This is a genomic window from Shewanella sp. NFH-SH190041, from assembly GCF_024363255.1.
In the GTDB taxonomy this organism is placed as follows: Bacteria; Pseudomonadota; Gammaproteobacteria; order Enterobacterales; family Shewanellaceae; genus Shewanella.
Window position 1 is genome coordinate 2,418,977 of the sequence record NZ_AP026070.1, and the last position, 57,671, is coordinate 2,476,647.

The 57,671-nt window shown below is 46.0% G+C and carries 47 protein-coding genes and 1 pseudogene (2 of these 48 running past the window's edge); 21 read left to right on the plus strand and 27 right to left on the minus strand.

Annotated elements, in window-relative coordinates:
• A protein-coding gene (locus NFHSH190041_RS10780) for a lytic murein transglycosylase (protein WP_261921855.1) crosses the window boundary here: on the minus strand, positions 1-208 show its 5' end (the start). It extends 1,118 nt beyond the left edge of the window; 208 of the gene's 1,326 nt are visible here — the first part of the coding sequence; its start codon is at positions 206-208; the stop codon falls past the left edge of the window.
• A 175-nt stretch (positions 209-383) separates the two neighbouring features.
• On the opposite strand from NFHSH190041_RS10780, the gene NFHSH190041_RS10785 reads away from it, so the two are divergent.
• Positions 384-749 (plus strand): DUF2750 domain-containing protein, encoded by a 366-nt coding sequence (locus NFHSH190041_RS10785; protein WP_261921856.1) that lies wholly within the window; start codon positions 384-386, stop codon positions 747-749.
• A gap of 63 nt (positions 750-812) precedes the next feature.
• The gene (locus NFHSH190041_RS10790; protein ID WP_261921857.1) at positions 813-1,448 is read left to right on the plus strand and encodes a hypothetical protein; all 636 of its coding nucleotides are present in this window, start codon (positions 813-815) and stop codon (positions 1,446-1,448) included.
• Between the two features lie 202 nt (positions 1,449-1,650).
• On the opposite strand, the gene NFHSH190041_RS10795 is transcribed toward NFHSH190041_RS10790, so the two are convergent.
• Entirely contained in the window at positions 1,651-2,598 is a 948-nt protein-coding gene (locus NFHSH190041_RS10795) for a chemotaxis protein CheV (RefSeq protein ID WP_261921858.1), read from the minus strand.
• Between the two features lie 183 nt (positions 2,599-2,781).
• Between NFHSH190041_RS10795 and NFHSH190041_RS10800 the strand changes: the two genes are divergently transcribed.
• A complete protein-coding gene (locus tag NFHSH190041_RS10800) occupies positions 2,782-3,315 on the plus strand; it encodes a lipocalin family protein (protein ID WP_261921859.1) in 534 nt (177 codons plus the stop codon).
• On the opposite strand, the gene NFHSH190041_RS10805 is transcribed toward NFHSH190041_RS10800, so the two are convergent.
• Entirely contained in the window at positions 3,296-3,910 is a 615-nt protein-coding gene (locus NFHSH190041_RS10805) for a class I SAM-dependent methyltransferase (RefSeq protein WP_261921860.1), read from the minus strand. The two genes, NFHSH190041_RS10800 and NFHSH190041_RS10805, sit on opposite strands and share 20 nt — an antisense overlap.
• 106 nt (positions 3,911-4,016) lie before the next feature.
• On the opposite strand from NFHSH190041_RS10805, the gene NFHSH190041_RS10810 reads away from it, so the two are divergent.
• The 4 genes from NFHSH190041_RS10810 to NFHSH190041_RS10825 all read left to right on the plus strand — a co-directional run bounded on the left by NFHSH190041_RS10810 (position 4,017) and on the right by NFHSH190041_RS10825 (position 6,559).
• Positions 4,017-4,580 (plus strand): LON peptidase substrate-binding domain-containing protein, encoded by a 564-nt coding sequence (locus NFHSH190041_RS10810; RefSeq protein ID WP_261921861.1) that lies wholly within the window; start codon positions 4,017-4,019, stop codon positions 4,578-4,580.
• 138 nt (positions 4,581-4,718) lie between these two features.
• Positions 4,719-5,294 (plus strand): sigma-70 family RNA polymerase sigma factor, encoded by a 576-nt coding sequence (locus tag NFHSH190041_RS10815; RefSeq protein ID WP_261921862.1) that lies wholly within the window; start codon positions 4,719-4,721, stop codon positions 5,292-5,294.
• Positions 5,287-6,003: a ChrR family anti-sigma-E factor gene (locus tag NFHSH190041_RS10820; protein WP_261921863.1), complete on the plus strand. Its 717-nt coding sequence runs from the start codon at positions 5,287-5,289 to the stop codon at positions 6,001-6,003. Before NFHSH190041_RS10815 ends, NFHSH190041_RS10820 begins: the two co-directional genes overlap by 8 nt.
• Before the next feature lie 379 nt (positions 6,004-6,382).
• The gene (locus tag NFHSH190041_RS10825; protein WP_261921864.1) at positions 6,383-6,559 is read left to right on the plus strand and encodes a hypothetical protein; all 177 of its coding nucleotides are present in this window, start codon (positions 6,383-6,385) and stop codon (positions 6,557-6,559) included.
• Positions 6,560-6,862: 303 nt separating this feature from the next.
• Here NFHSH190041_RS10825 and NFHSH190041_RS10830 read toward each other — a convergent pair whose 3' ends face one another.
• Positions 6,863-7,741 (minus strand): 1-aminocyclopropane-1-carboxylate deaminase/D-cysteine desulfhydrase, encoded by an 879-nt coding sequence (locus NFHSH190041_RS10830; protein WP_261921865.1) that lies wholly within the window; start codon positions 7,739-7,741, stop codon positions 6,863-6,865.
• Between the two features lie 272 nt (positions 7,742-8,013).
• Between NFHSH190041_RS10830 and NFHSH190041_RS10835 the strand changes: the two genes are divergently transcribed.
• Positions 8,014-8,421, plus strand: a complete 408-nt coding sequence (locus NFHSH190041_RS10835; RefSeq protein ID WP_261921866.1) for a YccF domain-containing protein — start codon at positions 8,014-8,016, stop codon at positions 8,419-8,421.
• Between the two features lie 31 nt (positions 8,422-8,452).
• On the opposite strand, the gene NFHSH190041_RS10840 is transcribed toward NFHSH190041_RS10835, so the two are convergent.
• The gene (locus NFHSH190041_RS10840) at positions 8,453-9,250 is read right to left on the minus strand and encodes a substrate-binding periplasmic protein (RefSeq protein ID WP_261921867.1); all 798 of its coding nucleotides are present in this window, start codon (positions 9,248-9,250) and stop codon (positions 8,453-8,455) included.
• 244 nt (positions 9,251-9,494) lie between these two features.
• On the opposite strand from NFHSH190041_RS10840, the gene NFHSH190041_RS10845 reads away from it, so the two are divergent.
• Positions 9,495-10,490: a cytochrome-c peroxidase gene (locus tag NFHSH190041_RS10845; RefSeq protein WP_261921868.1), complete on the plus strand. Its 996-nt coding sequence runs from the start codon at positions 9,495-9,497 to the stop codon at positions 10,488-10,490.
• 590 nt (positions 10,491-11,080) lie between these two features.
• Positions 11,081-11,536 (plus strand): annotated as a pseudogene (locus NFHSH190041_RS10855) (EVE domain-containing protein).
• A 40-nt stretch (positions 11,537-11,576) separates the two neighbouring features.
• On the opposite strand, the gene NFHSH190041_RS10860 reads toward NFHSH190041_RS10855, so the two are convergent.
• The gene (locus tag NFHSH190041_RS10860; RefSeq protein ID WP_261921870.1) at positions 11,577-12,488 is read right to left on the minus strand and encodes a LysR family transcriptional regulator; all 912 of its coding nucleotides are present in this window, start codon (positions 12,486-12,488) and stop codon (positions 11,577-11,579) included.
• 330 nt (positions 12,489-12,818) lie between these two features.
• Here NFHSH190041_RS10860 and NFHSH190041_RS10865 point away from each other — a divergent pair, with 330 nt between their 5' ends.
• The 5 genes from NFHSH190041_RS10865 to NFHSH190041_RS10885 all read left to right on the plus strand — a co-directional run bounded on the left by NFHSH190041_RS10865 (position 12,819) and on the right by NFHSH190041_RS10885 (position 20,511).
• Entirely contained in the window at positions 12,819-13,976 is a 1,158-nt protein-coding gene (locus NFHSH190041_RS10865) for a homogentisate 1,2-dioxygenase (RefSeq protein WP_261921871.1), read from the plus strand.
• Between the two features lie 112 nt (positions 13,977-14,088).
• The gene (gene hppD, locus NFHSH190041_RS10870; RefSeq protein ID WP_261921872.1) at positions 14,089-15,129 is read left to right on the plus strand and encodes a 4-hydroxyphenylpyruvate dioxygenase; all 1,041 of its coding nucleotides are present in this window, start codon (positions 14,089-14,091) and stop codon (positions 15,127-15,129) included.
• Positions 15,130-15,309: 180 nt separating this feature from the next.
• A complete protein-coding gene (locus NFHSH190041_RS10875; RefSeq protein WP_261921873.1) occupies positions 15,310-15,927 on the plus strand; it encodes a LysE family translocator in 618 nt (205 codons plus the stop codon).
• Between the two features lie 222 nt (positions 15,928-16,149).
• The gene (gene ggt / locus NFHSH190041_RS10880) at positions 16,150-17,913 is read left to right on the plus strand and encodes a gamma-glutamyltransferase (RefSeq protein ID WP_261921874.1); all 1,764 of its coding nucleotides are present in this window, start codon (positions 16,150-16,152) and stop codon (positions 17,911-17,913) included.
• 435 nt (positions 17,914-18,348) lie between these two features.
• Complete coding sequence (locus NFHSH190041_RS10885; RefSeq protein ID WP_261921875.1) at positions 18,349-20,511, plus strand: M3 family metallopeptidase; 2,163 nt, start codon at positions 18,349-18,351, stop codon at positions 20,509-20,511.
• Between the two features lie 293 nt (positions 20,512-20,804).
• Here the strand turns inward: NFHSH190041_RS10885 and NFHSH190041_RS10890 are convergent, their stop codons facing one another.
• The 14 genes from NFHSH190041_RS10890 to NFHSH190041_RS10955 all read right to left on the minus strand — a co-directional run bounded on the left by NFHSH190041_RS10890 (position 20,805) and on the right by NFHSH190041_RS10955 (position 43,510).
• Positions 20,805-21,872 (minus strand): FUSC family protein, encoded by a 1,068-nt coding sequence (locus NFHSH190041_RS10890; RefSeq protein ID WP_261921876.1) that lies wholly within the window; start codon positions 21,870-21,872, stop codon positions 20,805-20,807.
• 233 nt (positions 21,873-22,105) lie between these two features.
• A complete protein-coding gene (locus NFHSH190041_RS10895; RefSeq protein WP_261921877.1) occupies positions 22,106-22,639 on the minus strand; it encodes a cell division protein ZapC in 534 nt (177 codons plus the stop codon).
• A gap of 173 nt (positions 22,640-22,812) precedes the next feature.
• Entirely contained in the window at positions 22,813-23,832 is a 1,020-nt protein-coding gene (pyrD, locus tag NFHSH190041_RS10900) for a quinone-dependent dihydroorotate dehydrogenase (RefSeq protein ID WP_261921878.1), read from the minus strand.
• A gap of 65 nt (positions 23,833-23,897) precedes the next feature.
• Positions 23,898-28,739 carry an NAD-glutamate dehydrogenase gene (locus tag NFHSH190041_RS10905; RefSeq protein ID WP_261921879.1) on the minus strand — a complete coding sequence of 1,614 codons (4,842 nt, stop codon included), beginning with the start codon at positions 28,737-28,739 and terminating at the stop codon, positions 23,898-23,900.
• A gap of 464 nt (positions 28,740-29,203) precedes the next feature.
• The gene (locus tag NFHSH190041_RS10910) at positions 29,204-31,528 is read right to left on the minus strand and encodes an efflux RND transporter permease subunit (RefSeq protein ID WP_261921880.1); all 2,325 of its coding nucleotides are present in this window, start codon (positions 31,526-31,528) and stop codon (positions 29,204-29,206) included.
• Positions 31,529-31,579: 51 nt separating this feature from the next.
• Complete coding sequence (locus NFHSH190041_RS10915) at positions 31,580-32,614, minus strand: WD40/YVTN/BNR-like repeat-containing protein (RefSeq protein ID WP_261921881.1); 1,035 nt, start codon at positions 32,612-32,614, stop codon at positions 31,580-31,582.
• 54 nt (positions 32,615-32,668) lie between these two features.
• A complete protein-coding gene (locus tag NFHSH190041_RS10920; protein ID WP_261921882.1) occupies positions 32,669-34,033 on the minus strand; it encodes a DUF1329 domain-containing protein in 1,365 nt (454 codons plus the stop codon).
• Between the two features lie 13 nt (positions 34,034-34,046).
• A complete protein-coding gene (locus NFHSH190041_RS10925) occupies positions 34,047-36,098 on the minus strand; it encodes a DUF1302 domain-containing protein (RefSeq protein ID WP_261921883.1) in 2,052 nt (683 codons plus the stop codon).
• Between the two features lie 316 nt (positions 36,099-36,414).
• Positions 36,415-36,705, minus strand: coding sequence for a DUF2835 family protein (locus tag NFHSH190041_RS10930; RefSeq protein WP_315972939.1), 291 nt, complete (start codon positions 36,703-36,705; stop codon positions 36,415-36,417).
• A gap of 16 nt (positions 36,706-36,721) precedes the next feature.
• Complete coding sequence (pepN, locus tag NFHSH190041_RS10935) at positions 36,722-39,274, minus strand: aminopeptidase N (protein ID WP_261925097.1); 2,553 nt, start codon at positions 39,272-39,274, stop codon at positions 36,722-36,724.
• A 162-nt stretch (positions 39,275-39,436) separates the two neighbouring features.
• A complete protein-coding gene (gene prc / locus NFHSH190041_RS10940; RefSeq protein ID WP_261921885.1) occupies positions 39,437-41,488 on the minus strand; it encodes a carboxy terminal-processing peptidase in 2,052 nt (683 codons plus the stop codon).
• Between the two features lie 26 nt (positions 41,489-41,514).
• Complete coding sequence (proQ, locus tag NFHSH190041_RS10945; RefSeq protein ID WP_261925098.1) at positions 41,515-42,156, minus strand: RNA chaperone ProQ; 642 nt, start codon at positions 42,154-42,156, stop codon at positions 41,515-41,517.
• 270 nt (positions 42,157-42,426) lie between these two features.
• Positions 42,427-42,891: a GAF domain-containing protein gene (locus tag NFHSH190041_RS10950; protein WP_261921886.1), complete on the minus strand. Its 465-nt coding sequence runs from the start codon at positions 42,889-42,891 to the stop codon at positions 42,427-42,429.
• Between the two features lie 322 nt (positions 42,892-43,213).
• On the minus strand, positions 43,214-43,510 hold the full coding sequence (locus tag NFHSH190041_RS10955; RefSeq protein WP_261921887.1) for a YebG family protein: 297 nt from the start codon (positions 43,508-43,510) through the stop codon (positions 43,214-43,216).
• Between the two features lie 511 nt (positions 43,511-44,021).
• Between NFHSH190041_RS10955 and NFHSH190041_RS10965 the strand changes: the two genes are divergently transcribed.
• From NFHSH190041_RS10965 to aphA, 5 genes are all read left to right on the plus strand, one after another.
• Positions 44,022-44,684, plus strand: a complete 663-nt coding sequence (locus NFHSH190041_RS10965) for a paraquat-inducible protein A (protein ID WP_261921888.1) — start codon at positions 44,022-44,024, stop codon at positions 44,682-44,684.
• Positions 44,674-45,315, plus strand: a complete 642-nt coding sequence (locus tag NFHSH190041_RS10970; protein WP_261921889.1) for a paraquat-inducible protein A — start codon at positions 44,674-44,676, stop codon at positions 45,313-45,315. The genes NFHSH190041_RS10965 and NFHSH190041_RS10970 overlap by 11 nt, the downstream gene beginning before the upstream one ends.
• Entirely contained in the window at positions 45,284-47,917 is a 2,634-nt protein-coding gene (locus NFHSH190041_RS10975; protein ID WP_261921890.1) for a PqiB family protein, read from the plus strand. Before NFHSH190041_RS10970 ends, NFHSH190041_RS10975 begins: the two co-directional genes overlap by 32 nt.
• A gap of 213 nt (positions 47,918-48,130) precedes the next feature.
• The gene (locus NFHSH190041_RS10980) at positions 48,131-48,721 is read left to right on the plus strand and encodes an NADAR family protein (protein WP_261921891.1); all 591 of its coding nucleotides are present in this window, start codon (positions 48,131-48,133) and stop codon (positions 48,719-48,721) included.
• Positions 48,722-49,120: 399 nt separating this feature from the next.
• On the plus strand, positions 49,121-49,840 hold the full coding sequence (gene aphA / locus NFHSH190041_RS10985; protein ID WP_261921892.1) for an acid phosphatase AphA: 720 nt from the start codon (positions 49,121-49,123) through the stop codon (positions 49,838-49,840).
• A 190-nt stretch (positions 49,841-50,030) separates the two neighbouring features.
• Here the strand turns inward: aphA and NFHSH190041_RS10990 are convergent, their stop codons facing one another.
• Entirely contained in the window at positions 50,031-51,257 is a 1,227-nt protein-coding gene (locus NFHSH190041_RS10990; protein ID WP_261921893.1) for a nucleoside recognition domain-containing protein, read from the minus strand.
• 71 nt (positions 51,258-51,328) lie between these two features.
• Here NFHSH190041_RS10990 and rsmF point away from each other — a divergent pair, with 71 nt between their 5' ends.
• A complete protein-coding gene (gene rsmF / locus NFHSH190041_RS10995) occupies positions 51,329-52,735 on the plus strand; it encodes a 16S rRNA (cytosine(1407)-C(5))-methyltransferase RsmF (protein WP_261921894.1) in 1,407 nt (468 codons plus the stop codon).
• 406 nt (positions 52,736-53,141) lie between these two features.
• Here the strand turns inward: rsmF and NFHSH190041_RS11000 are convergent, their stop codons facing one another.
• The 6 genes in view from NFHSH190041_RS11000 to pabC are tightly spaced (at most 50 nt apart) and all read right to left on the minus strand, a layout consistent with a single transcriptional unit that may run on beyond the window.
• Positions 53,142-53,933 carry a TatD family hydrolase gene (locus tag NFHSH190041_RS11000; RefSeq protein WP_261921895.1) on the minus strand — a complete coding sequence of 264 codons (792 nt, stop codon included), beginning with the start codon at positions 53,931-53,933 and terminating at the stop codon, positions 53,142-53,144.
• A 50-nt stretch (positions 53,934-53,983) separates the two neighbouring features.
• Positions 53,984-54,310, minus strand: coding sequence for a PilZ domain-containing protein (locus tag NFHSH190041_RS11005; protein WP_261921896.1), 327 nt, complete (start codon positions 54,308-54,310; stop codon positions 53,984-53,986).
• A 9-nt stretch (positions 54,311-54,319) separates the two neighbouring features.
• Positions 54,320-55,246, minus strand: a complete 927-nt coding sequence (gene holB, locus NFHSH190041_RS11010) for a DNA polymerase III subunit delta' (protein WP_261921897.1) — start codon at positions 55,244-55,246, stop codon at positions 54,320-54,322.
• Positions 55,247-55,270: 24 nt separating this feature from the next.
• Positions 55,271-55,897 (minus strand): dTMP kinase, encoded by a 627-nt coding sequence (tmk, locus tag NFHSH190041_RS11015; protein ID WP_261921898.1) that lies wholly within the window; start codon positions 55,895-55,897, stop codon positions 55,271-55,273.
• Entirely contained in the window at positions 55,897-56,901 is a 1,005-nt protein-coding gene (mltG, locus tag NFHSH190041_RS11020) for an endolytic transglycosylase MltG (protein ID WP_410010875.1), read from the minus strand. Before mltG ends, tmk begins: the two co-directional genes overlap by 1 nt.
• Positions 56,901-57,671, minus strand: the 3' portion of a protein-coding gene (pabC, locus tag NFHSH190041_RS11025) for an aminodeoxychorismate lyase (protein ID WP_261921900.1). Its footprint extends 33 nt past the window's final position; only the last 771 of its 804 coding nucleotides appear in the window; its start codon lies beyond the right edge, outside the window; the stop codon is at positions 56,901-56,903. Before pabC ends, mltG begins: the two co-directional genes overlap by 1 nt.

The following is a 57,671-nucleotide window of genomic DNA, read 5'->3' on the forward strand; positions in this document are numbered from 1 at the left end:
TAAAAGATTGATTATCCAGCGGTGGGCTCTGTACCTGAGCCTGGGCTGTCCCGGCCGCCACCACCAGAGTTAACAGTGAATACAGCTTTTTCAATTGCCTCACTCCATTCGTTAATCTGTCACAAGCAACGCTGACATCAGCATAATACTTAGCATCATCCTGACCCATAGTTAACGGAATCACAATCCATTCCAGCAATAATTTCATCAGAATCTGCTGTTTTTTATATCATTTAATTCATAAATGCCCATTTTATCATCAGCGCTATTTTTGCTAAGAAACATCACCGGTAAAACTGGCGGCAAATGGGTAAGAGATTACATTGACCAGACCTTATCCAGACGCGCTATAATGCCGCCGTTAACCACCAATGGGGACAATTATGTCTGAATTAGCGCCGGCACTGGCTGCCTTTATTGAAAATGTCAAAGCTGGACAAACTGTCTGGGGATTACAGGATGAGACTGGCGAAGGCTGGGTAGTCTGTGATTCAGCAGAATATGAAAATACCGATGTGATGCCACTGTGGTCTACAGAAGCCCTAGCCTCTGCCCACTGTACCGATGAATGGGCTAGCTATCAGGCAATGCCAATTACACTCGGTGAGTTTCTTGAATATTGGGTTTCTGATTTCAATGATGACGGCGTATTAGTCGGTATCGACTGGACTGGTGATGAAATCTGTCTAGAAATGGATCCTGTTATGCTGGCAAAAGAGCTAGCTGATATCGAAGAAGACGAGCAGTAATACCGTATTACAGCAAATATCAATATCACCAACAGGCAGTCTCACTGCCTGTTTTATTAGGCTATGACCACACCCACTCTGATAGATATTCCTTTTGATCTTCGTCATCACTGCTGGTTCTGCGGTGAGCCCTGTAATGACGTTTTCGCTTTTTATGCCACCCGTCACACGCCTCATCCACCGCTGAGTGTACCGGCCTGTCACGAATGTCATCTGTTTGCCCGCAAAGCGCCACTTAGCTCTATTTGGGACTGCCATCAAACAGTCAAAGACGCGCTACTTAAACGTTACCAAACCCATCTTGCCATTGGTGATAATTGGACAGAAACAGAACTGGCTGAGTCTGAGTTTTCCTGTAAGATTTTGTCCGGTTTCAGAGAAAGTGGCTGGAAAATGTATCTGATTGCCAAATCACGCATCAATTTTCGTCCTTGGCCCCTAACACTTGAGGGTATTGACATTGATGAGCCAACTAGCAGCCAACAGTTACAAATCAATGGCATCAATTTTAACAGCCTGAATCAAGCCATCCATCACTATGGCAATAGCTTAGGATTGGATCAGCATTTTCTAACCGCGTTGATCAATATCCTCGGTCGACACCGTTTTAGCCATGCGCTCAAATTGGCAAAACTGATGCGTAGTGCGACTCAGAAAGATAAACGTCAATTTTTGATGGAATTAAACGAAGATAAATAGCACTGCTCCGTTTAAATATCGCCACCAAAACAGCTTAATAAAATACTCTTGAAAATTTAACATTTAAAATATTAAGTCAACTGATAACACGCACGTCTTATCAAAATATTAATAATATTCAAGCATGGTAATAAATACCATTCTGACCAAATTTACGAACAGAATGGTATTAAGGTACTGAATAATAAAGGGAGTTACAGGATTATCCCTCAGCGCTCAGCATTTTGATACGCTCATGCACTAGCCTAACTAAATTATCGGGCTGGAATTTTGAGATAAGTTGGTTACAGCCTACTTTTTCTGCCATTGCATTATTAAAATTACCAGATAATGATGTATTCAAAACGATATATAAATCTTTAAGTTCGGGGATCTGTCGTAACTCATGAGTCAATTTATAACCATCCATTTCTGGCATTTCAGCATCAGTAATCAACATTAATAAATCATCTTCAGAGGTTTTCCCCTCTGCAGCCCATTGTTGCAATAATTTGAGTGCCTGCCGTCCATCACTGACCTCTGTTATCTTTACGCCCAGAGGTTCAAGCGTATCTTTGACCTGTCGCCGAGCAGTAGCTGAATCATCTGCGATCAGAATATGTTTTCCTGCCATTTGAGGAGTAAGTTCTGACGCTAGTACTTCATCAGACACTTCAACATCATAATGAATAATTTCTGCGAGCACTTTTTCCACATCAATAATGGAAACCAATCTGGCGCCATCAGGTCCCTCTAGCCGTGTAATCGCCGTCAGATAATGGTTCGCGCCAGCAGTTTTAGGCGGCGGTAAAATATCATTCCACGTCATATTGACGATATGTTCAACTTCACCGACCAAGAACCCCTGCACACTGCGGTTATATTCCGTGATGATCAGGTTTGCATTGGCATTCATTTCCATCGGTTTAAAACCAATAGCCCCTTTCAGGTTGATTACAGGAATCGAGTTTCCACGAATATTGGCAATCCCAGTGATATGGGGATGACTACCCGGCAGGGCATTGAGCGCGGGCAGCTTAACCACTTCCCTAACCTTAAACACGTTGATCGCGAAAAGTTGCGTTGAGTTAATTTTAAACAATAACAGCTCCAAACGGTTTTCACCGACCAGTTTGGTACGCTGATCAACAGATTCCAGTACTTTTGACATGTTAACGATCTCTTGCCTGGGGCAGGTTCACTGAACCTGAAAAAAAGGGGAACAAGATTCAGTATAGCGGCAATATTTATGACAGACTGAATAGAGCATTAGGTTTTCGTTGCATTTTTCTCCACTTTAACCCAGTGTTTTATCAACAGGATGCCTTTTGTCATGGCCACCAAGGAGGGAGTTATGCGTATATTGCTATTAGTGACATTTAGCCTGTTATTAAATGGCTGCACTGTCATGGACAGAAAGGTTGATGTTGTCACCCCATTTACACTCTCACCTTATCTAGGTAAGTGGTATGAAATCGCCCGGCTTGATCACAGTTTTGAACAGGGACTGACCAAAGTAACCGCTGAATACAGCTTATCGCCAGAAGATCCCGGGCTTATTCGAGTGATTAATCGCGGTTATCGTCAAGAAGATGACCGATGGCAACAAGCTCACGGCAGAGCCCATTTTTGGGACAGCGACCAGGTCGGCCGCTTTAAGGTGGCTTTTTTCCGCCCCTTTTATGGTGCTTATCAAATTCATGACATCATTTCTTACCAAGGCCGTTACATTGCAGCATTAGTTATTGGCCCAGATATCGATTATGTCTGGATACTTAGCCGCACGCCGGAGCTCTCGGATGCTGTGGCAAAACGCTTTTTGGCCAAACTAGAACAACTCGGGGTTGATACCTCAGCCCTGATTTGGCTTAGTCCGCCACCACAGTAAAAGGTTTTTGCACTAATATCATTCCAGCCAAATCCAATACTTGACGTTCCTGACGAACAAGAAAGCCGCTGTGTTCCAATTGAGACAGTAATTGCTGATGATTAAAACGATTCTGCTGTGGATGTACAAACAGTTTTTGACTCAAAGGGTTACATATCGCCCGCCGGTATAAATCCTCCAACAAAAATACACCGCCTGGCTTTAATACTCGGAAACACTCTTTAATCGCCAACTGCCAATCGGGAATATGGTGAAATACAGCAAAATTACTGATTAAATCAAATTCCCTATCGGCAAAATCTAACGCTATTGCATCGCCCTGCAACACCCGTACCTGCGCGTCATCACTATGCTTGACAGCGCAGTGATGAACCAGATCAGGATCTAGATCAATACCTGTCACCTGCTGCGCACCGAAATGGTGGCGCAGCAACGTAATACCATGGCCAAAACCACAGCCAATTTCCAATGCTGAGCGAATATTTCCGGGGCCATAATCAAACAGTGATAACAACAATTTTGCTTCGACTTGCTGCTGAAACCAGCGTCTAACTGGGTGACCAACAAGTTTTTTTTCAAATTGATTCAACATCATAACTTTAGCATCCCTATCTTGATTAACCTGATCGAATCTATAAACCCATACGTAAAAAGCATTGCTCAGGATGTGTTACCCCAGAAAAATATTATCGAGGTCTACCATGCAACTGCCCCTATTTCCCCTCCCTGTTTGTCTGCTACCCGGTGGCATCTCGCACTTACGTATCTTTGAACCACGTTATCAACGTTTAGTGACAGAATCATGTCAATCGAACAGAGGGTTTGGTATGTGCATGATGTCCGAGTCCGGACACATACTCGCAATGGGTACTCAGGCTGTTATTACTGATTTTGAAACTCTGCCTGATGGGCTGCTGGGGATAACAGTGAAAGGCAAACAACGCTTTTCACTGCAACAAGCGATTCAAGAGCAAGACGGTCTGTACCGTGGCGAGATCACTCTATTACCCAATTGGCAGCCAGTACCACTGCAACAACAAGATAGATATCTACAAACAACACTTGAAGATTTGTTAGCTGACTATCCCCGGCAACAAGTATCCAGTGATAATAGTGAGATGAATGATATTAGTTGGCTTTGCCAACGCTGGCTGGAAATCCTCCCCTTAACACCGGATGAAAAAATGCCCTGTATTCAAGCGCCAGATCATCAACCGGCATTAAATCTGATCCGCACCCTTATCACAACATCACCCCACCAATAACGCTGATCCAACTACTGTCCTTGCACGTATTGTGAAAAACAGCATATGGCAAAGGATAGAGGCATGCTTAACAAAACTGCAGCAAATGCCACGAGGGATCGCTATGATACAGACAGCATCCCACGGACGAGAGCAATAATGGACACACAGCAGCAGACTGAAGTGGCTCAAGAAATGAAGCAACTGCTGATCCGAGTGGCAACACATCGCGACAAACAAGCATTCAATAAGCTTTTTGCTCATTTTGCCCCCAAAATAAGAGCCTTTGGTGTGCAACGACTAGGGCAACAAGGGTTAGCCTTAGATCTATTGCAAGAAACCATGACGACTGTTTGGACTAAAGCACACCTTTTTAATGCGCACAAAGGCGCAGTTAGCACTTGGATTTTTACCATTATGCGTAATCAATGCTTTGATATGTTACGCAAAGTACAACACAACCGCGAAGATGCCTTTGGTGATGATATCTGGCCTCTGTTTGAAGACAGTGGGTCAGGTGACGGTCTTGCAGACCACAGCTTTACCCGTCAGTTAAAACATCAATTGGATAAACTGCCCCCATTGCAGCGCCAGATTGTTCAAGGCGTCTATCTACAAGAACTCAGTCAACAAGAACTGGCGGAAAAGCTGAATATTCCGATCGGAACAGTCAAGTCACGCTTGCGTCTTGGTTTGGAAAAACTCAGAGCACATCTGGAGAAACATCATGATTAAATATCACCCTACCGGTGAGTTGCTTAATGCCCATTGTGCCGGTGAGTTACCGCTATCGCTTGCAACGGCTATTTCAGCCCATTGCGAAATGTGCCCAGATTGTCAAGCACAGAGTCAAACCATTAATGCACAAATCGCGGCTTGTACTTTGGGTGATGATCTCAATTCGGCCTTAGCCCAAAATAACAATAAAACACCAACAAACCCCGCTGATGCAGTATTTGATACGAAACTAAACGATGATCTTAATCAGATGCTAGAACAAATCACTTCCAAACCCATTAGCGATTCCCACCCAGTGACATCTGCGGTAAAAATTAAAGTTCCTGGACATGGTCTCTCCACTCTGCTCCCTAACGCCTTTCGTCAACAACTGCATGGCAGCTGGAAAACCATTGGGAAAGTTAGCCGCTTGCGTTTAGCCTTGGATGAGGGGAATACCCGAGCCAGTCTGCTACACATAGATAAACATGGCGAAGTTCCCCAACATACGCACAAAGGGCAAGAAATTACCCTGCTATTAGAGGGGGAGTTTAATGATGGCCACAGCCAATATGTTGCCGGTGATTTCATCATTATGAATAACAACCATGAGCATGCCCCCAAAACAGCTACCGGTTGCTTATGCTATACGGTTGTTGATGCCCCATTGCACTTTACTAAAGGTATTAGCCAATTGCTTAATCCTATCGGTAAACTCATTTATTGACGCCAGACTATCCTCTTCTCTGCGGCCATTAAATCGGCATATTTGTCGGTGGCCGCACATAATTGTTGATATCAGAGAATTGACAATACGCTTTTCGCCGCTAATATACCTAGACAGTTGAACAATTTATCCACTGAAAATCCCCAACTTTTAGTTGTATTTCAGCAGGTTTATCCACTTTTTAGCGCCTATCTGCTAGCGTTTTTCGTAGCAGAGATGCTCATGAGCAGACTAAAAATAAAGTAAAACCTTTGGGAAATGTACCAACTACAGACTCAAGTCGATAACGATTCCGCCTGCCCCGGGCTGAGGATATTTTATTGAAACATTTGATTCACTGAAAAAGTGAAACTATCAGTAGTAATAAGGAGTGTGACCTATGTCATACAAAATCGATAACCATGAAATTAATGTGTGCTTCCCGGTAGATTCTATTTCTATCAACAAAACTTCCATTGCGTTTACAGATAAACACGGTAAAAACCGTCAAACCTTCTCAAAACGCACAGAAGCACTGAAATTTATGAAATGGTTGTTAAATCCAAACAGTAAATAACAAACCGCTGACCGCACTCCATCACGGTCCTACCTCACATCTTCCAGGACGAGTGTCACAGCAGCAAGGTTTTATCATGTTACTCTTCTCTTTTGGTCAGGCTAGCATCTGCACTGCGGCAGATGGAACCTGACCAAACAGTGATAACCTCAACACAGCTTCTGCACATTTCCCCAGCTTTATCAACTAATCTTTACTACCCACCGTTCTAGTCGCTAGCTGCACAAAAAAGAGCCCATCATGAGTAGGCTCATAACCATTTGCCTCTCTTATTGAGCTGTAACTAAACAGACCGTTAGTTACTTAACTAAGAAATTTCTCTGGATATTTACGTTGATAGCGGGGCAACATCGTCTCATTACCAAGCAACCCACCCTGATGAAGATACATAACATCACCATTGGGGTATTTATCCAATAATTGAGCGAGTAATATCAAACCTACTGGGTCATAAAGTAGATCAAACTCAATGCCACACTCACAAGCCAGCTGCCAAACCGATAAACACTGGGGATATAACTTGCCATAGTGATATTTTTGCCCCAAGGAAACCACTTTAGGATAACAATTGCTATCTGCTTCAAGTTCAGCAAATTGTTGATGCAAATACGAATCACCACCCACCGTTGCCGCAGTATAAACTTGAATGTCTACTTTACGTGCCCAAAAACGCCGTTGTAAGTAAAGTGCAGTGGTACCTGTTCCTGATGGCAACACAACTCTCAATGGCGCTCGTAACTGCTCCTGTTGCCAATGAATAATTTCATCAGCCAGTTGATCAATGCCATATTGAGCTTGATGACAACGCCCTCCCTCTGGCACCACGAGTACATCCTGATGCAAAGACCATGCTTGGGCGGCAATATAATCATGGCAACTTAACCCTTGACGATCGATACATTGGCTCAAATCAATAATTTCGGCTCCGAGTGCCAGTGCCGCACGATAATTCCCAGCTGGATGCTGATGGATATATGATGCAACATGATCAACATAAAATTTAAGCTGCCAACCCTTTAATGCAGCAAGCGCAGTAAGGGCGTACAGGGAATTTGCTTGGGGAGAACCATAACCAACCAACGTGGTGACAGAGGGGAAATCGTGTTGCAGAAAATAAGCAAATTTACGGGCTTTATTACCACTAAATGCCCCATGTAGTAGATCATCACGTTTTATAAACACGTTCCGCCCAAACAATGTGACGGTATCAACCGGTGAATGGGATAAGCGCAAAATGAAACTCCCTTGCAATAAAACCAATAGCACTAAGTAAAACCTGCGCCATGATACCCTAAACCGATTTAGTCAAAACAACGATATATTGGTTTAATTGGCCACCCAGATTTTCAGAGCGAAAAGCAATCTAACCAAAAATAATCAATAAATCATTATGTTAATAGTGGCCTGTGATTTGCTTTCTACAGCAATATCAACGACAACAATGAGGAAAACACATGTCTTTACTTCGCCTGCTACTGAACATTATCTGGTTGTTTACCGGAGGATTAGTGATGGGGCTCGCTTGGTGGCTGGTCGGATTGCTTTGCTTTATCAGTATTATCGGTATCCCATTTGGTCGCGCCTGTTTTGTTATCGGTGAATTGAGTTTATGGCCCTTTGGTCAGACCGTCATTGAACGAGAATACCTCACCGGAAAACAGGATATCGGTACAGGTAATTTAGGGATGGTAGGAAATATCATCTGGTTTTTACTCTTTGGGTTCTGGTTAGGATTAGGCCATCTGTTATTGGCTATCGCCAGTTTTATCACCATTATTGGTATTCCCTTCGGCCTACAACATTTAAAACTGGCACAACTGAGTTTAACGCCCATAGGTCAAACAATCGTGGCAAAAGCATAAGCAGGATATGAATGTCACTAATACAGCAATATCATTCCGATGATACCGGCATAGCGACACCTAAATAGCCCTGCATCACCGCAGGTACATTAATTTTTGCTAGCCCCTGATCCAGAATTCGTTGCCAACGGCGCCCTTTGGCACCAAGTTGAAACGCCACATGCAAACCAGGGTTAGCAAGCAATTTCTTATTTACCTGCAGCGCATCATGAAAGGAGGCGACAGCGGGGCTACGTAGTAAATAGGTAAAGACACGGGTATCCATCACTGCAGCATCAATTCTCGCCGAGGCCAATGCTTTAACATTGTGCAAATCTGACGTCGCAATCATCAGGCGTTGCTGCGGTGCCAATAATGCATCTAACACTCGAGCATTATTATCATTGCGTACCGTAGCAAGTGAATACTGACGTAAATCTTGAGCCGTTAGCCAGCTGATGGGGTGAAAACGCCGTTCAATCAACCCCAAGGGGCTATAGCTAATAGGGGCCGACAATAAAAATTGCCCACGATGATGATCATAAACCGGCAATATTCCTAAATAACGACTGGTGGGATTACTGGCAAGTTTTATCGCTCGACGCCAAGGATAAAAATCGACTTTAACATCATGCCCCATTGCTCTGACTGCCGCTTTCACCACAGCTACTGATGCCCCTTGCTCCGGCAAAAACTGACTGGCATAAGGAGGCCATAAAATTGAAATCAGGTGTAACGTCTCACCACGGACGGAAAATGTCACACAACAAGATAAAAGAGCCACATTCAGTAATAGAGCCCATTTACGCAGGGCGCGTAATAAAGAGGATGATGAAAATAACAGTGGCATGGTGAACTCCTGCAGCATCATACCGTTTAATAATTTCCTACCTATCCTGCACACATCATCCATGAAGCATCCACCAAGTATAGCCCGCCTAACAGACCATTAATAAAATGCCAAGGATATCACTCACAATCTGTTTATCCAGCTAAGCGATAGACACAATCTAAACAATCTGTTTCTGGCCTTACCCGGCAAAGATTAAGCTTTGTTTATTAAAGTTTTTATAATAACTATTCCAAGGCATCTGATGAAATCAACCCTACTTAGTCCGATTCTACTGACCTTATCTTTAGCTTATATTCCAACAATTTTCGCTGCTGAACCCATTAGTATTATCCCACCAGCCAAAATCACGGAGCCAGACAAAGTCGAGTTGGGGAAAATGCTTTATTTTGATCCCCGGCTATCAAAATCAGGCTTTATCTCCTGTAACTCTTGCCACAACCTCTCGTTAGGCGGGGTTGATGCCATCCCAACTTCGATTGGCGACCAGTGGCAACAGGGGCCAATCAATGCACCCACTGTGCTCAACGCAAATTATATGCTGGCGCAATTCTGGGATGGACGGGCAAAAGATCTGCAGGAACAGGCGGGCGGTCCCATCGCTAACCCAAAAGAAATGGGCTATAGCCATGAGTTAGCGGTAGAAACCATTGCTTCTATGCCCGCTTACCGGGCAAAGTTCAATGCTGTGTATGGTAATAACAAAATTACGATCGATCGACTCACCGATGCCATTGCCGCCTTTGAAAAAACACTGGTTACGCCCAATAGCCCGTTTGACCACTATCTACAGGGTAACCAGCAAGCTATCAGCCCCGAGGCAAAAGCGGGATATGCCCTGTTCAAAAATAGTGGCTGTATTGCTTGTCACCAAGGACCGGCTGTAGGCGGAACCATGTATATGAAAATGGGGCTGTTTAAACCTTTCCATACCAATAACCCAGCTCAAGGGCGCAAAGACGTCACAGGCAACAATGCCGATAAGTTTGTCTTTAAAGTGCCGACACTACGAAATATTGAACTGACTTATCCCTATTTTCATGACGGCAGTGTCTGGACCTTGGAGCAAGCCGTTAACACCATGGCCGATATCCAATTAAACCGCCATTTCACCACTAAGCAAACCCAGGAGTTAGTTGCCTTCCTGCGCAGTCTCACAGGTGAGCAGCCCAACATTACCCTACCTGTTTTGCCGCCATCGAACCACGCTACCCCAAAACCACAGCCATTTGGGCAATAGGCGAAAAGCGGCGCCAATACGATATCGTTCTAAGAGGTGCTGGACACTTGAGGCCAGCACCAATTTTCTTATCGACCAGTTCATCAACCTTTCCGACTTGGTAAGGAAGAATCAGTATCCTTGCAATGGCATGCAAGCTGACAGATATCAACCAATTGACACAGAAGTGATTCCATCGCGCTTCCGCTGCAGACAGACTTACTGTTCACTATCATCCCCGCTATGCACTCTAGGGTCTGTTGATGTTTCGTGATTAAATTTTGTTCGAGATAAAAGCGTTTTAATCGCGGCGAGTGGTTTGTCGCCTAGTTATTCTAAGCAAGAACCGCTCAACAAAGAGTAAAACGCTTTTAGCCGAACCCTGCGGGCAGCGTTTGAGGCTACTTTCTACTGCGTTATCGGCTTATCAGGTAGCGCAACTACCTCTCAAAGCCTCTGCCTTGTATAAAGCATCCTCAAATCGCTGCAAAAACAAACTTGAAACGTCAACAGACCCTAGGTAAAAATGCCATCTATCCCACGGTCATCTCGTTGTTACAACGGAACAAAAGTGGATATACTGACGCGGTTAATCATGCTTAGGGCAAATAATGAAATACTGGTTAATGAAGTCTGAACCCAGCGAGTTCAGCATCGAAGATCTACAAAAAGTGACACAAGAGCCTTGGAGTGGAGTACGCAATTATCAGGCGCGTAATTTTATGCGCGATAGCATGTCAATTGGTGACCGCATTTTTTTCTATCACTCAAGCTGTGCTACCCCGGGGATTGTCGGGATCGCCACAGTAGCATCCAGCCCCTATCCTGACATGACTGCGATGGATCCCACCAGTCGCTATTATGATGCTAAAGCCAGTACAGCAGATCCCAGATAGTATTTAGTCGATATCCGCTTTATTGAGCAATTCCCAGCAATCATTCCTCTCAAAGCACTGAAAGCTAACCCTGCATTAGCTGATATGTTATTGCTTAGCCGTTCAAGACTCAGTATTCAACCGGTAACCGATGCGCAATGGCAAGCCGTACTGGCAATGGGGCAGAACTAATACCACCGCCTATTCGGCTGCAGCCCCTTTTATGTCTCGTCTATCCCATCGCACTGGCATCAGTTTGCGGGCGACTGAATTCTTCAATAATCAATTGGGTAAATAATTGTCCTGCCCGCCCCAGCGGACGTCCAGCGGTAGCCACCAATTTAGGGGTGAAGCTGTGACGATGTCCACCAACATAATCCACTGGCACCAAGGTGCCGTTATCCAATTCTGTGTTGACTAAAAAAGTGGGCATCCAGCCAAAGCCTAGCCCCTTTAGTAACGCATGTTTTTTCATCATAAAACCAGCAAGATAAAACACTTTATCCCCGCCAAATTGCATATCATCCAGTGCGGTGGGTTGAGGGGAAGAATCTTCAATGGTCAACTCCACAAACTGCTGCAGTTGCATCAAGGAAATATGCGTCATAGCGGCTAGTTGATGTACGCCTGATACCAAAAGTACACTACAGATATCCGGCAATGGGGTGACTTGATAATCCAGCTGATGTTGATAATCTTTCACCAGCATCAGATGGGCATTGTCACGCTCAAATCGATGCTGTACCCCACCGAGAAACTCGACTGTCAACTGAATTTTGGTCGGCACCTTGTGCTCAGCCATACGTTTCAGTGCTGTCAAAATAGGCTCCATCGGAAGTGCACCATCAATCACCAGTGATAATTTCGGCTCCCATCCCTCCCGGTAACTGTGAGCCAGCTGCTCAATATGACTTAACTGCCCCAGCAATTTCTGCCCTTCGGCTAAGATAACCCGCCCCTGGGGCGTTAACTCAGCTCGATACTGTTGTCGGTCAAACAGTGTTACCCCAAGATGTTGCTCCAGCTTTCTCACCTGATAACTGACTGCTGACTGCGCTTTATGCAACCGCTCCGCCGCCTTGGCAAAACTGCCGCATTCCACCAGCACCTGTAAAATACGAAAGGTTTCGATATCCAACTTCATGGCAACTCCTGTTATCCATTACCGGCCCTTTGCGTCACAGCAAACGATTCCGCGCTGACTGCTCTCCTAGTCGCTGATAGCAAACGCCTTAGCCGTCACTTGATGCACACATTATCGAGCGCAGGCATCACCATCAGTTTTTTTGATTAAGTTAGCGCAATAATTATTCTTTTTTTTGTTAATTACAGCAACTAAATTGTTACCAAGATCACACACAACTGTGCCAATGCAAGACAGACTCGGTCGGGTCAAGGATTTTTTGCCACTACAGCGAAACTGCATTAATTCGATGCACTCGCCCGTCAGCACAGGAAATAAGGATATCGTCCCATGCCATTTTATCTGCAACAGGGTCAAATACCCCCCAAGCGTCATATTGCTTTTGAAAAGCCCGACGGCACGCTTTACCGCGAAGAGCTATTTTCCACCCATGGGTTTTCCAATATTTACTCCAATAAATATCATCACAATATGCCGACTAAAACGTTGGAAAATGTCGCGCTAAATATGTCTCATGGACAACCTTGGCAAGATGGCTTAATCCAAAACTACAAGCTGGATTCAACCCTGTGCGATCGCAGTGGCAACTTTTATAGTGCGCGCAACAAGCTGTTTTATAACGCAGATATTGCAATGTATACCGCAAGCGTCAATGAGGATTGTGATCACTTTTACCGTAATGCTTATGCCGATGAAGTCATTTTTGTTCATCAGGGTAAGGGGCGATTATTGTCAGAGTATGGCGAGCTAACAGTCAAACAATGGGATTATCTGGTGATCCCACGAGGCACCACATATCAACTGAAATTCGACAGTTATGATGATGTTCGATTATTTGTCATTGAAGCCTGCTCTATGGTGGAAATCCCTAAACATTTTCGTAATGATTATGGCCAACTACTGGAGTCGGCTCCCTACTGCGAACGGGATATCCGCACCCCAACGCTCACTCAAGCAACTGTCTGCGAGGGGAGTTTTTCCTTAATCAGCAAATTTGCTGACCGCTACCAACAAACCCAACTGCAATGGCACCCTTTTGATCTGGTTGGCTGGGATGGCTATGTATATCCTTGGGCGATCAATATCCAAGATTACGCCCCAAAAGTGGGACAAATTCATTTGCCACCGTCAGAGCACCAACTGTTAAGTGGGCATAATTTTGTTATCTGCAATTTCGTACCACGCCTGTATGATTTTCATCCTAAATCTATTCCTGCGCCCTATTTTCACAACAATATCGACAGTGACGAAGTCTTGTATTACGTCGATGGCGATTTTATGAGTCGCAAAGGCATTAAAGCCGGTTATCTCACCCTACATCCCAAAGGAGTGCCACACGGCCCACAACCGGGCAAAACAGAAGCCTCTATCGGGCAGACACAAACCGCTGAGTATGCCGTGATGGTTGATACCTTCGCGCCGTTGTCACTGACAGAGCATGTGCGCCATGCCATGAGCCCGGACTATATCCGCTCCTGGCTGGAATAACCCAGCAGCCATTTAGCGGTTTTTTACCTGTGATAAACCAATAACTTAGCGCAACGCACTGACACCATTGCTGCGGCAGGATGCCGCTTCCGCCCCAAATGAGGATAGCAAGATGGCAAACGAACAAAACCCATTAGGTCTGCTTGGCATTGAATTTACTGAATTTGCCTCACCAGATACTGACTTTATGCACCAAACCTTTATTGACTTCGGTTTCTCCATGCGGGAAAAAGTCATCGGTAAAGCAATTTATCACTATCAGCAAAATGATATTCATTTTTTATTAAACCGGCAGCGTCAGGGGTTTTCTGCTGAATTTTCCCGCCGCCATGGGCCAGCTATCTGTTCTATGGGGTGGCGGGTTGAAGATGCCCATGCCGCTTACCGCACCGCGCTGGCCAGGGGTGCCAAAGCGGCCGATAATTGCGACCGAGATCTTCCCTACCCCGCAATTTATGGGATTGGTGATAGCCTAATTTATTTTATTGACCGGTTCGGTGCCGACAATAATATTTACCATACCGATTTTGAAGAATTGGCAGCCCCGGTGCTCACTCAGGAAAAAGGATTTATGGCAGTGGATCACCTGACCAATAATGTGCATAAAGGCACCATGGAACACTGGGCCAAGTTTTATCAGGATATTTTCGGTTTCACCGAAGTGCGTTATTTTGATATCAGCGGAGTACAGACGGCTCTACTCTCATACGCACTGCGCTCTCCCTGCGGAACCTTTTGTATTCCCATCAACGAGGGCAAGGGTGATGACAAAAACCAGATTGATGAATACCTCAAAGAATACAATGGCCCTGGAGTACAACATCTGGCATTTCGCAGCCGGGATATTGTCGCATCCCTCGATGCCATGGTCGATACAGGGATCCGTACGCTAGATATTATTCCTGAATACTATGACACCATCTTCAATAAAGTTCCCCAGGTCACGGAAGACAGAGACCGTATTAAACAACATCAAATTTTGGTCGATGGTGATGAATCCGGTTATCTGCTGCAGATTTTTACGCAAAATCTGTTTGGTCCTATTTTTATTGAAATTATTCAACGGAAAAATAACCTCGGCTTTGGTGAAGGTAACTTTCAGGCCCTGTTTGAATCTATTGAACGGGATCAAATGCGCCGTGGAGTACTCTAAGGCCATATCTCAGTAAAATACCTGCATAGGCAGACAGGTCAATATCAAGCTGCTAAACAGATCACATTGCGATAAATCAGCCAAATAAACCGGCTTAGAAGACGCTTAAGCCGGTTTTCTTCTGCCAGGCTATCCACTACACTGCCGCGATAAATTATCTACCTAACCACAAAACACTTTATGCCAGATTCTGCCCTTCTTGCTGCATTTATTCCTACCTTCTTTTTTGTCGCTATTACACCAGGAATGTGTATGACCCTAGCCATGACCCTCGGTATGAGTATTGGTGTGCGGCGCACCTTATGGATGATGTTAGGAGAATTAGTCGGAGTCGCTGTTGTTGCCGTCTCCGCAGTTATCGGTGTCGCAGCGCTTATGCTGAAATACCCGGGCATATTTGAGTTGATGAAATGGTTGGGCGGTGCTTACCTTATCTATATCGGCGTCAATATGTGGCGCACCCAAGGAAAAATAGCATCACTGGACAATGTACCGACCCAAATTAGCCGGCTATCATTAATTTCCCAAGGTTTTTTCACTGCCATTGCCAACCCCAAAGGCTGGGCATTTATGATTTCGCTGCTACCACCTTTTATCAGCATAGACCGCGCACTGGCACCACAACTATCAGCCCTTGTAGCGATTATCCTGCTAACTGAATTTGGCTCTATGCTAGTCTACGCCTCCGGCGGAAAAAGCCTGCGACTATTCTTATCCCAAGGAGATAATATCCGTTGGCTCAACCGTATTGCAGGCAGCTTAATGATTCTAGTAGGCCTTTGGTTAGCACTTGATTGATGAAAAGATATGAGCCCTCTCCACAGTGCTTTTGCCAATTTCTTCGTCGGTAAACAAAGATAGATTACCAACAAATTTGATATAACAACCCCATCCCAAGAGGCTAGGTTCAAAGCTTTTTCCACCACGAGCAATAGCATATATGTCACGCTAGCAGACTTGCATTTTTAACCGCCGCACTGCACATTGGCTATCTGCTCTTGGTGTGTTTAAGGATTGAACATGTCCCCAATCAAACGATTACTACCTTTGTCGGCCTTGGTATTGCCACTGTTATCCGTGTCGGCCTCTTCTGCATCCGAACTGACCAATAAAACAACCTCACCAATCGTCGCCAAACAGGCTATTTTCAGCCACCAAGCCACGGCTCAACCGATATGGGCAGCAAATGGCATGGTGGCAAGTCAAGAAGCCGTTGCTACCGCTGTGGGAGTAGATATTCTCAAACAGGGCGGGAATGCCATTGATGCTGCAGTCGCTACTGGTTTTGCCCTCGCCGTCACGCTCCCCCGTGCCGGTAATATTGGTGGCGGTGGCTTTATGCTACTCCATCTGCCTCAGCAGCAACTCAGTACAGCCATCGACTATAGAGAGACCGCGCCGGCTTCAGCTAAGGCTGATATTTTTCTTGATCCCCAAGGTAATGTCATTCCAGAACGTTCAACCTACCATGGCTTAGCCGTTGGTGTGCCCGGCACAGTGGCAGGTTTTACATTAGCATTAGAAAAATATGGCACCATGACACTAGCACAAGTGTTAGCACCTGCCATCAAGTTGGCTGAACAAGGCATCACTGTCACACCGGATCTGGCCGCATCACTGGCAGCCCTTCAGCCTAGATTAAGTCAGTGGCCAAGCACAAAGGCGGTCTTTTACCACCCTAATGGTAGCCATTATCAGCCCGGGGATATTTTGCGTCAGCCTGAACTGGCCGCGGCCCTTAAACGCATTGCCACACAGGGCAATAAAGGCTTTTATCAAGGCAAAACCGCCCAAGATATCGTCCGCGCTGTCAATCAGGCCGGCGGCATTATGACCCATGCTGATTTGCAAAATTACCGCGCAGTTGAACGTCAACCTATCAGCGGCAGTTACCGAGGACACAAAGTGATTTCTATGCCACCGCCCTCCTCAGGTGGCGTGCATATCATCCAGATGCTTAATATTCTGGAACATTTCCCCTTAACCCAGCTTGGACATAACAGTGCTGACAGTATTCATTTACAAACTGAAGCGATGAAACTGGCTTATGCCGATCGCAGCCGCTATCTGGGCGATCCGGATTTTTACCCAGTGCCAACAGCCAAATTAACTGACAAGGCTTATGGCTTAGCGCTGAGTGGACAAATTGATGCCAAGCGGACAAAAGATAGTCGTCAAATCACGCCGGGCAAATTACTGCAAGAAAGCCCACAAACTACCCATTACTCCGTGGTAGATAAATGGGGGAATGCTGTCGCTAATACCTACACCCTCAATTACAGTTATGGTTCAGGGCTAGTTGCCGCTGGCAGTGGTATTTTATTGAATAATGAAATGGATGATTTTTCAGCCAAGCCCGGCGTTCCTAACGGTTTTGGCCTGATCGGCGGAGAAGCTAATGCGGTAGCGGGAAATAAACGTCCTCTGAGCTCAATGAGCCCCACCATAGTCTTAAAAGACAACCAACCTTGGCTAGTGACCGGTAGTCCGGGTGGGTCCCGTATTATCACCACCACACTGCAAATTTTGCTTAATACCATAGATTATGGGCTCAATATCGCCGAAGCAACTCAAGCTCCTCGGGTTCATCACCAATGGCTACCGGACGAGCTGCGAGTGGAGCGAAGCCTCAACCCTGACACTATCAAACTACTGCAGCAAAAAGGCCACAAAGTCGTAATCAAAAATGCTATGGGCTCGACCCAGAGCATCATGATAACGCCCAGCGGACTATATGGCGCATCAGACCCTCGACGTTCAGGTTCAGCCACCGCCGGGTACTAAACTAATGTTATCCAATAGGCCACGACAACCAATAGTGGCCTATTAACCAATTAACAGATCATCACATTCACCGAACAATATTTAATGAACAAATGTTATTACCCACATTGACGCGATTATCAAAAACAACGCTATTACTGATGGTATGTATGCCGCCATTACCACCTTAGAGTGGGACCTCATTGCCATATAAGCAGCAAATAGCCCTTGACCATAACGATAATCCGATCACATCCGCAATAGACACTGTCATTAACAATTCAGGCTGGCATTTTCCTACCATTATGTGATAAATAAGCAACTTCAATGTAACCATTAAATACCCTTGCATATCGGCAGGTTACTAATAAAACCGATATCACAAAGTCAAGCACAATAGGACCCGAACACGATGTTCCGGCCAATAACAATAATCATTAATTAAAGGACACCACTATGAAGGGATTAACCCTCAAACCGCTGGTCTGTGCCATGGGACTGACTATGACCCTGGCAGCCTGCAGCGATGCCACAGCCCCACAAGCGCCAATCAGCAATCAAACTGCTGCGGCCAGTCAAATCGCTGCTGATAATCCTTTTTTCCGTGATTACCCTACACCACATGGCATCCCTGACTTTGCCGCGATTACCCCTGAACATTATCTACCGGCATTCAAGCAAGGAATTGCTGATCAGCGGGCTGAAATCAAGGCCATTATTGCCAACCCCACAGCTGCGGATTTTGCCAATACTATTGAAGCACTGGAATACTCAGGCCAGTTATTGGGGAAAGTCGCCAGTGTGTTTTATAACCTGACCAGTGCCGATACCAATGATGAATTACAGGCCATTTCTAAACAGATCTCCCCTATGCTATCTGCCGCCCGTGATGACATCATGCTTAATGAGCAACTGTTTCAGCGCGTAAATACTGTCTATCAGCAGAAAAGCAGCCTAAATCTGACAACAGCACAGGCTAAATTGCTGGAAGACACATACAAATCCTTCACCCGGGGCGGCGCTAATCTCAATGAAGCGGATAAAGATAAGCTACGGCAGTTAAACGAAAAAATCGGCAAACTCAGTCTCGAATTTGGTGATAACCTCCTAGCAGAAACCAATGCCTTTGATCTAGTGATTGATAATAAAGCTGATCTGGCCGGCCTGCCCCAAGATGTGATCGATCAAGCAGCTATCACCGCAAATAAACGTGGCCATAATGGTAAATGGGTCTTTACCACGCATAGACCCTCTATTACGCCATTTTTAACCTATGCAGATAACCGGGCACTGCGGGAGCAATTGTTCAATGGCTATATTGAGCGCGGCAATAATAATAACGCTAATGATAACAAACAGATTTTAGCTAAAATGGCGGCACTACGTGCCGAACGAGCCGCCTTGATGGGGTATCCTACCCATGCACATTTTGTCTTAGAAGAGCGCACCGCCAAAACACCTGAGAATGTTTACACCCTGCTGAATAAAGTATGGCCCGCGGCGCTGGATCAAGCCCGGGCGGAAGTGACCGAAATGCAAAATCTCATTGATGCTGAAGGCGGTGATTTCAAACTGGCAGCGTGGGACTGGTGGTATTATGCCGATAAAATTCGCGTAGCCAAATATGACTTTAATGAACAAGATACCCGCCCCTATTTCTCGCTGGAAAACACCATAGATGGGGTTTTCCATACCGCGAACAAGCTATTTGGTATCACGGTAAAAGAGCGTAACGATCTGCCCAAGTATCACCCTGATGTCAGAACCTGGGAAGTGTACGACAAAGATGGCGAGCTGATGGCAGTTTTCCTAGGTGATTATTTTGTCCGTGACAGCAAACGTGGTGGGGCTTGGATGAATGATTACCGCGCTCAATTCAAACAAAATGGTCAACACACACTGCCGATTGTAGTCAATGTGCTCAACTACACCCGAGCGCCAGCCGGAGAGCCGACACTACTGACCTTTGATGAAGCCAGTACTTTGTTCCATGAATTTGGCCACGCACTACATGGCATGTTGTCGGATGTTACTTACCGTTCCCAGTCAGGCACTTCCGTGCCACGGGATTATGTAGAATTTCCATCCCAAGTAATGGAAAACTGGATGACAGAGCCAGAAGTATTGGCCCAATTTGCCCGTCACCATGAAACCAACAAAGTGATCCCACAAGCGCTGGTACAAAAGATCCAGGCTGCTAGCAAATTCAACCAAGGTTTTGCAACAGTCGAATATCTGGCGGCAACTAAACTGGATCTTGACTGGCACACCTTGACAGACACTCAGGTTAGAGATGCAGCTAAGTTTGAGGCTGAATCGGTGGCTAATATGGGGCTCATCGATGAGATCGCACCACGCTATCGCAGTACCTATTTTGCCCACATTTTCTCCGGCGGCTATTCAGCCGGATACTACAGCTATATCTGGTCTGAAATTCTTGGCGCCGATGCTTATGAGGCATTTAAAGAAAAAGGCATCTTTGATAAGGCAACAGCAGACGCCTTCCGTAGTAATGTATTATCACAAGGCGGTAGCCATGACCCCATGGCCCTGTATAAGCAGTTCCGTGGCCAAGAGGCCGGTATCGAGCCCCTGCTACGGGCTAAAGGCCTGCTATAAACCAAGCAAGCTGTACTAATAAAAAAACCGGCCCAAGGCCGGTTTTTTTATCTTGAAATTAGTCGTTGTTAACGTTTTAAGCGAATTTTTGCACCTATCTATAAGGCTTGATACAAAGCAGAGGGTGTAGAAACCGAGTTGTAATACCTCATAGTCTAATAATGTACTAACAATATGCTACCAACGTGACTAAATGGTTCGCCTAAGCGCATTGAACAGTTTGCTAAGAGGTACTGACTTTATCTCGCAAAAAAGCAAAACTCTCACTACAGCGCAAACGGAGCAAACGCTTATCAGCGTGATTCTTCCGCCCGGTAAGCCTCTGCGATGAGGTAAACTTCTGAATAAACACTTTCAAGCGCTTTGGCAAATTGGTACAACAGCCAGGTATAACCAGTCAAAGAAAAGTGGTGCCGTTCATTATCATCAAGAGATGACATCAGCTGTTGATGCAAATTTAAGCCCATTTGATCCGGCAATTCAGGAAAAATTTCGGTCTCACCATTAATAAACTGTGCCAATTCCAATAAGGATTTTTGTAACACACAGGCAAGCTGGTTTATTTTTGCATAAGAAGGATATTCATCATCCCGCCAACGGGTTTGAGACAGGATCTCCATTAAGGTCAACATCCGCACCTGCTCCTGTGCAAGGTTTTCCAATAGCTGCTTATGCTTTTTCAATGTCTGGCTTTCCCACTCCAGAGAGAAAAACAGCTTTTTCTGCGCCAATACTGCCTTCATCCCTGTTTCAATTTCAGCCCGGAGATCATCATTACGAAATGCGCCAGCATGTAGTTGCTTTCCCAATGCAGTTGACAGTGTCATCAAGGATTTATGCAGTTGATTACGCCAGTCCTGCTTCGCCTTAATCGGCAAAACAAACAGCGATACCGTTACAGCAATAAGACAACCAAGCAGAATATTAGCGGTACGCCACATGGCCTCAGAAATATCATGGTTAGCATCACCAATAACAATAATAATGGTAAAGCCACCCACTAAGTAAGCGTAGCTATAGCGCCCTTTAGAAATAAAACACACCAAACTGACGGCAAGGATCAATAACGCCATAACCACCCAATAGCTGTGAAAACAGGCGATTAAAAACACCCCATAAGCAGAGCCCAGGCAAGTCCCAATTGCGCGTTGTAGTGATTTTTCTAATGCACCGCCAAATTGGGGTAAGCTCATCATAATGATGACAATTGTCACCATACTCCAGACAAAATGCGGCAAGGCAAATACGACATTAATAAAGGCGGCAATAAACAGCGCAAAACCCAATTTAAGGGCATGAATAATTCGGAAATGCCGGTAAACAAAATCAGCAAAAGAGGAGGAAGGGCCAAATACCGACACGGAAAATATCCCAAAAAATTATTTATATCATCTTGACGATTATCGCAGAAAAACCAGGAAAAATTAAAGCAGAAATTAAACTGAGGTGAATGACAAATAAAGAATCTATCATCATAAGTATTAAAAATTAATCAACTCGCCTTACCACAACAGCGGTAATAAAAAGTAATTAATTCAGAAAGAAAGATAAATAAGGCAGTTACAAAATGAACTGCCTTAGAACAGGCATGATACTATGCAGCAATAACCTGCCGATGTTCCCTTGCAGGCATCAATCGATTATGCATCACTTTAATCGAATCAAATTTACGCAGTACTTTTGTTTCAGACAAATGGCACTCATCACTCAGCAGTATCACCTGCGCCGCTTGCAAACCATTTTCGACCACCAGCACTAACACTCGCTGTTGGCCCGCCCTTAACTCAAATACCTTTCCCACATCACAGTAGACACAGATATCACAAACATCAAAAAACCACGACTTCGGCATCTGCGGCTGTAACATAAAATGAGCCGCAGTAGCATTTAATACAATTTGAACCAGTTCAGCATCGGTTAATGTTAGACTGAGTCGCAAACGTTCAAGCATGCAAATATAAAATCTAGCATGCTCCATATTGAATTCCATCGAGGTTTTTGCATCTGGGATTAACAGTTTCTCATGATAGGGTGTCAGAAACTCCATTTCCGAACCTAACGAGACGCTTAAGGTTTGATACGTTTCGTTATATCTCCACTGCCAATCCTGCTGTGGCATCAATAGCATAACGTCTACCTGTAATCCAATTATACGCTCAAATAATAGTTGAAAAAATATTCAATATCAAAAGGATTTTTTATAATTAAACTCAATTTAACAATAAGTTACCGCGATCCACTTCGATCTTAGATGATCGCGTTAGATCGCGGTTTATATTTTATTCAAATACTGCCTAAATATTATTTAACTCGCCACGCATCAGAAATTTCTTTGATCAGTTGGGGACCTTGATAAATAAACCCAGAATAAATCTGCACCATCTGTGCACCAGCATCACGTTTATCAAGCGCATCCGCTGCTGAATTAATGCCACCCACTCCAATAATCGGAATTTTACCTTTTAAACAATGAGCTAATTGCTTAATCACCTTGGTTGACAATTCATTAAGCGGTTTACCACTCAAACCACCAGTCTCATTGGCATTCATTAAGCCACTAACACCATCTCGAGTTAAAGTGGTATTCGTCGCAATAGCACCATCAAATTCATTGGCAATCAATGAATTAGCAATTTTTTCAATTTCATCGTTAGACAGATCAGGTGCAATTTTCAAGGCAATAGGCACATATTTGCCATATTTTTCCGCCAGTTCTGTTTGCTTCGCTTTTAACGCACTGAGCAATTCATCAAGCAATTCACCGTATTGCAGCGTACGTAAGCCCGGGGTATTTGGCGATGAGATATTCACGGCAATATAGGCGCAATGCTGATACACCTTTTCCATACAAATCAGGTAATCATCCTTACCCTGCTCAACCGGTGTATCACGGTTTTTACCAATATTCACCCCAACCAAGATATCGCTTTTAGCTGCTTTAAGGTTAGCAACCAGATGAACAACGCCTTTATTATTAAATCCCATGCGGTTAATGATCGCCTTGGCCGGCTTAATGCGGAACAAACGGGGCAGATCATTGCCCGGTTGTGGTCGAGGTGTAACCGTTCCCACCTCAATATGGCCAAATCCCATGGCATGGAAAGCATCGATGGCTTCACCATCTTTATCCATCCCGGCCGCTAAGCCTACTGGGTTGGGGAAGGTAATGCCCATCATCTGCACCGGGGCAGGTTTGATATGTTGACGGTAAAAACAATTTAACGCTGAATTACCAGTTGCCTTTAAGCCGGACATTGCCACGTTATGGGCCAGCTCAGGATCCATCTGGAACATCACTTTCTGCGCGATTTTGTAAAACATGTTTTCTCCTAGACCTAAAAAAGCCCCGGCTATCGCCAGGGCTTTTCGATTGATATTGTTATTGGCTACTTTTGCCCTTCACAGTGAAGGATCAGCAGATTAAGTTCACGTAAGGCGACAGAGAACTTAGCAAATTCGTGGCTCTGCGAAGTTTTGAAATCGGCCAACATATGGAACCAGCGTTCCAATAGCAGCTGATTGCTGTCTATCCATTGCTGGATAATACTATCGGCATCACAGCTGCTACTGCAGGTTCCCAGTACCACAGAGGTCAGCGACCGCTGTTGCCAGTCCAACTCTTCCCTGAATGCGGCTCTAGCAAGTGCCTGCCAGTGATTGGTCACTGGTTGAGCACTAATTTGATCCAAGAACCAATGCAGCTCGACCTGAGCACCTAACTTAAAGTAGGTTTCTGCTACCAAGGCGATAGACTGCTGTTCCTGCTCGGCAATCTGAGCGATATCCATGGTTGAGAACAGACTGCTCATATTAGCCACCACAGCGGCTATTGATTCAGGTACCCCCTCGGCCATCAGGTGCTTAGCTTCCGCTTGCAATTCTGTCACTTCACTTTCAACCATAAAGTGATAAATATTAGCTTTCAGTTCATCAAACACAGGCCGGTAAAAAGCAACCGTCTGTGCAATGTCCAAGGCACGGTTTCGATGCCGCAAGAACCAGCGACATGCCCGACGCAGATTACGCCGTAACTGATGCAGCATTTCCCCTTGAACTTGAGCTGAAACATGCCCGTTAAGCTCAGTGATAGCACGAGTTAATTCAGTCAATCCAAAGACTTCGCGAGCCACAGTGTAACAGATAGCCGCTTCCGCAACTGAGGCACCGGTCTCATCTTGCATTCGTTGCACAAAATTGAGCCCCATATCATTGACCAACTCATTCGCCAAAGATGTCGCAATAATTTCGCCCCGCAACGGGTGGTTAACCATACGTTCGGCATATTGCTGCTGCAACTGCGCGGGGAAGTAGGCAATCAACAGCTGACTTAACCAAGCATCATCAGTAATCTCGCTGGTTAACAGTTGCTCTTTAAGCACCATTTTGGCATAAGCCACCAACACCGACAGCTCTGGTCGCGTCAAAGGCTTACCGGCGGCTAAACGCTCTGCCAGCTCATCTTCACAGGGTAAAAACTCTAATTCTCGATCGAGTTTCCCCTCTTTTTCCAGATAATGGATAAAACGGATTTGCTCTTTCAACTGATCCGCACCATACACCTGGGTGACAGAAATGGTACGAGTTTGATCATTACAATCCTGCAAGACAATCCGACTGACTTCATCTGTCATCTCTTCCAGCAGACGATTGCGCTGTTTCATGGTCATTTCACCATCATCCACCAGCGCATTTAGTAAGATTTTGATATTGACCTCATTATCAGAACAATCTACCCCGCCGACATTATCGACAAAGTCAGTATTGATCCGCCCGCCATGTTGAGCATATTCAATCCGCCCCAACTGGGTACACCCAAGGTTACCGCCTTCGCCAACAATTTTAGCCTGCACTTCATCGCCATTAATTCTCAGAGCATCATTAGCTCTGTCACCCACTTCAGCATGGGACTCTGCTCGGGATTTGATATAAGTGCCAATCCCCCCATTCCAGATTAAATCGACCTGAGCTTTTAGCAGCGCCTGAATTAATTCTGTTGGTGTCATTGATTGTCGCTCAGTAAGCAGCAAGGCTTGCATTTGCGGTGTCAGCGCAATGGATTTCGCCTGACGGGAGAAAATCCCACCACCTTCTGAAATCAATGACTTGTCATAATCCTCCCAGCTGGAACGTGGCAGCGCAAATAGCCGCTGACGCTCTGCATAACTGGTTTGTGGATCCGGTGTCGGGTCAATAAAAATGTGCAGATGGTTAAATGCCCCCACTAAACAGGTATAGCGGGACAACAGCATACCGTTACCAAATACATCACCGGCCATATCGCCAATACCGACGCAAGTAAATGGTGTGGTCTGACAGTCAATGGCCATCTCGCGGAAATGCCGCTTGACTGACTCCCATGCACCTTTGGCAGTAATCCCCATCTTCTTGTGGTCATAGCCATTACTGCCGCCCGATGCAAATGCATCCCCAAGCCAAAAACCATATTCAATGGCAATGGCGTTAGCAATATCTGAGAATGTCGCGGTGCCCTTATCCGCCGCAACCACCAAATAAGGATCATCCTCATCATGGCGAACAACATCCGCCGGGGGCACAACGTCACCGTTAATGATATTGTCACTGATGTCCAATAAGCCGCGAATAAAGAGCTGATAACAAGCTTGTCCCTCCGCAAAAAAGGCCTCTCTGCCGCCGTCTGTCGGCAACTGTTTACACACAAAGCCGCCTTTTGCACCAACAGGAACAATCACAGTATTTTTCACCTGCTGCGCCTTCACCAGCCCCAGCACTTCGGTACGAAAATCTTCCCGACGATCAGACCAACGCAAGCCGCCACGGGCAACTTTACCGCCACGCAGATGCACCCCTTCTACTCGCGGAGAGTAAACAAAAATTTCAAACTTGGGTAAGGGGCGGGGCATTTCAGGGATCTGCTCAGGGGCAAATTTAAATGAGATGTAATCTTTATCTGTCCCATTCCCACTTTGTTGATAAAAATTGGTTCGCAACGTGGCATGGATAAGATCCAGATAACGGCGAATAATTCTGTCGTCATCTAGACTCTCCACATCATCAAGCCGACGATTTACCTGCTCCAACAATTTATCTAATGTCCGAGTGCGCAAGCGTGGATTAAATTTACGGATAAACATTTTCACCAGCAAATCGGCAATTTGCGGGTAACGACTGAAGGTTTCTTCGATATAAGCCTGACTAAACGTGGCATCAATCTGACGCATATATTTAGCATAAGCGCGAATAACCGAGACCTCCCGCCCCGTGAGCCCACTGGCTAGGACGATACGGTTGAAACCATCATCCTCTAACCTGCGGTTCCACACATCAGCCAGGGCCTGCTGGAATCTGTCCTGACTGTCGGCCAGATTATCTGTTTTACCGCCCTGTACTGTCATAAGAAAATCGAGGATCCAGTAGGTCTCTCCCGCAGCAGTAATCACCTCATAAGGGCGTTCGTTAATTACCCTGAGGCCAAAATTTTCCAGCATGGGTAACACATCAGACAGATGGATTGGCTCATCTTTATGAAACAGCTTAAGACGGACTTTATTGTCGGTCAGGGCCGTTTCCTGCGGCTGGTAAAACAACATGCCCAATTGATGGCTGTCATCCAACGCATCGAGCTGTTGCATATCCACTACCGCAGAGCTTGGAAATACATCTTCTTTATAACTGCGGGGAAAAGCATTGGCATATTTTTTCCCCAGCCGATTACCTAAATCATCGCCCAAGGCGGTATTTACCGCCGAATAGAGCTTATCGTCCCAAGAGCGCGCTGCTTCGATTAAATCCCGCTCAATTGCTGCCACATCCACATCCATATTATTGTTTTCAACATTGACGATATAGTGAGTCCGCGCCAACGTTGACTCGGAAAAATAGGTGGTAAACTCCACCTCATACTCACTGTTAAAATGCTTGGCTAAAATCGCCTGGGTGTCCTGTCGCAACTTGGTGTTATATCTATCCTTAGAGACATACACCATGCAGGAAAGAAAACGCCCAAATCCATCCCGACGGACAAACAATTTCAGTTTGTCCCTGTCCTGCATCTGCAGCACCCCACGGGCCAGTTCATACAACTCATCCACATTGGCCTGGATCAGTTCATCCCGGGGTAAATTCTCTAGGATGTTCATCAGTGCTTTATAGTCATGGGACTTGGGCGCTAATCCGGAGCGAACCATCACTCGGTGAACCTTCTGTGCCAATAGCGGAATTTCCCGGGGGCTACTGTTATACAAATTAGAGGCATACAGACCTAAAAATCTGTCTTCGCCAATCACATTGCCTTTAGTATCGAACCGTTTAATGCCAATGTAATCTACATACGCAGGCCGATGCACCCGGCTTTTCGCCCGACTTTTAGTCAAAAGTAATAAACTGCTGTCCATCGCCTCACGCCGCGCCGTAGCCGACAAGCTAGACATCAGCAGTCCTTGCCCGGGTTTGGCATTGGGCTTATTCATCAATCCCAATCCAGATGACAGATCTGGCACCAGCTCCATATCACCTTGCACTTTTTTCAGATCGTATCGACGGTAGCCAAGCAAAGTAAAGTGATGGTTTTTGAGGTAGGACAAGAAATTAACAGACTCTTCAAATTCCTGCATATCGCCGGGATACGGTCTGGAGGGCAACTCATCTATCGTATTTTGTAAAGTATCCGACATCGCTTGCCAATCATTCACCGCGGCGGCGACATCGGCCAATACAGACTGGATTTCCTGCTCTAAAGCGCGGATCTCTTCGCGACTACTCTGCCGGTCAATTTCAATGGCAAATACCGCCACTTTTTCTGCATCAAGTGGCGCTTCGTTAACTGGCCACAGCGCAGATACCCGACATGTATCCCGGCCAATGGCAAATGGCTTATGCAATACCATATGCGCTGTTATCCCCAACCGATTCAGCGCCATACCAACAGAATCCACTAAAAATGGCATGTCGGGATGGATAATTTCAATAATTGAATGGGTAGACTGCCAGCCATCTTTGGCCTGACTTGGGTTCAATACCCGCAAATGCACCTCGCCCGAGGCTGTCACATTAAGGGCATTCCATAAACTCAGAGCCGCACCGTATAAATCACTGTCAGTGCGAGCATAAAGATCATCTTTTGCCATATTACCGTATAGGCCATGGGCAAAGGATTCCACATGGGGGGCTAAGGACTTGGGAATATGGGTGTGAATGAGACTAACGACATTTTCCAGTAAAACTGAGGGTATTGCATCTTTCAGAGCCATGTTGCTGTTTCCTTAAGCGTCTATGGCAGCGCTTTTTATTTTTAGAAACTCCGTATCATCTCCGGCGCCAATATCACACAGGCCGGCACTGTGTGAAGAGTGTATTACTAAACATCACCCAGTTCGAGCAAAATTTTAGTGGTACATCCTCTGTTAATCTATTGATTAACCGGAGTAAGTTTTCTAATAACCTGCACTAATGGACAGATATCTTTACAAATTACCTACATTTACGACCCACGCTCTCACTAAATACACACCGGCAGTCCCAACCAACTAAAATAAACTTTTCTTAGCAGCTAAGCACAAAGTATTCAGCATCAAATATGGGCGTTTTCCAAACAAGCAAGCGGTGAAGTACTCCTTTTGAATCCCCTATCTGATCCAATAGGCTATTTCGTTTAAGTCAAAAATAAAAGGGAGCAAGTTCGCTCCCTTCAAATACAACTAAATGACTTAATGGGTTATCCCTTTTGACCAGAGTTGCGCCAGAGTATGGCCGAAAGCGCGGGCAGAATAATGATGGCTCCGAGCATATTCACTAGGAACATAAAGGTAAGCAAAATGCCCATATCCATCTGGAATTTTAACGCTGAGAAAAACCAGGTACTGACCCCTATAGCCAAGGTTAAACCAGTAAAGATCACCGCACTGCCCCGCTCCATTAAGGCTTCAAAATATGCTTGTTGTACCGCCATACCATCATTGAGCTTGGCTGACATAGTCGAAAGGATATAAATTCCATAATCAACCCCAATGCCTACCCCAAGTGCAATCACAGGTAAAGTGCTCACCGCAAGGCCAATGTGCAAATGAGTCATTAAAGCCTGCGCCAGTGTCGACACCACATACAGCGGCAAAATTACAGCAATAGTGGCTTTTAAAGAGCGGAAACTTAGCAAACAAAGGCCAAATACCGCTCCATAGACATATAACATCATCGGCAACTGAGCCGCTTCCACGGCTTCATTTGTCGCAGCCATCACCCCAACCGGGCCAGACGCTAGGCGAAAAGTCAGTTGTGAGCTATTCATCTCTGCCGCAAGCATCTTCACCTTATCCACAACCGTGTTAATTGTGCCCGCCTTATGATCCTGCAAAAACAGATAAATCGGCATCACAGAGCAGTCTGAATTTAACAAACCTGATGAAGTCGGCACCCGACCGATAGCTTGCACTAAACTGGCGGTCGTGCGCGGCAGTAACTGCCATTTCGGATTGCCTTCATTAAATCCGGCATTCACTTTTTTGGCCACTGAAGCCAAACTCGCTGAAGACACCACGCCGGGGGTGTTAGCCGCCAGCCATTCAAACTCATCAATTTGACTTAATACATCATGGTAAGTACAAGCCTCAGGGAACGCCTCTACGATTACAGTCATTACATCGGTAGTAATGGAAAAATGATCGGTAATAAAAAACGTATCCTGATTATATCGGCTGTCTTGATGCAGCGCCGGAGCACCTGCATGTAAATCACCAATCTGCATACGGTCAGCCTGATACCAGCCAATACCGTAGAGCACCGCGGTAAACAGCAATACTGGAACCGCCACCTTTATCGATGCAAAACGAGACAGTGCGCGCCAAATCCCTTCAGCCCTGTCTTGTTGACGTCCGGATTGAGCCAAAGATTGATTGTCTAAGCGAGTATAAGAAAGCACCAACGGCAGCAGAATTAAGTTGGTCAAAATGATCACAGCAACACCCAATGAAGCTGAAATCGCCAGCTCTCGAATAATGCCTATATCAATTGCCAACAAGGTCAAAAACCCAACAGTATCTGACAGTAACGCCACCCCTCCTGGTACTAGTAATGCTCTGAAAGCCGCAGCTGCAGCGGCTTTAGTCTGCTGCCCTGCCAGCACTCGTCTGCGAACAGCATTAATCATCTGCACGCCGTGACTGACCCCAATGGCAAAGACTAAAAATGGTACCAAAATCGACATGGGATCTAACCCAAGCCCCACCACGGTCAATAGTCCCAACTGCCAAATCACCGCGACCAAACTACATACCAGCGGTAATAGGGTTAGCATCAACGAATGGGAAAAGAAGTAGACCATCACCGCAGTGATCAAAATCGCGACTAAGAAAAACAGCACAACCCCTTGAGCACCATCTGCCACATCGCCAGCCATTTTGGCAAAGCCAATAATGTGGATTTTAATTTGGCCATGTTCAAACTTTTGCCGCAGTTCCTGTTCTAATTGCCGAGCAAAGGCAATGGTATCAAGCGGCTTTCCTGTTTGTGGATCAAAGTCCATTAACTGGGCTGTCACCATAGCCGCACTGTAATCTTCTGCAATTTGGCGACCGACAATCCCGGCTTTTTCAATATTTCCCCGGACAATTTGAAGACCTTGAGGAGTATTGTTGAAATCAGCAGGGATAACAGGGCCACCAGCGAAACCATCTTCAACAACTTCAGTAAAACGAGTGGATGGTGAAAAGACAGATTTAACCAGTGACCTATCTACTCCCGGAATAAAAAACAGCTGATCATGAACTTGCCGCAGAGTATCAAAAAACGCCGGGTTAAAAATATTGCCGCTGGTATCCTCCACCGCGACCATAATGCTATTAGCACCACCAAACTGCTGTTGGTGTTTAAGATAGGTCTGCATATATTCATGCTTGAGGGGAATATTTTTGACAAACGCCGCATCCATTCGCAGTTGACTGGCCTGATAACCCAGCAGCACGGTCAGCAGTGCAAACGACGTAATCACCCAAGCACGGTGACGAAATAAAAAAGACTCAAAACCATTGACCAGTTTATCTAACATACCTCAGGCCCTATTGTTATTGTTTTCAGGACAAAACCAAATTACCGGCGATTACTCACTGACCGGTAGGAGCATGAGCCCCGCAGTACCCGCTAGCCATACCTGCCCTTCGGCACTACGAGCAATCGCGGCAAGGCTCTCTCCCTGATGTTTGTTAAGGGACAACACCTCACCATCGTTCGCTAATTTGATGACCAAGCCACTGTTGCCCACCAGCCAGAAACTCCCCTTGTTATCCAGCAGCGCCGCATTAATTGTGGCAGTCACAGGCAACGGAACCTGTTGCCAGCTCTTAAGCGCCTTATCAGCTTTAAATACATGCCCGCGTAAGCCCATCACATATACCGCATCCGACGTTTCTAGGGCATTAAACATGGAGCCATCGTAGCCCAAATCTAACGCAGTAAATTGCTTGCCTTTATCATCAGAAACAGCCACAAGTCCCAACTCGCCCACCAGCAATAACCGACCATCTGACAATGGCAAAATACGGTTAAAATGCGGTAATAAAAAAGCGCGTTCCGACTGATACATCGCCATATCGCTCAGCTTTAAGTCATTGAGATAATCAACGTCCTCAGGAAATAACAGCTCATCATGAAACTCCTCTTGCCAAGTCGTTCCGCCATCGAGTGTGCGGTAAAACAAGCCATAGGCCCCGACCGCAATCCCTTCATTGCGATTGAAAAAATAAACATCTAAAAATGGTTTTTCCATCGCCCGAGATTGCATCTGTACCTGCCAACTCAATCCACCATTAGTGCTATGCAATATCGTTGCATCATGACCCACCGCCCAGCCGAGACGATCATTGAGGAAAAAAACTTTGGTCAATAAACTGCCCACCGGAGTTTTAACTTGCTGCCACCCTTGAGGCTGTTGCAATAAAATGTGTCCTCGCTCGCCTACGGCTACCAAAGCATCACCTACTGGCGCTATATCCAATAACAGTGAAGATGTTGCCAAAGGTTGAATTTGCCCATGCGTTGCAGAAACTTGCTCAGCAAAAAGTGGGGAGGAAGACAAAGAAAACAGAAATGCAGCAGAAACTGTCCATTTTAAGCGTCGAAGCATGCAAAACCACATACAAACTTCCTTATTTGAACGGGGCACAATACCCTGTACCCCGCAGAGATGGGATTATCGGATACCGGAGCGGCGCAGCGCAGCCGGGGTAAACTGAGACTCCTTCAAATTGGCATCGAAGTCATACATTTGGCCTTCATTATCCAGACCAATTGCCAGATAGCGCCTTGACTGCAAATCGTGGAAGACCTCGAGCGTACTCCAGTGTGTTGGCACTTCGTAATAATTCAACCCATGGGCAAACGCGACACGATACAACTCGCCACGATTGTCATACATATCTTCCGCAGAGACCTGCCAAGAATCTTCATCCAGATAGAATACCCGGGTTTGGTATATGTGCCGCATGCCTTCTTTCAAGGTGGCTTTCACTACCCACACTCGGTGTTTTTCCCAACGTACTAAATCAGGATTAATATGCCCCGCTTTCAAAATGTCATCATAAGTGATCTTATCTGAATGAAGCCGATAGTCGTTATAAGGAATTAAAATTTCCTTTTTCCCCACTAACTCCCAGTTATAACGGGATGGCGAGCCGTTAAACATATCGTAATCATCTGTGGTTCTGAGCCCATCAGACACGGTTCCTGGTGTATCAAAGGCAACATTCGGCGCTTTACGCACCCGGCGTTGACCTGTGTTATAGGTCCAAGCTTGACGCGGCAAAGCCTCTTGATCCATGGTTTCTTTCACCAGCAACGCAGTGCCTGCCAAACGTGCGGGTTGGGAGACTACCTGCTTAAAATAAAATAGAGTATTATTATCAGCCAATTCCTGAGGCGTGGCTTCTGGGCGGGAATACTCAAATCTTAACTGCTCAGATAACTCCACTAAGGTATAGCTACCTGATTTAGTCGGTGCTGCTTGGTTTCGCTCAGTTTCCGCATCAACACCGCGGAAACGCAAAATGTGATTCCAAATAGCTTCAAGCCCATTGGCAGGGATTGGAAATGGCACACCAATGGCAGCACCTTTTAAACCATTGCCATCAGAGACCAATTCAGCATTCAATGCGTTTGCCTTGGTCGCATCATAAACATATTGTGGAAACGCAGCGGTTCGTCGAGTTTGATAAACATTCATTTTGAAGGTATCAGGATATAGCTCTAAAAGCGCAATCTCACCGGGCGTCAGAATGTTTTTATATTTCGCCTTATTGGCATTGGTTACGGTATAGAGGATTTTATCATTAGGGAAAGGATCCGCATGGTGGTCACCTTTCTGATAGCCGGCAATCGGCTTGCTAATGCCCCCATCCCAAGCGGGGATACTGCCATCCTGATTTCCCGCCATTTCAGCGCCAATTGGCGTCAGAGTCTGGCCTAATTTAGCCGCCTCAGCCTGCGATACTTTCGCTGTGGCTGCCCCAGAGGCCAATCCAAGCAATACCGCGGCAGACAATATCGGTAACGTCTTCATACTATTGTCCTTATTAGATTGAATACTTGATATTGAAAGACACATAATCCCGATCAGCCATCAGGTTTGTTGTCCCTACCCCACCAAAGAATGCGTTATAAGAGATATCCAATCCCCAACGGCTTTGATAGTCAAAGTTCACCCCGGCGGCAACAGACTTACGCCCCTCAGTAAACAAGAACATAGGATCTGGCGTGATACCATCCACATCGTGGGAGAAAATCAACCGGGCTGACATATTGACCCCAGCGAATACATTGAAATAATCCGCTTTACCGACCAAACGATATCCCCAAGCAAAATCCGTTGGGAAAGGGTTAGTTTCTGGACCATTATGCAAAGCTTCAATAATACCCGGCATATCAGGGTTTCCACCTGAACGACCGGTACCTGGTCCATTTAGTCTTAACTCATCGTGGGATGGCATATCATGGATCCACACCGCCCCAAATTCAGCAAGAGCAGTAAGATTATCCGTGCCTAATGTCGGACCAAACAGGTGAGTAAAGGTCATCTGCGCCTGAGTGGTATCACGCAGAATATAGCCCTGGGCATACTCTCCCGGACCAATTGGCTTCACAAAATCACCGTACTGAGACAAGCCGTCAAGATCAGGACGCAACCCTGCATTGGCGAGCTGCTGAGGCATAGCTTCAAATAACAACTCAACATCATCAATCTGTAGTGGCTCATCCTGACGATGGGCAATCTCACCGGCAAAAGAGGTATCACCTAACAGGGTATTAAAGCTAAAGCCATACAGCTTGATGTCTTCAGGATACACAATCTGTGCTTTAGAAAAGCTCCCCAGTTGCAGCATCACATCTCGGTCAATTTGACCCGCATGCTGGCCAATAACACCTAAATCTTTCAGTAAGGTTGTGGACGTAAAATCTGCTGTGGTACCGGATATTAATGGCCGGCGGCTATGATAATTAATGAAATACAGCCCAAATTCTGTTTCACCTAATTCCGGGGCGTAATACCCTAACTTAATACCATACTGACCACCATCTTCCGGCTCCATTTCATCCTGAACCAAAGTCACCTTAGTCGGATAAGCCAATGCCAACTGCACGAGTGTTTCTGTCGGGATAGTTTGCCCTGACGCAATCATGGCACCCAAGCGGTTATATTCTGCGGTCAAAAAATCCAGATTAATGTCTGGGTTAGCGTTAAACCCTAACTGGGCATTTTGCTGATAACCACCAAAACCAGCAAAATCATTGGTGGCAAAGAAAGAACCTGGGGGTGGCACCCAAATCGGTTTCCAATCATATTGATAAAAGGCTTCCAGTGAGAGACTTTCGCTCACGCCCAAAGACGCCCACACCATACCCTGTGGCCTAAATGCCTCTTTCAACTCGGCTCCAGGGGCATTCAGGATATTCAGATCTACCGCATTAATCACACTGATACCATGGGGGATTAATGTGCTTTCCCCCCAAGAAATCACCTGATTACCCACACGAACCGACAGCGGGTTAGCACCGTCATTAAAATCAAAATCAGCATATGCAAAAGCATCTAGCAAACGGATGTCTTTACAGATCACCTCAGATGAACGTTTATCCTCACAGGGATCAAACTCGCGTCCAGTTAAAGGATCACTGAATCCAAAATCACCTTTCACTTTTTTATTGTCGTAAAAATACATACCTCGCACGAAAATACCGTAATTTTCGTAGCTCAAAGAAAGCTCGTGCAGCCCCTTTATGATTTCTGAGGTGGTGTCACCCTGTGCATACAGCAGGTTACTGAGGTCATTATTGCTGGAATAGGAGCCCGGTTGGGCCCAAATTTCCTGCGGAGTATATTTGGTATTACCGAATGCTGAGTAGCCGCTCCAATCAAATCGAGGATGGTTAACTTTACCAATTAAATCCCAATCCCGGTCTTCAACTCGCCAGCTTGCGCCTGCAGTCCAGGTGGAATCAAAAGAACCATCAACATCTCCCCAATTGAATGAGAATGCGCTGGCATCCGGGATCACTCCCATGCTGATTGCCGACGCCACCCCCAATGCGATCGCCGACTTGTTAAATCTACCTTTAACAATCTTCATTTAGCTTCTCTCCATAACCTGCCAGGATTCGTTGTTATAGGAATTTCAGCCAACATCTTGTTAGCTTGCAAGTAACACCATTGTTACAGCAATTAGCATAACTGGGCAAGGCAGAAGTGCATAAAATTTTTAGAAGAATTGGGCACTTACCCGGCATTGAAGTGAATATGCAGTCAGCTGTATTTGAATTTCAGCTCGGTAATAAGATATGCGCAGGATCACAGAAACTATTATTGAATGAATATCAATAAGATAGTGAAATGTCTGTTACTGATACGGATTTAATCAATCGTTTGAAGTATTTACTCTAATTTGGTTAAGCATCCCCTGATTGACATTTATCCAGGGCAATAAATTCACCACTTGGTCCTAATGTGAGACAAAACCAGCCATGAAGCCCATGTACAGAGACAAATCGTCGGAAATGTCGGCAATGTATCCATAATGTGCGTCCACAGGTATCTATAACCTCCAGACGGCTGACCTCACCACGATAATAGGGCAAGAATGCCCGATAGGAAAAATGAAGAGAAAATACATGTTGCATTCTGCCCCCTGTTAATGGGCCATAAAAAAGGCTTGGATAACCAAGCCTTAATAAACACATTAGTCAGCAAATAAAATTATGCCAGTGCTTTTTCTACTTTTTCATAGAGATCACGGGCTAAATCAGGCATAGCTTGCAATTGAGCAAGACACGCTTTCATCTGTTGCTGACGAGTGGCATCAAACTTACTAAATTGGATAAGCGGGATCATAATCCGTGCTGCTACCTGAGGGTTTACCTTGTTCAGCTCAATCAAGCAATCAGTTAAAAACTGATAACCCTGACCGTCTTTACGGTGGAATTGTGCAGTATTTCCCGCAGCAAAACTACCAATTAAAGCGCGTACCCGGTTAGGATTTTGCATACTGAAAGCCCCATGGGTTCGCAATACTTTAATCTGATCAATGACCGAATCGCTGTTTTGCGTAGCTTGCAGCGTAAACCATTTATCCATCACCAGTGGCGTACCTTGCCACTGAGTCTCAAACTCAACCATCAAGGTATCACGACAGGGTAAATTAGCCTGATTAGCGGCAACTAAAGCCCCTAAAGCGTCTGTCATATTCTCAGCTTGAGCAAACTGGTATTGCACTAAGGTTTCATGGGCTTCATTCACTTGGCAAAGCCAGTTCAATGCTGCATTTTTCAATGCTCTTGCCGCTGGCGTATCGACAAATCCCATCGCTCGATAGCTGGCTAATAGTTCATCTTCACACTGACTGGCCATCTCTTCGAGCACAAACTCCCGGGCAGCAAAGAGATGATCCAGTGCCACGGTATCAGCCTGTTCAATCAAAGCTTGGGCAGATGGGATATTCAGTATTTCGGCCACCAAGGCAGGGTCCAGTTGACTATCTAATAATGCACCACGGAAAGCATCCGTTACGCGAGGATCCAGCACCATACCCTCGCCTTGAGCCAATTTGGCGACATTATCCCAAATAGCCTGACTGACTAATGCCACTGAAGCTTCCCAGCGAGCAACGTCACTGGCAGCATAACGCATCAAATGCACTAGTTGATCCACAGTAAAGCGATATTTGAGCCGCACCGGTGCAGAGAAATTCTGCAGCAGTGATGGCACCACTTGGCAATCAATATTATCGAACACAAAAGTTTGCTGTTTCTCTTTAACATCCAGCACCTTGGATAGTAAGGATTGCCCGTCAGCCCCCAGCAGTTCAATATCAAAAGGAATATGTAAGGGAGCTGCCTGCTCTCCGGCAACCGGATTTGTTTGACTGATCGTCAAACTATAACGGCGTAATTCAGCATCATAATGATCGCTAACCGTAACCACCGGTGTACCGGCCTGCTCATACCAATGACGGAACTGAGTTAAATCAACGCCGGATGCATCTTGCATTGCAGAAACAAAGTCATCGCAGGTTACCGCCTGGCCATCATGACGCTCGAAGTAGAGTTTCATCCCCTGTTGAAACCCTGCTTCCCCCAGTAGCGTATGCATCATACGAATAACTTCCGCGCCTTTGTTGTAAACAGTCACGGTATAAAAGTTATTCATTTCAATCACAGACTGAGGGCGAATAGGGTGAGCCATAGGGCCTGAATCTTCAGCAAACTGCTGGTTCTGGATCACTTTAATCGCATGGATACGATTAACAGCGCGAGATCCCATATCTGAACTGAACTCCTGATCCCTAAATACGGTTAACCCCTCTTTTAAGCTAAGTTGGAACCAATCCCGGCAGGTGACCCGATTACCGGTCCAGTTATGGAAATACTCATGACCAACAACGGACTCAATACCATGATAATCATCATCAGTCGCACTGGCAGTATCAGCCAACACATACTTAGTATTGAAAATATTCAGGCCTTTGTTTTCCATCGCCCCCATATTGAAGAAGTCCACCGCGACCAACATATAAATATCTAGATCGTATTCCAGACCAAAACGGCGCTCATCCCAAGCCATCGCATTTTTCAAAGATGCCATAGCATGGCCGGCTTTAGATAAATTGCCCTTATCCACAAACACTTGCAGCGTCACTTCCCGACCACTCATGGTCGTAAAACTATCCTGTAACAGGTCAAAGTCACCGGCAACTAGGGCAAACAAATAGCTTGGCTTTGGAAATGGGTCTTCCCAACAAGCAAAATGACGACCATTATCCAACTTACCTGATGCAACCAGATTACCGTTACTGAGTAAAAACGGCTGGCTGCTATCGGCCTCAATACGAACAGTATATCGGGCTAATACATCAGGCCGGTCAAGGAAATAGGTGATGCGACGGAACCCTTCGGCTTCACACTGAGTACAATATGCCCCATCGGACATATACAGCCCTTCTAAGCTCGAATTGCCAGCTGGGTCCAGTAAAGTAACAATTTCTAAGGTAAAGATGTCAGCATCAGTCGTTACTGTCAGGGCCTGTTCAGTCAGTTGATATTCAGCGTCGGTGCCATCAATTTTTACTGACTCCAACTGCATTGACTCACCGTCTAATACCAGAGATGCTTCCGCTGCCCCAAGGCGACGAACCTGACTGGTGGCGATCACTCGGGTTTGATGCGGGGCTAAATTCACATCCAGCGCAATCGTCTCAATAGTAAAATCCGGAGTACGGTAATCAGTAATATGTTTCGCTTGTGTTTGTGACATATCTGCCATGACCTCTTTTCGTCTCCCGCAAATGGCTAGGGTTCTCTCAAACAGTGAAATCAACGTGCCTGAGTAACTGTTATTCCAACCGCCATCGTCAATGCAGGATTTGTTTACAAAAAACGCGCTAATCAGCGCGTTTTTATTGTGAATCAAATTTTCTTACTTTGCCCTGTCGGCAACATGCTCAGCATCAACCATGTCCAGAGTAATCAAGGCTGTTTCATCCAAAAATGGATCTGGCAACTGACCTTTATCATCTTTCAACTCATCCAAGCTCTTGATGGGTTTAAGCCCCTCGTCTTTACGGCGTGCATTGACCCGAGCCAGCGCTTTCTTATCTTCATCTTGCTGAGACTTCAAACGAGTGCTTTCCACCAAAGAAATCGACTTTTCATTGTGGTGTTTTTTAAACTCAGCAATATCTTCAAAGATATAAGCAAATTCAGGATCTTTACTAATCCGCTGCTCATGCTTAGTCTCCAGCCCCGCAACAAGTGGCGGCGTAATTTCAGCAAGAGGAGCATATTGTGCACTAGGTACTTTATCCCAAGGCAGCGCATTATCCTCGTCAGCCTCGCCATACTCACCGGGGGTCAGCGCACTTGGCATTGGAATATCCGGCGTCACCCCTTTTAACTGGGTACTGCCACCATTGATACGATAAAACTTAGCAATCGTGTAAGTGACATTACCGATAGGCTTATCATACATATCATAGATACGACTCAAGCCTTTATGCTGCTGCACCGTACCTTTGCCGAAAGTGGACTCACCGACAATCAGTGCTCGGCCATAATCCTGCAGTGCTGCGGCAAAAATTTCTGATGCAGAAGCACTATAACGATCCACCAGCACCGTCAGTGGACCATCGTAAGCCACTTTACCGTCAGTATCTCGGTTTTGGGTAACACGACCATTGGCATCACGGATTTGCACCACAGGCCCCATATCGATAAATAAACCTGTCATCAAAGTGGCTTCTGTTAATGCCCCACCACCATTGCCACGCAAATCGACAATAATCCCCTCGACATGGTCAGCTTTCAATTTGGCGATTTCTTTTGCCACATCCTGAGATAGGTTAAGGTAGAACCCAGGAATTTGGATCACACCAACTTTACGGTGAGCATAAGGTCCCTGCTCCATCGTTAACACTTTTGATGTTGCAGCTCGGTCTTCCAACCGAACCTTGTCCCGCGTAATGGTGACTTCAAATGGCTTAGCATTAGAACCACTTTTATTCGGCAAGATCTGCAGCACAACCTTACTGCCTTTAGGCCCTTTAATCAGTTCGACGACATCTTCCAGACGCCAACCGATCACATCGACAATCTCTTTACCTTCTTGCCCGACACCCACAATTTTATCTTCTGGCGACAGCTTTTCACTCTTTGCCGCCGGGCCACCTGCGACCAATGATTTGATCACGGTATAATCGTCATCCATCTGCAAAACAGCGCCAATACCTTCCAGGCTAAGATTCATGTCCATCTGGAAACGTTCAGCATTACGTGGAGACAGGTAAGTCGTGTGAGGCTCAATACTACGGGCAAAAGCATTCATGACCCCTTGAAAGACATCCTCACTGTTTGTCTGACTCAAACGCTTAATCGCATTGTTATAACGTTTTGAGAGGATCTTAACGATCTCTGGCCAGCTTTTACCTGCCATTTTCAGATTCAGAGCATCATATTTCACCCGTTGGCGCCACAGCTCATTCAACTGAGCTTCATTTTTTGGCCAAGGGGCTTTTTCCCGGTCAAATTGATAGGCATCACCGGGCTTTTCAAAATTCATTGGTTTGTCATTATCAAGTAATGATAATGCATAGACAAAACGCTGATACCGGCGCTTTTGGGCCAAATCATACATCTTGTATGCCGGCTCTAAATCGCCGCTTTTCAGCATGTTATCGAATTGATCTTCGTAAGGCTTAAAACTGTCAACGTCAGCTTGGGTCAACACATTGCGGCGATAATCAAGCTGTTGCAAATAGCGATCAAAGATATGCTCAGAAAAAGCGTTATCCAGATTAAATCTATGATAATGAGAGCGGGTAAACAGACTGGTTACCCGCTTGCTAGCCACTTTATGTTGTGGCTCCTGATGCAATGAGGGTAACTCGTTGATTTGAATTTTCGGAGGGACAGCCCACACCGAAAACCCGACAAACATTGTGGCAATCGACGCGGCAAAAGTCAGTTTTCGCATCAACAAGTTACTCCTTCAGAGATGAATTACACCAGAATATGTTCGCAACGAACTTTTACAGACAAACCGCTGTCGAGCTGAACATGAACATCTTCTTTATTGATATCCAAAATAACGCCCTTCACTGGTGTCATCCCTAATTTTACGTTTACACGTTGATTAGGCTTAAGATTATCCAGCTGAGCAGGAACCAGATTTTCATCAATCTTAGGCTTTTTCGCTACTGGCTTTTCTTGACGTTTTGGCTTAGCCGCACGAGGTTGCTTGTTGAACGCTTTCTTAGCAGCAGGCTTTTTGGCCGCTTGCTCTTTCTTAGCCTGTTCCATACGTTTAGCACGAGCGCGTTCTTGGCTTTCTTTTAAGGTGTTTTGAGCATGCTCAATATGCTCAGCATCCAGTTCACCACATGGATTACCATCTAGGTCTACACGCTGTACACCAGCTTTGATGCACTTCAGGTAGCGCCAGCTGCTGGTATAACGTCGTAACGCAACGCGCAGTTGGGTCTTACTGACTTTGGAATCATCAGCCAACCTTTCAGCCAAATCCTGAAACAATCCAATTTTTAAAGGCTTAGTTTCACCCTCGGCAACAAAGCACAAAGGAAATGTTTCATACAAATACGCCAAAATGGCGTTGGTGTCGGTCAACTTTTCTGTTGATTCCATCATTACTTCCACAGTTAACTATAGGGAACCGGCAATAGGGGCACAGCGCCAACGCTCAAAGCCGATCAGTAAATTTAGCCAAGTGACTTCACTTAACGCCAAAAATCATTTTGTTACGGCAATTAGCCGTAAACATAAACATACCCGATGCGCAGTCCAGATCCAACTGAAACCCCCGCTTGCCACAAAAACATCAAATCAGGTATGGCCGCTTATTATAAGCGTCACCACACCGAAAGCGACCATCAATTGCAGTCAAGCGGTTATTGTTTAAGCAAACAAGGTCTTTTCTAGGGTTTTTACCAGTAACTCTAACCCCTTCTGGTCAGATTCTGTAAAACGATTAAATTGAGGGCTGTCGATATCCAATACCGCAATAACTTGGTTATTACGTCGCACTGGAATAACGATTTCAGCATTACTGGCACTGTCGCAGGCAATATGACCACTGAATTGATGCACATCATCAACTCTTAACGTCACGTTATCTTTAGCCGCGGTACCGCATACCCCGTGTCCAAGAGGAATACGACTACAAGCCACTTTACCTTGGAATGGGCCGAGCACCAATTGGGTCGCATTATCTTCACAAAGATAAAATCCCACCCAATTTAATTCAGGCAGAGCGTCATTGAGTAATGCCGAAAAATTTGCCATGGCCGCAATCAAATTACGCTCTCCACCTAATAGAGCTTCAACTTGACGCTGCAAAGTATCGTAGCAAACTTGAGACATAATCACTTCCCTCTTCCTATTTAGGTTCTACTGATTTTGTACTGTGACACTTCGTGCCGTTTAATTTAGTACAAGACCAAGCTTATCCGTTACAACGAAATAACCAAGTTCTTAACGCTAAGCACTTAACACTAAGAGCCTAACGCTAATATTTATACTAGGTGTATTCCACAACGCGTGACGACTTTTAGCCCCCTTTCGGGCAAGCAATTATAGTTGCATCTATGTGTTATTGGCTTATTAGCCAGAGCAACGAAACGTCAGAGTCCCTTCCATATGCCAACAACCCAGAAACTATGACAAAAATCAGCAACCCCTAGTATCAATCAGCATCTGATTGTGACTTAGTAGCAGATTTAGCTTTTTTCTCAGCCCCAGTTTTTACCTGTGTACCACTCCCCTTTAAAAGGGATAATAGTTCATCTTTATTATTGGCTAAATAAAAGGCAAGTTCTTCAACCTGATTTTCAGCCAAATCTAAGTCTGACTGTTGAATAAACGGCAGAAGATTATCAGCGATATCCAGCATCTTATCGTAAGCATCAGCTTCCTTTTTCGATGTGAATGTCATTTTTTCTACCCCTTCTCTGACGACAACATACTGCACGACGACAGCCATGATCCACCTCACTCATAAAAATACTGTTTTTATATACAGTATTAGCATGGCATAATTGTCATCGCATTGCCAAGCCTTTTGCAGTAATCCCACGGATTTACGATGATTTTTGTTACAAAGCACCGTAAAATCGACCTGAGCCACCTAGGGTCTGTTGACCTTTCAAGTTTGTTTTTGCGGCGATTTGAAGATGCTTTATACAAGGCAGAAGCTTTGATAGGTAATTGCGCTACCTGATAAGCCGATAACGCAGTAGAAAGGAGTCTCAAACGCTGCCCACAGGGTTCGGCTAAAAGCGTTTTACGCTTCGTTGAGCGGTTCTTGCTTAGCATAACTAGGCGGCAAACCACTCGCCGCGATTAAAACGCTTTTATCTCGAACAAAATTTAATCACGAAAGGTCAACAGCCCCTAGCAATATCAGAAAGAGTATTTCTTTCCCAAAGACGATGCTGGAGCACAAGCTGGGTTAATAACATGACTCGATTTACAAATAGGATGCAGATGCACATATGGGCTTACAATCCATAGACAATAGCAACACACCACGCAATGACAGCTCTTCCCCTGTGGTATTGTGCCCGGCCTGCGATCTTGCGGTGAAAAAGTGCCAATTACCACAAGGGGTCAGGGCCCTTTGCCCACGCTGTCAAACCGCACTATATGACACGCCCTACTGCTCTATTAATGGCATGCTCGCGCTATGTCTAACGGCATTTTTCCTTTATTGGCCTGCCAATATGCTCCCGGTGATGGAATTACAGTTTTTCGGTTCAGTCAGAACAACCACTGTATTGCAAGGCGCAACTGCGGTTATCGCACAGGGCTATCCCTTAGTTGGTGCTGCCGTGATGATTGCAGCGGTTATCGCCCCAGGCCTACTGATCAGTTCAATCCTGCTGCAGATTGTGCTCATCAAATCGGGACTTACATCCTCTTTGAGTCAGAAAGTGTATAAATTGCTATTGACCCAACAGAGCATATTGACCCAATTAAGCATGTTGGAAATCTATGTGATCAGTTTTCTCGTCAGTGCTTTTCAACTATCCGATCACGCTGATATTCATTTCAGCATAGGTACCTTCTGTTTTGCTGGACTGTTTTTAGCCGTACTGTTTTTACTGCGAGAATATGATTTAAAACATATGTGGGGCTATTTGAATAATGAAGCATGATGTGCAAGGACGTGATTTGGGCTTATGTCTTTGCCCTGTTTGCCAGAAAAACAATGCGCTCAGTGCTCACCATTGCAGCCGCTGCGGCACCCGCTTGCAATACCGGCGCAAAATTAGCCTGCAACAGAGTTGGGCGTTACTACTCACCGCTGCTATTTTATTGATCCCAGCCAATATTTATCCCATTACCATAGTAACGAGTCAGGGGCGGGTCGCCTATGACACGATTTTTTCTGGCATCGCCCACTTGGTACACCTGGATATGTTGCCAATCGCCATCATAGTGTTTACCGCCAGTATCGCTGTTCCTTGGCTAAAAATTATTGGTCTGGCAATTTATCTGCTGGCGATCAGTTTTAAGCTGCCCATCCCCAAGCGGGTATTAATGGCAGGTTTTCATATCATTGAATGGATTGGCCGCTGGTCCATGCTGGATCTATTTGTTATATCCATCACAGTGGCACTGGTTAATATGGGGCAATTAATGGATGCCAAACCCGGCCCTGCCGCAACAGCTTTCGCGCTGGTCATTCTACTGACCCAATTAGCAGCCAAAGTATTGGACACCCGCTTACTGTGGGACCGACTGGACGTACAAGATGACGCAAACACAATCCCCCAAAATCGTTAAGAAGAAGCTTTTCTCCCCCATCTGGCTACTGCCCCTGCTGGCATTAGGCCTCAGCGCTTGGCTCGGTATTAAAAGCCTGCAGGAATCCGGTATTGAAATTGAAATCCACTTTCCCAGTGCAACTGGCATTGATGTGGGTAAAACCTTGGTACGCTACCAAGGACTCAATATCGGTAAAGTGGTTGATATCAGTCTGGATCAAAATCTGTCTGGCGTTGAAGTCAAAGTGCTGATGGATTACCGGGCACAACCTTTTTTAAAACGCAACACAAAATTCTGGTTAGTGACACCTAAGGCCTCGATTACCGGTGTAGAAGGATTGGATGCATTGTTTTCCGGTAACTATATTGCTGTGCAGCCTGGTGATGGAGACAGCCAAACCCGCTTTGTTGCCCAGCGAGAAGCGCCGCCCATGAAACCGGGGAAAGATGGACGAATCGTTGAACTCTATGCTGATACTCTGGGCTCTGTGGATGTTGGCTCGCAAATTTTTTACCGCCAAATCCCAGTGGGTAGCGTTGTCAGTTACAAGCTTGAGCCGGATCAGCAAATCCAGATTTCAGCCCATATCAAAGATCCCTACGCTAATCTAGTAAAAACCAACAGCCATTTCTGGAATGTCTCCGGCATTGCTGTTAACGCCTCATTGCAGGGCATCAATATTAGCAGCGAAAGCCTCAGTGCAATTCTCGCCGGAGGAATTGCATTTTCTTCCGATAGCACCGCAGCGCCAGCCGCAGCTAATGCCAGTTTTCCATTATTTGAATCCGAAAAACAAGCCAATGGTGGCGTGCGATTTACTCTGACAGCGCCCCATGCTGAAGGGATCAATCAAGGGACAGCCATCAGCCTGCGGGGGATTACTATCGGTACAATTGATGCAGTTAAATTAACCGACAAGGGTGTCAACCTCAGCGCTCGGCTATTTTCAGCCAATCAGGCACTATTAACGAACACGGCTCAGTTTTATCTCCAGGGCGCTGAGATTTCGCTAAAAGGCATTCATCATCCAGGGCGGTTACTTACCGGCCCGGTAATCGAACTACTGCCCGGCAGTGGTAAGGCAAAAAGCCATTATCCCTTGCTAGATAAAGCTCCTGATAACCATAATGGCCCGTTTACGCTACAAGCTTTCAGCAAACAAAACCCCGGCATTAAAGTCGGTGCCACAGTAAAATACCGCCAATTCACCATAGGGCAAGTGACTGAAGTTACACTGGCAAAAGATTTTACCCAAGTAAATTATATTCTGCAGATCGCCCCAGCTTACCAAGGCCTATTCAGCCAGGGCAGTTATTTATATGGTCAGTCACCGGTTAGCCTAGATGCCTCTGTTGATGGCATCAGTGTCACCACCTCAGACAGTGATAGCCTATTGAGCGGCGTGCTGATTTTAGAGCCGGGGCAACACAAACAACCGCTAAATAGGGAGCATTCTCTAGCCGTCTATGCCAGCAAAGCTGATGCAATTAATGCCCAGCGTGAGGCTCACAGCCGCCAAGTGACACTGCGCAGTCCAGACGGCGCAGGGCTGTCGGCGGGATCGCCTGTGTATTTCAAAAAAATGCAAATTGGCCGGGTGAAATCGGTGCAATGGCAGCCAAAATCAACGGACTTCGCCATAGAGTTACAGATTGATCAAGACTATGCCGGACTACTCACCCCCAATACTGTATTTTGGCAAAACAGTGCCGTTACCATCAAAGCAGGTTTTACCGGTGTCGATGTGAATGTTGCGCCCCTCGCTGGTGCCATCAAGGGCTCAGTTTCACTGGCCATATTACCGTCAACAGCAACAACAAAAGCCAAAACAAACACCAAACAACTTTACGCTTCAGAGCAACTGGCGCTTGCTCAAGCCCAACCAGTAACCTTACTCCTTCCCGCTACAGCGCAACTTAAAACCGGTGCTCAAATCCGCTATCAAGGCGTTGACATTGGCCAAGTACAACAGACCAAGTTGAGTGAAGATTTACAACAAATCCAAGCGACAGCATGGCTTAATGGTCGTTATGCTGATGCATTCCTGCGTCAAGATAGCCGCTATTATCTGGTCAGTGCCCGTATTTCCTTGCAAGGTATTGAAGCTCCAGAAACATTATTAACAGGCGCATATATTGCTGCCCTGCCGGGTCAGCACAAACTCCATCAATATCGCTTTCATATTCAAGAGAAACCTGACTGGTATGCAGATACACCACCACAGGCATTGAAATTGACTTTGGTGCGCAACACATTAGGGTCAATCAAAATTGGCACGCCAATTTTGTACCGGGGTTTAACCATAGGGCAGGTAAAAGGTGTTGAACTCGCCACCAGTGGCCGAAATGTTCATATTTATATTGCAATTGATGCCAAATATCGGCAACTAATCAACCGTAGCAGTCGCTTCTGGGATTATTCAGGTATCAAAGTCGATGTTGGGTTATTTTCCGGTGCGCAAATTGAAACAGGGTCGCTACAAACCATACTGGCTGGCGGTATTGCGGTAGCCACTGAGCAGCCAAACCAAACGGGAAATCAGTTATCTTCTCATACCAGCTTCCCCCTGCACGCCAAAGCTAACGCTGATTGGCTTAATTGGGCACCTAAACTACAGTGATTTTTCATTCCCCTTTGAGTAAACGATAACGCTCGCGATTTATTACTCAGAGGGGAAGTTCATTGAGCCCGTCACACGTTTCGCCTTAATGATTACTCATGCCGTAAGACAACAAACAAACGATACCAAATCAGTGGTTGCGCAAGTGATACAAGTGCTCATCAACCTGCCACAACTTGACGATTCGAGCGATTAAACCGAGTAAAACAATTTATGACTATCACGTCCAAAACACAGTTAATCCAAAAAATTCATTTGGGTATGACCGTTGATTATCTCTTTTTCTGGGGGCATCAACCCGGGAAAGTAATCAACCAAAGTTGTTTCAGCCAATGGTATAACGCCGCCTTTTCACTAAATAATCAGAACTTTTATTCTGCTGAACAATACATGATGTACCGTAAAGCGATGCTGTTTGATGATCATCTCGCAGCAGAAAAAATCCTCATTACTGATAGTGCCAAAACAGCTAAAACCATTGGTCGCACTGTGACGGGATTTGACCCAACATACTGGGATAAATATAAGTTCGATATTGTTGTTAGTGGCAATATGGCCAAATTCAGTCAACATCCTGAGTTAGCAGCATTCCTTGTGCAAACTCAGGACCGAATTTTGGTAGAGGCCAGTCCAGTAGACAGTATTTGGGGGATTGGTCTGGCTCAAGATCACCCTGATGCCAAACTACCAGCCCAATGGCCTGGCGAAAATCTGCTCGGTTTTGCCCTAATGCAAGTGCGGACACAACTTGCAAACTCACACGGCACGACGACAAATCATCATTGCGGCGATACCACGCTATAAACGTATTGTGCAACAACTGCAAATAATGGCATTGATAAATTAAAGATATATTTGCATCACATAGGCAACATGATTAATTGACTGGTTAATTGCGTTTTATCACTAACCCGTTAATTAATCATGCCTATTTATCAAATAGTTTTTATCAATCAATAACATGTATTAGACCAGATACTGATATCACAATTCTTATTACAAACAACATTTATTTCATTAAATATGATAAGGAGCTTATAACGTATTACAAATTAAAATCAGCAAGTAAATAGCAATATAACATTTATAATCTTGTACCATTCAGAATCAATTAACTCAAATAAACACAGCGTGAGATAAATCACAACGAAATAATTTTTTCACTTTAAAATACGACCACCTACTTTGCTGGTATCAGCGTAAATGAAAAATAAATTATTATCTCTTGGCATTGCCGCCATTCTATCTGGTTCTCTGTGTTCAACCTTAGCTTATGCCGATCCTAAAACACCTGGCACCCACCCAGGAATAAGCTCAATTGAAATGATGCATAAAGGTGAAGCCGCTAATATCCATTGGGTCAGTGTCGCAGACATCAAAGCCAGCTTAAAAGATAAACCACCTATGGCTGTTGGCTTTGATATTGATGATACCGTTCTATTTTCATCTCCAGGGTTTTACCGGGGTAAAAAAGAATTTTCACCCAATGATTTTTCTTATCTAAAATCACAGCAATTCTGGGATAAGATGAACTGTGAGTGGGAAGCATTCAGCATGCCCAAAAAAATTGGTAAAGAATTAATTGCAATGCATCAAGCCCGTGGAGATCAAATTTATTTTATCACCGGTCGCGATCCTTCTGCTTGTGAGATTTCGACTCAGCTATTACAAGATGCCTTTGGCATTAAAAATATGCATAAAGTCATTTTCGCAGGCTCCAGTAAAACTAAATATAATAAAACACCTTATATTAAAGCGAATAATATTAAAATTTACTATGGCGATTCAGATGGCGATATTATTTCCGCTCGTCAAGCCGGCGCTGAAGGTATCCGTATTATCCGCCCTGCGAATTCCACTAATCGTCCTATTGCACAAAATGGCATATATGGCGAAAAAGTCGTAAAAGATTCCCAGTATTAATCGCATCATTGCAATGAAATACAGTGCGATTAAGCCTGTGAATTAATATAAAGACAATATCAGATAAGGATGTCTGCTATTGTCTCTCTAAAATAAGTAACGCCTCCGCACACATCTTTCGCGAAAACAACCCAATACCGCTGACCATTCACCGCCATATTCAATATGATCCTACTGACGTTATCGGCACTTAAGCATAAAACCAATAACACACCGCAATTGCAGCAATAATCCCAGCCAGATCAGCAAATAAACCACACCCCAGAACATAACGGGTGTGACGAATTTTTACTGCGCCAAAATACACTGCCAACACGTAAAAAGTGGTTTCCGTACTGCCTTGAAAAATCGCAGCTAAGCGCCCGGCAAATGAATCAACCCCATAATGATGCATGGTTTCCAGCATCATGGCTCGGGCACCTGATCCGCTAAAGGGTTTCATTAATGCTGTAGGCAGCGCATCAACAAAACGAGTATCACCCCCAATAGCTTGCACTAACGTGCTAATTAGCGTCAGCAGTAATTCCAATGCCCCAGAGGCTCGAAACAGTGCAATAGCAAGCAACATGGCAAGTAAATAAGGCAATAACGCAATGGCTTGGGTAAAGCCATCTTTCGCGCCAGCAATAAACTCATCATAGACAGGAACCCGTTTCCACCAAGCCACCAGGACAAATGCCAGTACCAGTGCCAACAAAATCCCGTTACCAACACCGGCGGACACAGTACTTATCATCTGCCCAGGCAGAGTGAACAACACGCAGAGCAGCGAGACCAAGGCACTGAGTAACAGCGCGGCATATCCCAGTAATACCGCATCATTCAGTCGAATACGTTGGATCAATGCGACTAAACCAACACCCGCTAAGGTTGACGCTGATGTGGCCAGTAAGATCGGCAGAAAAATATCAGCAGGACTGGCGGCCCCCTGTTGCGCCCGATAGAGAAAAACCGTTACCGGCACTAACGTCACAGATGACGTATTGAGCACCAGAAATAGAATTTGCGCATCAGTGGCTTTATCTGGATGGGGATTAAGTCGCTGCAAGTCCTGCATCGCCCTCAGTCCCAGTGGCGTAGCAGCATTGTCGAGCCCTAACATATTGGCAGTTAAGTTCATGGTGATACTACCAAATGCTTTATCGCCGCGAGGAACACCGGGCATCAAACGTGCGAGTAACGGTTCAGTCAAGCGCGCCAATAAGGCAACCACACCACTCAGTTCACCCAGGCGCATTAACCCCATCCACAATGCCAAAATGCCCACCAGACCAAACGCAATCTCCCCAGCCAGTTTCGCGGTAGCAAACAGCGCCTCGCTCAATTGTGCCAACACTTCTGTCTGCCCCATCGCCAACTGCAGCATGGTCGCCATCAGTGACACCAAAAAGAACCCGCCCCATATACGGTTCAGCACATTTCAATCCCTGAAGTGATTGCCAGCAGCTGTGATATAATCGCGCCAGCTAAATTTGACTGTCAGTCCTTATGGTTCAATTAAATCAAAATTTTATCAACAGTATCAAACATGATATTCCTGCCCATCTATCTATCGATGACTTTATTGCATACTCAGCGCTGCCGCTGCGCCGTTCTATCCGGGTCAATACGTTAAAAATCTCCTGTAGTGATTTTCAGCAGCTTATGCAGCATAAAGGTTGGCAATTTGAGCCTATTCCTTGGTGTGACAGTGGCTTTTGGATCACAGGCCAGCAGGATGATGAGCTGGGTAACCGTACTGAACACCTTCAGGGGCTGTTTTATATTCAGGAAGCCAGCTCTATGCTGCCGCCAACCGCCTTATTCGATGGCAATGCCAACTACACTACCGTGCTGGATACCGCCTCTGCGCCAGGGTCTAAAACCACTCAAATGGCCGCGCTAATGCACAATCAAGGCCTCTTGGTTGCCAATGAATACTCATCCAGTCGCGTAAAAGTGTTACATGCAAATGTCGCCCGTATGGGGGTACGCAATACTGCACTTACCCATTTTGACGGCCGGGTATTTGGCCAATATCTATTTGAAACCTTTGATGCGGTGTTACTCGATGCCCCCTGCAGCGGTGAAGGCACCATACGTAAAGATCCCGATGCCCTCAAACATTGGCGAGAAGAAGATATTGAGGAAATAGCTCAGACCCAACAAGCACTGATCTTATCCGCCTTTCAAGCCTTAAAACCCGGGGGGCTGCTGGTCTATTCCACCTGCACTTTAAACCGTCGTGAAAACCAACAGGTATGCCATTTTCTGCAACAGACCTACCCTGACGCAGTGGAGTTTGTCTCTCTGGCTAAGCTATTTCCTCAGGCGGATAAAGCCACCACAACAGAAGGCTTTTTGCATGTCTGGCCCCAGATTTATGACAGTGAAGGCTTTTTTGTTGCTGCTATTCGTAAAACTGCTGCCGTTGACCGCACAGCACCTCAACCGGGCAAACAGAAAAACTTTCCTTTTGCCCCAGCCACCAAAAAACAGCAGCAGGCAGTCACGGACTATTTTGCCGGCCTAGGCATTAGCCTGCCAAATGACAGTGATATCATGGTGCGTGACAACGAATACTGGCTGTTTCCCCATGCCTTTTCCCCCCTGATAGGTATGATGCGTTTTCAACGAATTGGCCTGAAATTGGCTGATGAAGCCAAGCATGGACTAAAGCCTCGCCATGAAGCCATTATGGCGTTAACAGACAAACAAACGCCGATGCTGGAGCTAAACCAACAGCAGGCCATTGATTATCTTATGGGGCGGGATGTGTTGCTGGAGCAGCAGCCAGCCAGCAAAGGGGAAGTAATTGTTAGCCGACATAATAGCCCATTGGGGCTGGGGAAAATACTGCCCGGTAAACTGAAAAACAGTTTGCCCCGTGAACTGGTCAAAGACCGGGTATGCTGAACTCAACACCCCCAAGCTCTAGCTAAATCACTGCAAACTGTTAATAAGTTATGGGGAACAACCCAAGAGAGTCGGGCTGACATATCGGCTCGCTTGCTCTTGTAACAGGCTTGATGTTTATCGCAGCAATACAGGTCACCCGGTCAACAGCGGGATAATTGATTGCAAACCTAAGATTTAGCAAGATAAAGGGCTAGATAGACGCTATCACGTGAGAAAATATATTGGCACAGGGATTTGGCTGTACTACACTTTTTCTCGGTGGGGCAGGCTTGCACCCCACCACTTAAGTTAGCGCACGGCTCATTCCACGAGCCATTCCCCTAGGCCCGAAACAACCGGAATAGTTTTGGGCCTTTTTTTATGCCTGTTTTTTTATACTTATATTACGTTAGCAATAGCGACATTAATTCCGACCGGCCAATTTGGCCGCGTCTTTGAACAGTGCAAAGAAATTCTCTGTGGTGTTTTGCGCCAGTTGTGCATAGCTTTCGCCCCGCACTTGGGCAACAAATTCGGCAACATCCCGCACAAATGCCGGCTGGTTTTCTTTGCCCCGATGAGGAACAGGAGCCAGATAAGGAGAGTCGGTTTCCACCAACAATCTATCTGCCGGTATTTTGCGGATCAGTGTACGCAAGTCACCTGCATTACCAAAAGTGGCGATACCGGAAATTGAAATATAAAAGCCCATATCCATCGCAGCTTTAGCCATTTCCCAGTTTTCAGTAAAACAGTGCAATACCCCACCGACGCGGTCGGCATGACCATTACGTAAGATTGCTAAGGTATCTTCTCTGGCATCACGGGTGTGGATAATCAACGGTTTATTTACGGTTAAGGCCAATTCTACCTGCTGTTCAAAACAGTGTTGCTGAATTGCTTTGGTTTCTGCGGAATAAAAGTAATCCAAACCTGTTTCGCCAATTGCAACCACTTGCGATTCCCGGGCAAAAGTCAGCATTTGCTCACTATCCAATCCCTCTTTCACATCCAGCGGATGTACCCCACAGGACAGAAAAACCTCAGGATACGGAGCCATTTTATCCCGCATGGTCTCAAACCCCTGCTGGCGCACATTAACACAGAGAAAGTAAGCCACATCCCGTTGTTTGGCTTGTTGAATGATTTGCTGTATAGAAGTCGCATCCGGTGCCGCTTTCAAGCGGTCCAGATGGCAATGTGAATCAATAAGCACGGAAACCCCTGCCCTTATATGTCTCTCTAAAGGAGGGCAAGGATACTCAGCTACATGGTGGAGGTCAAATTCCCCGACGCGAGTTCACTGGCAAGCAGTTTTTCAATCTGATCCCGGTGCAGCTCGGCATCGGTAAGCAGTTTTACCCCAACCCCGGCAGGGCGGCCACCAGATGCGCCAAGGGGATTAATCCAAACCACTTTAGCCTGCACTTGCCGCATCTGTGCATCACCTGGCAACGAAAACGCCAAAGAGACTGCTTGGCCTAACTCAAAATCTTCCATCGATGACACAAATAATCCCCCACCACGGATAAAGGGCATATAGGCCCGATAAAGTTGGGCTATTGAGTCAAATTTTACGGCCAGTTGGTGCATAACATCCTTTTATTGAGCAATTGCCCGGTAGTCGGTTACAAAGCGCTGGCATAGCGCCATATAGTTAACATTTCCCATTAGCTGCAACTGGTGACACTGCAGCATGACGTCCCCCGCTAACGCACCAATACGGTTACGCACAAACGGACTCAGCGCCCCTGGCGCGGTCAGTCTGGCCCTGAGCACCAAATAGAGAATATTTAATGCCTCAATCATATTCTCTTCATTCAATTCCAGCAAATGCCCCTGTAGATGCCCACTGGTTAAACTGCGCCGCCAATCCTGACGCAACGCCAGCAATTGCTGATATCGCCCATTTTGCCAAGCTTCAGCCAGAGGTAGTGGTCCCCCAACAACAGGCAAGGCCCAGAGAATATCTTCCTCTATGCCCCAATGGCGAGTCAGCCATTGAGCTAATGTGGTCAGATCCGGAGCGACAAATTTTAGCCGCTGACAACGGCTGCTAATGGTTGGCAACAATCGACCCGGCGTTTGACTTTGCAGGATCAGCAATGTCTCTTTACCCGGCTCCTCTAAAGTCTTTAATAAGGCATTGGCTGCCGCAGTATTCATTCGCTCGCATTCATAGATCACCGCGATCCTGCGGCCACCTTGCTGCGCTGTTGCGGTCAACTTTTGGCACAGCTCGCGGATCTGATCCACTTTGATCTGGTTTCCATCGGCCCGCACCGGATAACAGTCTGGATGGTTCCCCGCATTGAACAGCTGACAACTTTTACAATGGCCACAGGCACCAAGCGCAGATGGCTGCAAACAGCACGCAGCTGCGGCAATATCATTGGCCAATACTGCGCCGCCTAGCCCTTGCTCTACCCCAATGAGCAGTGCATGACCAAGCGTGCCCTGCCGCAACTGCTGGATAACCCGGGTAAAGCCTTCGGTAAGCCAAGGAAAATCTGCTGTCTGTAGTGTCACTGTGACGCTCCTTAGAAAACCACTTTACGCCAGCACAGCGCGTAGGCTAGCCTGAATATCTTTATGCACTTCAGACATAGGCTGACTGGCATCAATCACCATAATACTGTCATCCTCTGCCGCCAAGGCTAAAAAGGTGGCTCTAGTGCGGTCAAAAAACGCCAGTGCTTGCTGCTCAATGCGATCCAGTTCGCCCCGAGCAGCCGCACGTTGTAATCCCACCTGGGGCGGCACATCCAAATAAATCGTAATATCCGGTTTAAAACTATTCAGGGTAATATCACTCAGTGACTGCACCAATGGCATCAAGCCACGGCCGCCGCCCTGATATGCCAAAGAGGACAGATTGTGTCTATCCCCCAACACCCAATGCCCTTCGGCCAGCGCCGGTTTAATAACTGTTTCCACCAGCTGCGCCCGGGCAGCATAAAACAACAAGCATTCCGCCGTATCACACAAGGGATCCTGACTATCGGCAATTTTCACTAAATCCCGGATCCGTTCAGCCAGTGGTGTGCCACCAGGCTCGCGGGTACAGACAGGGGCCTGACCGGTATGCTTTTCAATTAACTCTTTTACCAAGGCAATAGCACTGGATTTACCTGCGCCTTCCAGCCCTTCAATGACAATAAATTTTGCGTTCTGTTCCATTACTGATTTCTCTGAAATTTATTTACGGCGCGGTTATGTTCTTTAAGGGTATTGGAGAACACATGACTGCCATCATTGCGGGATACAAAGTACAGGTAACTGACTTTGGCGGGATTGGCCGCAGCCTGCAGCGATGCCAAACTCGGCGCGGCAATTGGCGTCGGTGGCAACCCGTTGATTCTATATGTGTTATAAGGGGTCTTTTCCCGCAGATCACGCTTAGTAATATTGCCGCGGTAACGCTCACCCATGCCATAAATGACGGTAGGGTCTGTTTGCAGGCGCATGCCTTTACGCAACCGGTTAACAAATACCGCAGCGACCCAACCCCGCTCTGTCGCTTGGCCGGTTTCTTTTTCCACAATGGATGCCAAGGTGAGTAAGTCATATGGCGTTTTTAACGGCAGGGATTTATCCCGTTGCGCCCACGCCTGCTCTAGCTCCTGCTGCATCTTCAAATAACTTTGAGTCAAAATCTCATCAGCGCTCTGCCCTGCTGAATAGTGATAAGTATCTGGGAAAAAACGTCCCTCAGGTCGCCCACTGGCATGCTCTTTTGCCATCACCCTAGTAAAAGCACCGGGCTGAAAGCGTAAATGAGGCTGATGGGCCAACTGGGCCTGCCACTGCGCGATAGTCTGCCCTTCAACCAACGTCAGACTGAAATTTTTCACTTTACCTTCATGCAATTGGTCAAGCAGGCTCAACAATGTCTCACCCGGGGTCAATTCATAAAGGCCTGCGCGAATATTGGCCATCTCTGGATGCAACCATAGCAATCCTTTAAAGCGCCAGTCTTCACTGAGTACGCCATCTTTTGCCAACTGCCGCACCACCTGTCGCACTGTGGTGCCAGGCTTAACATCCAGCTCTTTACTGTTATCCAATATCAGACTGGTATGCCCATATGTATTAACTTGCTCAACGGCCCAATAGCCAGCGGCTGCAGCAAGCAGCGCCAGACTCATCAGCCCGACAAGGACTGACCATATTATTTTTTTTATCATGATAATTTGTGGCAAAGCTCCGGCAGCCGCGGCCAAGGCTGATAATCCATGTTATCGACCCCGGTTACCGCCACAGCACCGAGCAAACTGTTACTCATTAAGATATGGTTGGCAGAAAACATCAACTGCGGCGATACCGCCGTAGCCGTCACATTCAGCCCCATATCCAACAACTGTTCCATAATCTGTTGACGCATCACCCCGGCAACGCCGCAATAGCTCAGTGCCGGTGTCATCACCCGTTCGCCGGAAATAAAAAACAAATTCCCAATTGATGACTCAATCACCTGACCATCACAGTCTTGCACCCACACATCTTCCACCCCGGATGGTATCGTGGTTTTAATTAAAACCTGCTCCAATCGGTTAAGGTGTTTTATGCCAGCCAACAATGGTTGATGTCCCAGCTGTACTTGTGTCCTGACTAACTTAATCCCCTGCTGCTGCCACTGCTGATAATGTGATGGCAACGGATGGATACTGATCAGCAGTACCGGCTGCGGGCTTGTGGGGGGCTGATAACCTCGTCCCCCACTGCCACGACTGAGCAGTAGCTTAATACAATGCGCCGGATGCTGAATAGCCAACTGTACTAAATGGCTGCGCAAGGCTTCCCCAGCCGTCCAGCTAAAGCCCAAACGGGCAGCGCCGTCATGAAGACGGCGCAGATGGATATCAAGAAATTGGATGGCACCACCAGATGACAGCATGGTTGCAAACAGCCCATCACCATAGGCCAGTGCCCTGTCTGATGGACTGAGCATGCC

Coding starts and splice junctions, on each gene's coding strand:
- NFHSH190041_RS10790 (WP_261921857.1), top strand. CDS start 813: ATGACCACACCCACTCTGATAGATATTCCTTTTGATCTTCGTCATCAC.
- prc (WP_261921885.1), bottom strand. CDS start 41,488: ATGCGAAAACTGACTTTTGCCGCGTCGATTGCCACAATGTTTGTCGGG.
- NFHSH190041_RS10930 (WP_315972939.1), bottom strand. CDS start 36,705: ATGTGTTTATTAAGGCTTGGTTATCCAAGCCTTTTTTATGGCCCATTA.
- NFHSH190041_RS10785 (WP_261921856.1), top strand. CDS start 384: ATGTCTGAATTAGCGCCGGCACTGGCTGCCTTTATTGAAAATGTCAAA.
- NFHSH190041_RS10980 (WP_261921891.1), top strand. CDS start 48,131: ATGACTATCACGTCCAAAACACAGTTAATCCAAAAAATTCATTTGGGT.
- NFHSH190041_RS10800 (WP_261921859.1), top strand. CDS start 2,782: ATGCGTATATTGCTATTAGTGACATTTAGCCTGTTATTAAATGGCTGC.
- NFHSH190041_RS10950 (WP_261921886.1), bottom strand. CDS start 42,891: ATGTCTCAAGTTTGCTACGATACTTTGCAGCGTCAAGTTGAAGCTCTA.
- NFHSH190041_RS10795 (WP_261921858.1), bottom strand. CDS start 2,598: ATGTCAAAAGTACTGGAATCTGTTGATCAGCGTACCAAACTGGTCGGT.
- NFHSH190041_RS10875 (WP_261921873.1), top strand. CDS start 15,310: ATGCCAGATTCTGCCCTTCTTGCTGCATTTATTCCTACCTTCTTTTTT.
- NFHSH190041_RS10910 (WP_261921880.1), bottom strand. CDS start 31,528: ATGTTAGATAAACTGGTCAATGGTTTTGAGTCTTTTTTATTTCGTCAC.
- proQ (WP_261925098.1), bottom strand. CDS start 42,156: ATGGAATCAACAGAAAAGTTGACCGACACCAACGCCATTTTGGCGTAT.
- NFHSH190041_RS10975 (WP_261921890.1), top strand. CDS start 45,284: ATGACGCAAACACAATCCCCCAAAATCGTTAAGAAGAAGCTTTTCTCC.
- NFHSH190041_RS10905 (WP_261921879.1), bottom strand. CDS start 28,739: ATGGCTCTGAAAGATGCAATACCCTCAGTTTTACTGGAAAATGTCGTT.
- NFHSH190041_RS10925 (WP_261921883.1), bottom strand. CDS start 36,098: ATGAAGATTGTTAAAGGTAGATTTAACAAGTCGGCGATCGCATTGGGG.
- NFHSH190041_RS10920 (WP_261921882.1), bottom strand. CDS start 34,033: ATGAAGACGTTACCGATATTGTCTGCCGCGGTATTGCTTGGATTGGCC.
- ggt (WP_261921874.1), top strand. CDS start 16,150: ATGTCCCCAATCAAACGATTACTACCTTTGTCGGCCTTGGTATTGCCA.
- NFHSH190041_RS10885 (WP_261921875.1), top strand. CDS start 18,349: ATGAAGGGATTAACCCTCAAACCGCTGGTCTGTGCCATGGGACTGACT.
- NFHSH190041_RS10820 (WP_261921863.1), top strand. CDS start 5,287: ATGATTAAATATCACCCTACCGGTGAGTTGCTTAATGCCCATTGTGCC.
- tmk (WP_261921898.1), bottom strand. CDS start 55,897: ATGGAACAGAACGCAAAATTTATTGTCATTGAAGGGCTGGAAGGCGCA.
- NFHSH190041_RS10835 (WP_261921866.1), top strand. CDS start 8,014: ATGTCTTTACTTCGCCTGCTACTGAACATTATCTGGTTGTTTACCGGA.
- NFHSH190041_RS10895 (WP_261921877.1), bottom strand. CDS start 22,639: ATGCTATTGATGCCACAGCAGGATTGGCAGTGGAGATATAACGAAACG.
- NFHSH190041_RS10915 (WP_261921881.1), bottom strand. CDS start 32,614: ATGTGGTTTTGCATGCTTCGACGCTTAAAATGGACAGTTTCTGCTGCA.
- NFHSH190041_RS11005 (WP_261921896.1), bottom strand. CDS start 54,310: ATGCACCAACTGGCCGTAAAATTTGACTCAATAGCCCAACTTTATCGG.
- NFHSH190041_RS10860 (WP_261921870.1), bottom strand. CDS start 12,488: ATGAAGTTGGATATCGAAACCTTTCGTATTTTACAGGTGCTGGTGGAA.
- NFHSH190041_RS10955 (WP_261921887.1), bottom strand. CDS start 43,510: ATGGCTGTCGTCGTGCAGTATGTTGTCGTCAGAGAAGGGGTAGAAAAA.
- NFHSH190041_RS10815 (WP_261921862.1), top strand. CDS start 4,719: ATGGACACACAGCAGCAGACTGAAGTGGCTCAAGAAATGAAGCAACTG.
- NFHSH190041_RS10810 (WP_261921861.1), top strand. CDS start 4,017: ATGCAACTGCCCCTATTTCCCCTCCCTGTTTGTCTGCTACCCGGTGGC.
- NFHSH190041_RS10965 (WP_261921888.1), top strand. CDS start 44,022: ATGGGCTTACAATCCATAGACAATAGCAACACACCACGCAATGACAGC.
- rsmF (WP_261921894.1), top strand. CDS start 51,329: ATGGTTCAATTAAATCAAAATTTTATCAACAGTATCAAACATGATATT.
- NFHSH190041_RS10840 (WP_261921867.1), bottom strand. CDS start 9,250: ATGCCACTGTTATTTTCATCATCCTCTTTATTACGCGCCCTGCGTAAA.
- aphA (WP_261921892.1), top strand. CDS start 49,121: ATGAAAAATAAATTATTATCTCTTGGCATTGCCGCCATTCTATCTGGT.
- hppD (WP_261921872.1), top strand. CDS start 14,089: ATGGCAAACGAACAAAACCCATTAGGTCTGCTTGGCATTGAATTTACT.
- NFHSH190041_RS10825 (WP_261921864.1), top strand. CDS start 6,383: ATGTCATACAAAATCGATAACCATGAAATTAATGTGTGCTTCCCGGTA.
- pepN (WP_261925097.1), bottom strand. CDS start 39,274: ATGTCACAAACACAAGCGAAACATATTACTGATTACCGTACTCCGGAT.
- pyrD (WP_261921878.1), bottom strand. CDS start 23,832: ATGTTTTACAAAATCGCGCAGAAAGTGATGTTCCAGATGGATCCTGAG.
- NFHSH190041_RS10805 (WP_261921860.1), bottom strand. CDS start 3,910: ATGATGTTGAATCAATTTGAAAAAAAACTTGTTGGTCACCCAGTTAGA.
- NFHSH190041_RS10865 (WP_261921871.1), top strand. CDS start 12,819: ATGCCATTTTATCTGCAACAGGGTCAAATACCCCCCAAGCGTCATATT.
- NFHSH190041_RS10845 (WP_261921868.1), top strand. CDS start 9,495: ATGAAATCAACCCTACTTAGTCCGATTCTACTGACCTTATCTTTAGCT.
- NFHSH190041_RS10970 (WP_261921889.1), top strand. CDS start 44,674: ATGAAGCATGATGTGCAAGGACGTGATTTGGGCTTATGTCTTTGCCCT.